Consider the following 40521-nt stretch of genomic DNA (forward strand, 5'->3'; position numbering starts at 1 on the left):
CTAGACATCTTTGTATGCATACTAGTCTGTATTATATTCCTACGATCTCCGTTTTTTTTTTTTTTTTTCAAGCAGAAGACGGCATACGAGTTACTGATCGGTCTCGTGGGCTCGGACATGTGTATAAGAGACAGGCGGTAGTCGGCCTGGAACGGCAACTGGCCGCCGAACTGCTGCTCGGTGTAACGCTTGAACACCGGGAAATACAGCTCGTTCTTGAAACTCAGCACCAAGGGCTTGTCATTGGCGATCAACTCGCCGCCGAGGGTCAGGATAAACAGGCCGATAAACAGCCACAGCGACCACCAGCCGCGACGGTTCTTCTTGAACCGCTCGAAACGTCGACGCGCCACGGGAGACAGATTAAGCATCAGGCGTTCCTCGCGGCGAAGTCGATACGCGGGTCCACCAGGGTGTAGCAGAGGTCACCGATGAGTTTTATCAAGAGGCCGAACAACGTAAAGATAAACAGCGAACCGAACACCACCGGATAATCGCGGGACACCGCGGCTTCGTAGCTCATGCGGCCCAGGCCGTCGAGGGAGAAGATCACCTCGATCAGCAGCGAGCCGGCAAAGAACACCGCGATAAACGCCTGCGGAATGCCCGAGATCACCAGCAACATCGCGTTGCGGAACACATGCCCGTACAGCACGCGCCGTTCGCTCAAACCCTTGGCGCGCGCCGTCACCACGTACTGGCGAGTAATTTCATTCAGAAACGAGTTTTTGGTCAGGATGGTCAGCGTGGCGAACCCGCCGATGACCAGCGAGGTGACCGGCAAGACCAGGTGCCAGAAATAGTCGGCGATCTTGCCCACGGTGCTCAGCTCTTCGAAGTTTTCCGACACCAGCCCGCGCACCGGGAACCAGTTAAGCGAGGTGCCGCCGGCAAAGACCACGATCAGGAACATCGCGAACAGGAACGCAGGCATGGCATAGCCGATCACAATCGCGGTGCTGCTCCATACGTCGAAGCTGCTGCCATGGCGCACCGCCTTGCGAATTCCCAGGGGTATCGACACCAGGTAAGTGATCAGCGTGGCCCACAGGCCGAGGGAAATGGTCACCGGCATTTTTTCCAGGATCAGGTCGATCACGGTCTTGCCGCGAAAGAAGCTGTTGCCGAAGTCCAACTGCGCATAGCTCTTGAGCATCAGCCACAGGCGTTCCGGCGCGGGCTTGTCGAAACCGTACTGTTTTTCGATGTCGGCGATCAGCTTCGGGTCCAGGCCACGGCTGGCGCGGGAGCCGCCGCTGATGCTTTCGCCGGATGAACCGCCGACGCCACCGCCGCCAATCCCTTGCAGGTGAGCGATGGCTTGTTCCACCGGACCGCCTGGGGCGGCCTGCACGATCACGAAATTCACCAACAGGATGATCACCAGCGTCGGGATGATCAGCAGCAGGCGCCGCACGATATAGGCAAACATCAGCGTGCACCTCCGCGTTTGTTCAGCTCAGCCTTCATTTGCTCGTTGGTCAGGGGCGTGGGGCTGATTTCCCACCAGGTTTCCAGGGCTTCGTCGTTTTTCGCCTCGATGGCCGGGCGGCCGAAGCGGTTCCACCACGCGGCGGACGTGCCGGGCGGGTAGTAATTGGGAATCCACAGGTAGTTCCATTGCAGCACGCGGTCCAGTGCGTGGGCGTAGGTGAGCATCTGCGCCTGGGTGTCGGCCTTGACCAGGCCCTTGATCAGGCTGTCGACGGCCGGGTCCTTGAGCACCATGTAGTTGTTGGCGCCGGGGTCAAAAGCGGCGGCCGAGCCGAAATAGTTGTAGAGCTCCATGCCCGGCGAGGTGGTGACCGGGAAGCCGGTGACGATCATGTCGTAGTCCCGTGCCATCACCCGGTTCACATATTGGGAGGCGTCGATACGGCGGATATTCAGGGTGATACCGATCTGCGCCAGGTTGCGTTTGTACGGCAGCAACAGGCGTTCGAGGCCAGATTGGGCATTGAGGAAGGTAAACTCCAGCGGCTCGCCCTCGGCGTTAACCAGCTTGTCGCCGTCCGGTTTCCAGCCGGCCTCTTCCAACAACGCCAAGGCTTGCAGCTGTTTGTCGCGGATCATGCCGCTGCCGTCGGTAACCGGCGCCTTGAACACCTGGGTGAACACCTCGTCGGGCACTTGGCCGCGCAACGGTTCAAGAATCGCCAGTTCTTCTTGGGTCGGCGGCTGGCTGGCCGCCAACGGGCTATTGGAAAAGAAGCTTTGTTGGCGGATATACATATTGCGCATCATCTGCCGGTTGGCCCATTCGAAGTCCCACAGCATCGCGAGGGCCTGGCGCACGCGGCGGTCCTTGAAGACTGGTTTTTGCACGTTGAACACATAACCCTGGGCCGGTTGCGGCATCTCCTTGGCCAGGTGCGCGCGTTGCAGGCGACCGTCATCCAGGGCCGGGCCGTTGTAACCGATGGAATAGCCGGTGGCGGAAAATTCGCGGTTGAAATCATAGGCGCCGCCGCGCAGTACCTGGCGGGCCACTTCGGTGTCGCCGAAATATTCCAGGCTCAAGTGATCGAAGTTGTACAGGCCACGGCTGACGGGCAAGTCCTTGCCCCACCAGTTCGGGTCGCGGGTAAAGGTGATGGTGCTGCCGGAGTCGATCTTGCTGACCTTGTACGGGCCGCTGCCCAGCGGCGCTTCATAGCCGCCGCCATTGGCGAAGTCGCGGGTCTTCCACCAGTGCTCCGGGAAGACGGGCAGGGTGGCGATATCCAGGGGCAGGGTGCGATTTTCATTGCTGGAGAAATCGAAGCGTACCTGACGCTCGCCCTCGACCTCGACGTGCTTGACGTCGGCGAACAGGGTGCGAAAGCGCAGGCTGCCTTGGGTCATCAACAGGTCGAAGCTGTAGCGCACGTCTTCGGCGGTGATCGGCTTGCCGTCGGCAAAGCGTGCCTTGGGGTTGAGGAAAAAGCGCAGCGACAGGCCATCGTCGGCGCGTTCCATCTTCTCGGCGACCAGGCCGTAGACCGTGTAGGGCTCGTCGAGGGAGCGCTGGGCCAGGGGCGCGTAGAGCCAGCCGTCGACCTGGGACACGCCGATGCCTTTGTCGATATACGGCAGCACATGGTCGAAGCGCCCAATCTCGATGGCCGAGCGGCGCAGGCTGCCGCCTTTGGGAGCGTTGGGGTTGGCGTAGTCGAAATGGGTAAAGCCGGCGGGGTACTTGGCCGGTTCGCCGTACACCGTCAGGTAGGGTTGGGGCGCCGCGATCACGGCGGAACTGGCCAGCAGCAGGGCCAGGGTCGAGCTCAGCATGTAGGAAAAAGCCAATCGCATTGTCAGCCTTGAACGCCGTGTGAAGAATAAAAGGGATTTGTACGCTAACGGCATCAGCGTCGCCAGTCATCACATGCACAACGGCCCACCAAAAGGCGGGCCGTTGTTTATAGCATCAGCACAGACAGGATCAGTCCTGGCGGCTGGTGACTTCCAGCAGGTGGTAGCCGAACTGGGTTTTCACCGGGCCTTGCACGGTGTTGACCGGGGCGCTGAAGACGACGGTGTCGAATTCCTTGACCATCTGGCCTGGACCGAACGAACCCAGGTTGCCGCCGTCGCGGCTGGAAGGGCAGCTGGAGTTGGCTTTGGCGATTTCTGCGAAATCGGCGCCGCCTTCGATTTGGGCCTTGAGTTCGTTGCACTTGTCTTCAGTGGAAACGAGGATGTGACGGGCGGTGGCTTTGGCCATGGGGAGTAACTCCTTGAGTAAAAAGGGTGAGCGTACCGGATTCAGGCGGTTATTTCCTGGCAAAGTTCCATGGGATTGGCGTACATATCCGATTCTTCGGTAACGGCTACTTAGGGTTCTGCTCTTACAGCGGGGCACTTTTGGAAGCGCGCCAAAAACGCTTCGCCCACTACTCGGTGCCTCGCCTAGGCTCGGCATGGCGTGGTGTAGATCAAAAGCAGAGCTGGTTGATCTCCCTACATCACGTCGATACGTTTGGCTGGGCCGGTATCCCGGCTCTTTTCAAAAGTGACCCGCCGTAAGGGCGGACAGCCATCCCCCATTAACGGATAGGTACTGCGTCAATCAACGCGAGCAGCAGGCACCAAAAACGCCGCCTCCAACAACTGCCGCGTATACCCATGCTGCGGCGCAGCAAAAATCCCCGCTGCATCCCCCTGTTCCACCACCTGCCCATGCTTCACCACCATCAACTGGTGACTCAACGCCTTAACCACCGCCAAATCATGGCTGATAAACAGATAGGTCAAGTTGTACTTAGCCTGCAAACTGCGCAATAACTCGACCACCTGCCGCTGCACCGTGCGATCCAGCGCCGAGGTCGGCTCGTCCAGCAGAATCAGGCGTGGCTTGAGCACCAACGCCCGGGCAATGGCAATACGCTGCCGCTGACCGCCAGAGAACTCATGCGGGTATCGGTGCCGCGATTCCGGATCCAGCCCCACTTCCTTGAGCGCCGCAATAATCGCCGCCTCCTGCTCGGCAGGCGTACCCATCTTGTGGATGCGCAGCCCCTCGCCGACGATCTCACTGACGCACATCCGCGGGCTCAAGCTGCCAAACGGGTCCTGAAACACCACCTGCATTTCCCGACGCAACGGTCGCACCTGTTGCTGGGTGAGCCGATCCAGTTGCTGGCCTTCAAAACGAATGCCGCCCTTGCTGCCGATCAACCGCAGAATCGCCAGGCCCAGGGTGGATTTGCCCGAGCCGCTTTCGCCGACGATGCCCAGGGTCTGTCCCTGGGGCAGGCTGAAGTTGATGCCGTCCACCGCCTTGACGTAATCGACGGTGGTGCGCAAAAAGCCCTTCTTGATCGGAAACCACACTTTCAGGTCATCGACTTCCAGCAACGGCGGGCCAATCACATTGGTCGCCGGGCCGCCGCTGGGTTCCGCCGCCAGAAGCTCCTGGGTGTAGGGGTGCTGGGGCGACTGGAACAGTGTCTCGCAATCGGCCTGTTCAACGATGCAGCCTTTTTGCATCACGCACACGCGATGGGCAATGCGCCGCACCAGGTTCAAGTCATGGCTGATCAGCAGCAGCGCCATGCCTAGCCGTGCCTGCAGCTCCTTGAGCAATTCGAGGATTTTCAACTGCACCGTCACGTCGAGGGCCGTGGTCGGCTCATCGGCGATCAGCAGTTCGGGTTCATTGGCCAGCGCCATGGCGATCATCACCCGCTGGCGCTGGCCGCCGGAGAGTTCATGGGGCAGGGCCTTGAGGCGCTTGTGCGGCTCGGGGATGCCCACCAGTTCCAGCAACTCCAGAGTGCGCTGGGTGGCGACCTTGCCGGTGAGCCCCTTGTGCAGGCCCAGCACTTCGTTGATCTGTTTCTCGATGTTGTGCAGCGGGTTCAGCGAGGTCATCGGCTCCTGGAAGATCATCGCAATGCGGTTGCCGCGAATGTGCCGGATGGTTTTTTCTTTCAGTGTCAGCAGGTCCTGCCCGGCATAGTTGATGGTGCCGGAAGGATGCCGCGCCAGCGGGTAGGGCAGCAGGCGCAGGATCGAGTGGGCGGTGACCGATTTGCCCGAACCGCTTTCGCCCACCAGCGCGATGGTTTCGCCGCGCTTGATGTCGAAGCTGACGTTGTTCACCACGCGTTGGTGATGGTCGCCGGTGACGAACTCGACGGAGAGGTCGCGGATTTCGATCAGATTGTCCTGATTCATCTCATTTCCTCGGGTCGAAGGCATCGCGAGCGGACTCGCCGATAAACACCAGCAAACTCAACATGATCGCCAGCACGGCAAAGGCACTCATGCCCAGCCACGGCGCTTGCAGGTTGGATTTGCCCTGGGCCACCAGCTCACCCAACGACGGCGAGCCGGCCGGCAAGCCAAAGCCGAGGAAGTCCAGGGCGGTGAGCGTGCCGATGGCGCCGGTGAGGATGAACGGCATGAAGGTCATGGTCGAGACCATCGCGTTGGGCAGGATGTGGCGGAACATGATCGCGCCGTTCTGCATGCCCAAGGCCCTGGCCGCGCGCACGTATTCGAGGTTGCGCCCGCGCAGGAACTCGGCGCGCACCACGTCCACCAGGCTCATCCAGGAAAACAGCAGCATGATCCCCAGCAGCCACCAGAAGTTGGGCTGCACGAAACTGGCGAGGATGATCAACAGGTACAGCACCGGCAACCCAGACCAGATTTCCAGGAAGCGCTGCCCGGCCAGGTCGACCCAGCCGCCATAGAAGCCCTGCAAGGCCCCGGCGATCACGCCGATGATCGAGCTGAGCACCGTGAGGGTCAGTGCAAACAGCACCGACACGCGGAACCCGTAGATCACCCGCGCCAACACATCGCGGCCCTGGTCATCGGTGCCCAGCAAGTTCACCGAAGAGGGCGGCGCCGGTGCGGGCACCTTGAGGTCGTAGTTGATGCTCTGGTAGCTGAACGGGATCGGTGCCCACAACGTCCAGGCGTCCTTGGCCTTGAGCAGTTCCTGGATATACGGGCTCTTGTAGTTGGCCTCCAGCGGGAATTCACCGCCAAAGGTGGTCTCCGGGTAGCGCTTGAGCGCCGGGAAATACCAGCCGCCGTCGTAGTGCACGGCCAGCGGCTTGTCGTTGGCGATCAGCTCGGCGCCCAGGCTCAGCACGAACAGGATCAGGAACAGCCACAGCGACCACCAGCCGCGCTTGTTCGCCTTGAACCGCTCGAACCGGCGGCGATTGAGGGGGGACAGGTTCATCTCAATGCTCCCGGCTGGCAAAGTCGATTCGCGGATCGACCAGGGTGTAGGTGAGGTCGCCGATCAGTTTCACGATCAGCCCCAGCAGGGTGAAGATGAACAGCGTGCCGAACACCACCGGGTAGTCGCGGTTGATCGCCGCTTCAAAGCTCATCAGGCCCAGGCCGTCGAGGGAGAAGATCACCTCCACCAGCAATGAACCGGTGAAGAAGATGCCGATGAACGCCGAGGGGAAACCGGCGATCACCAGCAGCATGGCGTTGCGGAACACGTGGCCGTACAGCACACGGTGGTTGGTCAGGCCCTTGGCTTTGGCGGTGATCACGTACTGCTTGTTGATCTCGTCGAGAAAGCTGTTCTTGGTCAGCAGGGTCATGGTGGCGAAGTTGCCGATCACCAGCGCGGTAATCGGCAGCGCCAGGTGCCAGAAGTAATCGAGGACCTTGCCGCCCCAGCTCAACTCGTCGAAGTTGTTCGACGTCAGCCCGCGCAAGGGGAACCAGTCGAAATAACTGCCGCCGGCAAACACCACGATCAGCAGGATCGCAAACAGGAACGCCGGGATCGCATAACCGACGATGATTGCCGAACTGGTCCATACGTCGAAATGGCTGCCATGTCGGGTGGCCTTGGCAATCCCCAGGGGGATCGACACCAGGTACATGATCAGCGTGCTCCATAACCCGAGGGAGATGGACACCGGCATCTTTTCCTTGATCAGGTCGATGACCTTGGCGTCACGGAAGAAGCTGTCGCCAAAATCCAGCTGGGCGTAGTTCTTGACCATGATCCACAGGCGTTCCGGTGCCGATTTGTCGAAACCGTACATCTTTTCGATTTCCTTGATCAGCGTCGGGTCCAGGCCCTGGGCGCCACGGTAACTGCTGGAGCCGGCCACCGACACTTCGGCCCCGCCGCCGGCAATGCGGCTGGTGGCGCCCTCAAAGCCTTCGAGCTTGGCGATCATCTGCTCCACGGGGCCACCGGGGGCGGCCTGGATGATGACGAAGTTGATCAGCAGGATCCCGAACAGCGTCGGGATGATCAGCAACAGGCGGCGAAAGATATAGGCCAGCATTTAATCGCCTCCGCTCGCCGGATCGGCGTTGGTGCTTGTGTCTAAAGGAATAGCCGGTTTGACGTTGGGTTTGGCCCACCAGGTCGCGGTGCCGACGTCGTAGCGCGGCGGGACCTTGGGGTGCCCGAGGTGATTCCAATACGCCACGCGGTAGGTCTTGATGTGCCAATTGGGGATCACGTAGTAGCCAAATTGCAGTACGCGATCCAGCGCCTTGGCGTGGGCCACCAGGCTTTTTCGCGAGTGTGCATCGATCAGTTCTTCTACCAGTTGGTCGACGGCTGGATCCTTGAGCCCCATGTAATTGCGGCTGCCCGGCTTGTCGGCGCTGGAGGATTTCCAGAATTCCCGTTGTTCATTGCCCGGTGAGGTGGACTGGGGGAAGCTGCCCACCAGCATGTCGAAATCCCGCGAGCGGATCCGGTTGACGAATTGCGAGACGTCCACTCGCCGGATCACCAGGTCGATGCCCAGGTCGGCCAGGTTGCGCTTGAACGGCAACAGGATGCGTTCGAACTCAGTCTGGGCCAGCAGGAATTCGATTTTCACCGGCTTGCCGGTGGTGTCGACCATCTTGTCATCGACGATCCGCCAGCCGGCGTCCTGCAGCAACTGGTACGCCTCGCGCTGTTGGTTGCGGATCATGCCGCTGCCATCGGTCTTGGAGGGTTCGAAGGCCTGGGTGAAGACTTCGGGCGGGATCTTGTCGCGCAGCGGTTCGAGAATCGCCAGCTCGTCCGGGCCGGGCAGGCCGGTGGCGGCCATTTCCGAGTTTTCGAAATAACTGCGGGTGCGGGTATAGGCCCCATTGAACAGCTGCTTGTTGCTCCACTCGAAATCCAGCAACAGGCTGATGGCCTTGCGCACGCGCACGTCCTGGAACATCGGCTTGCGCGTATTGAACACAAAGCCCTGCATCCCGGTGGGGTTGCCGTTGGGGATTTCTTCCTTGATCAAGCGGCCCTCAGCCACTGCCGGGATGTTGTAGGCATTGGCCCAGTTTTTCGCGCTGAATTCCAGCCAGTAATCGAACTGCCCGGCCTTCAGCGCCTCCAGCGACACGGTGCTGTCGCGGTAGTAGTCGGTGATGCGGTTATCGAAATTGTAGAAACCTTGGGTGACTGGCAGGTCCTTGGCCCAGTAATCCTTGACTCGCTCATAGCGGATCATGCGCCCGGCCTTGACCTCGGCCACCTTGTACGGCCCGCTGCCCAGCGGCACTTCCAGGTTGCCCTTGGCGAAGTCGCGGGTCGCCCACCAATGTTTGGGCAGTACCGGCAGTTGCCCGAGGATCAGCGGCAATTCGCGGTTATTGGTGCGCTTGAACTTGAACAGCACCTTCAGCGGGTCTTCGGCGATCACTTCGTCGACGTCGGCGTAATACGTGCGATAGATCGGCGAGCCTTCCTTGATCAGTTCCTGGAAGGTGAACACCACGTCTTCGGCACGGATCGGGTTGCCATCATGGAAGCGTGCTTCGGGGCGCAGGTAGAACCGCACCCAGCTGTTGTCCGGGGCTTTTTCGATCTTGCCGGCGACCAGGCCGTATTCGGTGATGGGCTCGTCCAGGCTTTGCATGGCCAGGGTGTCGTAGATCAGGCTCAGGTTATCGGCCGGCACACCTTTGCTGATGTAGGGGTTGAGGCTGTCGAAGCCGCCCATGGCCGACTCGCGGAACGTGCCGCCCTTGGGGGCGTCCGGGTTGACGTAGTCGAAGTGCTTGAAGTCGGCGGGGTATTTCGGTGGTTCGTTGTACAGCGTCAACGCATGTTGCGGAGCGGCTTGGGCCACGGTGCACAGCAGCAGGCTGCCGAGCAGGGCAGTACGCAAATACATCATTGGGCTTTCTCCGAAGCTTTCAGCCACCACGCGCTCAGGCCCAGGCTGTAGGGCGGCGTGGTGACAAAGGCGAACCGGTTGCGGTACGCCAAGCGATGATAGTTGAGGTACCAGTTGGGAATGCTGTAGTGCTGCCACAGCAGCACGCGGTCCAGGGCACGGCCGGCGGCCAGTTGCTCCTCGCGGGTCTTGGCGGCCAGCAGTTGTTCCAGCAGGTGATCGACAATCGGGTTGGCGATGCCTGCGTAGTTCTTGCTGCCCTTGATCGCGGCCTGGCTGGAGTGGAAGTACTGCCACTGCTCAAGGCCGGGGCTCAAGGTCTGGTTGAGGGTGATCAGGATCATGTCGAAGTCGAATTGATCCAGGCGCTGCTTGTACTGGGCGCGGTCGACGGTCCGCAGGCGTGCGTCGATGCCGATGCTGATCAGGTTCTCGACGTAGGGCTGCAGGATGCGCTCCAGGTTCGGGTTGACCAGCAGGATCTCGAAGCGCAGGGGTTGGCCGTCCTTGTTCAGCAGCCGTTGGCCTGACAGTTTCCAACCGGCCTCGCCGAGCAACGCCAGGGCGTGGCGCAGGGTCTCGCGGGGGATGCCGCGGCCGTCGGTCTGGGGCAGGCTGAACGGCTGGGTAAACAGGTTGGCCGGCAACTGGTCGCGGTACGGCGAGAGCATCAGCCATTCATGCCCGGTGGGCACGCCGGTCGCGGCGAACTCGCTGTTGGGGTAGTAGCTCAAGGTGCGTTTATAGGCGCTGCTGAACAGGGTGCGGTTGGTCCATTCGAAGTCGAACATCAGTCCCAGGGCTTCGCGCACCTTGGTCTGGCTGAAGGTCGGCCGCCGGGTGTTCATGAACAGGCCTTGGCTTTGGGTCGGGATCTGGTGGGCGATCTGCGCCTTGATCACATCACCCCGGTTCACTGCCGGGAAGGTGTAGCCGTTGGCCCAGTTCTTGGCCTGGTGCTCGATATAGATATCGAACTCGCCGGCCTTGAAGGCTTCGAAGGCCACGTCGCTGTCGCGGTAGAACTCCACTTCGACCTTGTCGTAGTTATAGAAACCCTGGTTGACCGGCAGGTCCTTGCCCCAGTAGTCCTTGACCCGTTCGAACACCAGTTGCCGCCCCGGGCTAACCTTGGTGATACGGTATGGCCCGCTGCCCAGCGGCGGTTCGAAGGTGGTGGCCTTGAAGTCGCGGTTCTTCCAATAGTGCTGGGGCAATACCGGCAATTCGCCCAGGCGCAGGATCAGCAACGGGTTGCCGGCGCGCTTGAACACAAAGCGGATGCGGTGACGGTTGAGGATATCCACCCGTGCCACTTCCTGCAGGTTGGTGCGGTATTGCGGGTGGCCTTCGGTCAGCAGCGTGCGATAGGAAAACGCCACATCGTAGGCGGTGATTGGCTTGCCATCGTGGAAGCGCGCCTGGGGGCGCAGGTTGAACACCACCCAACTGCGGTCCTCGCTGTACTCTACCGACTGCGCGATCAGCCCATAACTGGAGGTGGGTTCATCGCCGGACGGCGCATAAAGGCCCGTGCCGACCATCAATGGCTCATTCAGCTCATTCACGCCGTATTGCAGGAAATTGGGCGTGGAAACCGGGCTTGAGCCCTTGAAGGTATAGGGGTTGAGGGTATCGAAGGTGCCAAATGCCATGACCCGCAATGTCCCGCCTTTCGGCGCTGCAGGGTTTACCCAATCGAAGTGGGTGAATTTGGCCGGGTACTTGAGGCTGCCGAACTGCGTATAACCGTGGTTCTCGGTAATCGTCGCGTTCGCACCAAAGCTCAAGGCCAGACTTATTAGTAGAAGGAGGGGACGCTTCAAGTCAGAGATCCGATCCAGGCGGCTTGGGCTTTATGATCGGTACAGTAACAGCTTGTTCCGGTTGGAAAAAGCATCTTGAAATCGGCGATAAACCTATGTGGGAGCGGGCTTGTTGTGGTGAGCGGGCTTGCCCCGCGCTGGGCTGCGGAGCAGCCCTGGAACCAGGCGGTGAGTTTTGTCTGGAGGAATGCGTGTAGCCATTGGGGCTGCTTCGCAGCCCAGCGCGGGGCAAGCCCGCTCACCACAACAAGCCCGCTCAACACAGCAAGCCTGTTCACCATACAAGCCTGTTCACACAAACAGGCTGGTTTGTCAGTTAGCGTGGCCCGGAAACCACCAGCATCTGCCCTGGCTTAAGCGCCTGGCCTGTGCGCGGGTTCCAGCGCTTGAGATGTTGCATCTCAACGTTGAAGCGCTTGGCGACGATGTACAGCGAGTCGCCTTTCTTGACTTTGTACTGCACTGGCTTCTTGCTGTCGGCCTTGGCCACCAGCTTGCGCGTGTCCTGCATCACCAGGGTCTGGCCGACCTTGAGGGCCTGGCCGTTGAGCTTGTTCCAGCGTTGCAGGTCATGCACGTCGACTTTGTTGGCCTTGGCGATCAGCGTGAGGTTGTCGCCACTGCGCACTTTGTAGCTGCGGCTGCGGCCGGCCACCCGGGCGGTCTCGACTTCGTCGAACACCTGCTTTTTCGGACGCATCGCCAGTAATTCTTCCGGCTTCATCGTCGACAGGGTGCTGGTGAGCAGTTGCGCCTTGGAGCTGGGCACCAGCAAATGCTGGGGACCGTCCAGGGTGGTGCGTTGTTTCAGGGCAGGGTTGAGCTGGAACAGTTCGTCTTCGTCGATCTCGGCCAGCGCGGCAACCCGTGACAGGTCCATGCTCTGCTTGACTTCAACCACTTCGAAGTACGGCGTGTTGGCGATCGGGTTCAGGTTGACGCCATAGGCCTCGGGCGCCAGCACCACCTGGGACAGTGCCAGGAACTTGGGCACGTAGTCCTTGGTTTCCTGGGGCAGGGGCAGGTTCCAGTAGTCGGTCGGCAGGCCGAGCTTCTCGTTGCGCTCGATTGCCCGGCTCACCGTGCCTTCGCCGGCGTTGTAGGCGGCCAGGGCCAACAGCCAGTCGCCGTTGAACATGTCGTGCAGGCGGGTCAGGTAGTCGAGGGCGGCGGTGGTGGAGGCGGTGATGTCGCGGCGGCCGTCGTAGGCGCGGGTCTGGCGCAGGTTGAAGTAGCGCCCGGTGGAGGGGATGAACTGCCACAGGCCGACCGCATCGCTGCGCGAATAGGCCATCGGGTTGTAGGCACTTTCAATCACCGGCAGCAGCGCCAGCTCCAGGGGCATGTTGCGTTCTTCAAGGCGTTCGACGATGTAGTGAATGTAGAGGCTGCCGCGTTCTCCGGCGTTCTCCAGGAAGGAAGGGTTGCTGGCGAACCACAGGCGCTGTTGCTCGATGCGCGGGTTGACGCCTAGGCCTTCCTGCAATTGAAAGCCCCGTCGCATGCGTTCCCAGACGTCCTGGGGCACTTCGGGTGCAGGCTTCTCTGACAGCCAAATGACGGGTTTCTGTTTGATCTTGGCGCTAAGGTTCGGCTTGGGATGCACGGTGGATTGTGCGGTGAAACTGCTTGATTGGCAGCCCGCCAGCGTGGCGGACACAGCCACCGCCACAGCTTGAGCCAGGCGGGTCAATGCGTCTGAATGGTTGGATTTACGAATAGATGACGACATTGGCTGGAAGTAAGTTCCGGGCAAAAATGTCGGGCGATTCTAGAAACCCGTTCGGTTCCGGTCAACCATTCAGAAATTACGTATCAGATTGCTTCTGGTTAGAACTTATCTTTCCACGCCCTCAAGCTAGCAAACACCTCGGCCCCAGAGCGGTTGTCGCGGCCATTCCGTTCGTCCGCTTTTTGTTTAACGGATGTTTCAGAGGTACGTAGGAAAGGGTTGGTCAGCCGCTCCAGGGCCAGGTTGGAAGGCAATGTGATCTCGCCACGGGCGCGCAGTTGGCGGACGCTTTCCACTCGTTCGGCGATATCGGCGTTATCCGGTTCCACCGCTTGGGCGAACTTGAGGTTACTTTGTGTGTATTCATGGGTGCAGTACACCCGGGTGTCGGCGGGCAGGGCGGCCAACCGTTCAAGGGAGGTGTACATCTGTTCCGGCGTGCCTTCGAACAGGCGCCCGCAGCCGGCGGCGAACAGGGTGTCGCCGCACAGCAGCACACCGCTGTGATAAAAGGTGATATGGCCCAGGGTGTGGCCGGGCACTGTATAAATGTCGAAGTCCCAGCCGAGTACCGTGATGCGGTCGTTATCGTTCAAGGCCACGTCCCGTGCGGGGATCTTCTCGTTGGCCGGGCCGTAGACCTTGGCGTTGGTAGCACCTTTGAGCTGTTCGACGCCGCCGACATGATCATGGTGGTGGTGGGTGACCAGGATGTCGCTGAGGGCCCAGCCTGGGTTCTGTTCGAGCCAGTCCAGCACCGGGGCGGCATCGCCGGGGTCGACCACGGCGCAGCGTTGGGTGTGCGGGTCCTGTAACAACCAGATGTAGTTATCGGTGAAGGCGGGCAGGGCACTGATCTGTATCATTCTTCGATTCGCCAAGCTGAACACATTGGTGCATCTTAGAACGTCTAGGCGAGTTGGAGAATGCAATGACTGATAAAGCGTTCGCCCAGGCCGATCCTGAGTGGCTGGCCCTGATCAGCGCCGCCCGCGAATGGCTGTCCGGTCCCATCGGGCAATTTCTGCTGGACGAAGAACGGCGCATGCTCGAAGACGAGCTGGGCCGGTTCTTTGGTGGCTATCTGGTGCATTACGGCCCTTCGGCCGAAACGCCGCCGTGTGCGCCCCAAGTGCAGCGCAATGTGCGCTTGGGGGCGCCGTTGCCGGGGGTGGAGATCGTCTGCGAAGAACAGGCGTGGCCCTTGAGCGAGCACGCCGCCGACGTGGTGGTGTTGCAGCATGGCCTGGATTTCTGCCTGTCACCCCATGGCTTGCTGCGCGAAGCGGCGAGCAGCGTACGGCCGGGTGGCCATTTGCTGATTGTGGGGATCAACCCCTGGAGCAGCTGGGGCCTGCGCCATGCGTTCGCCCACGATGGCCTGCGCCAGGCGCGTTGCATCTCGCCGCAGCGGGTGGGCGACTGGCTTAACCTGCTGGGCTTCGCGCTGGAGAAACGCCGCTTCGGGTGCTATCGTCCGCCGCTTGCGTCGACCAAGTGGCAAGGCCGCCTGGCCGGTTGGGAGCGCCGCGCAGGTGCCTGGCAGTTGGCGGGTGGCGGCTTCTATCTGCTGGTGGCGCGCAAGATCGTGGTTGGGCTGCGGCCGGTGCAGCAGGTGCGCCGTGAGCCGATGGGCAAACTGGTGCCGATGCCGATGGCCAAGGTCAACCGCAAGCAAAGCGATGCGCAACCCTCTTCTTGAATGAATACCGAGTAACCGATGACCGATAGCGTAGAACTCTTCACCGATGGCGCCTGCAAAGGCAACCCGGGCCCTGGCGGCTGGGGCGCGTTGCTGGTGTGCAAGGGCGTGGAGAAAGAGTTGTGGGGCGGTGAAGCCAACACCACCAACAACCGCATGGAACTGATGGGCGCCATTCGTGGCCTGGAAGAACTCAAGCGCCGCTGCAACGTGCTGCTGGTGACCGACTCGCAATACGTGATGAAGGGCATCAACGAGTGGATGGTCAACTGGAAGAAGCGTGGCTGGAAGACTGCGGCCAAGGAACCGGTGAAAAATGCCGACCTGTGGCAGCTGCTGGACGAGCAATGCAATCGCCATGACATCACCTGGAAATGGGTGCGCGGTCACATCGGCCACCCTGGCAACGAGCGCGCGGACCAGCTGGCCAACCGGGGCGTGGACGAAGTGCGCGGCTACAAGCAGAGCTGATGGCGACTCACGTGTTAAGATCGCACCCGTTGACGCACACCACACTGCACACCACACCGTTGAGAGCTGAACCCTGATGGCCATCCGATCTGTTGTACTCGATACCGAAACCACCGGCATGCCGGTGACCGACGGCCACCGGATCATTGAAATCGGCTGTGTCGAATTGATGGGGCGCCGCCTCACCGGTCGTCACTTCCACGTCTACCTGCAACCGGACCGCGACAGTGACGAAGGCGCGATCGGCGTCCACGGTATCACTGACGAATTCCTCAAGGGCAAGCCGCGTTTTGCCGAAGTCGCCGATGAGTTCTTCGAGTTCATCAACGGCGCCCAGTTGATCATCCATAACGCGGCGTTCGACGTCGGCTTCATCAACAACGAATTCGCCCTGATGGGGCAGACCGATCGCGCAGACATTTCCAAGCACTGCTCGATCCTCGACACCTTGATGATGGCCCGTGAGCGTCACCCCGGCCAGCGCAACAGCCTCGATGCCTTGTGCAAACGTTATGGCGTCGACAACTCCGGCCGTGAACTGCACGGCGCCTTGCTCGACTCCGAGATCCTCGCCGACGTCTACCTGACCATGACCGGCGGGCAGACCAGCCTGTCCCTGGCGGGCAACGCGTCGGATGGCACGGGCTCGGCGGAAGGCTCGGGTAACCGTCCTTCGGAAATCCGCCGGCTGCCGGCTGATCGCAAGCCCACGCCTATTATTCGTGCCAGTGAGCAAGACTTGGCCGAGCATGCGGCAAGGTTGGAGGCGATTGCCAAGTCGGCGGGTGCGCCGGCGTTGTGGACTCAACTGACCCAGCAATAGCCTGGCTGCACGCAATCCAAAGGTGGGAGGGGGCTTGCCCCTCCCACCGTTGATCTCCATCTGCCTGCGAAATCTTCATTCGCCACATCCACTCCCAGCTTCTACCCTTGAGTGCATAACCCTCAGGACGACAAGCACTCATGTACAAAGACCTGAAGTTCCCCGTCCTTATCGTGCACCGCGATATCAAGGCCGACACCGTCGCCGGTGACCGGGTCCGAGGCATCGCTCGAGAGCTGGAACAGGAGGGCTTCAGTATTTTCTCGGCAGTGGACTACGCCGAGGGCCGGCTGGTGGCCTCCACCCATCATGGCCTGGCGTGCATGCTGATCGCCGCCGAAGGCGCGGGCGAGAATACCCATCTGTTGCAGAACATGGTCGAGCTGATCCGGCTCGCGCGGCTGCGGGCGCCGAATCTGCCGATCTTTGCCTTGGGCGAGCAAGTCACCCTGGAAAATGCGCCGGCTGACGCCATGAGCGAGCTTAACCAGCTGCGCGGCATTCTGTACCTGTTCGAAGACACCGTGCCGTTTCTCGCCCGGCAAGTTGCCCGTGCGGCGCGCACTTACTTGGATGGCCTGTTGCCGCCGTTCTTCAAGGCACTGGTGCAGCACACCGCTGATTCCAACTATTCCTGGCACACCCCCGGCCATGGCGGCGGCGTGGCCTACCGCAAAAGCCCGGTGGGGCAGGCGTTTCATCAATTTTTCGGGGAAAATACCCTGCGTTCGGACTTATCGGTGTCGGTGCCCGAGCTGGGCTCGCTGCTGGACCACACCGGGCCGCTGGCCGAAGCCGAGGCCCGCGCCGCCCGCAACTTTGGCGCTGACCACACTTTCTTCGTGATCAACGGCACGTCCACCGCCAACAAGATCGTGTGGCATTCCATGGTCGGGCGCGATGACCTGGTGCTGGTGGACCGCAACTGTCACAAGTCGGTGTTGCACTCGATCATCATGACCGGCGCCATCCCGTTGTACCTGTGCCCGGAGCGCAACGAACTGGGGATCATCGGCCCGATTCCCTTGAGCGAATTCAGCCCCGAGTCGATCCGCGCCAAGATCGACGCCAGCCCGTTGACCCGTGGCCGGGCGCCCAAGGTCAAGATGGCGGTGGTCACCAATTCCACCTATGACGGCCTGTGCTACAACGCCGAGCTGATCAAGCAGCAATTGGGCAACAGCGTCGAGGTGCTGCATTTTGATGAGGCCTGGTACGCCTACGCGGCGTTTCATGAATTCTTCGCCGGGCGCTACGGCATGGGCACTTCGCGCACGCCGGACAGCCCGCTGGTGTTCACCACCCACTCCACCCATAAACTGCTGGCCGCGTTCAGCCAGGCCTCGATGATCCACGTGCAGGACGGCGGCGCGCGTCAGTTGGACCGTGACCGTTTCAACGAAGCCTTCATGATGCATATCTCGACGTCGCCGCAGTACAGCATCATTGCTTCGCTGGATGTGGCCTCGGCGATGATGGAAGGTCCGGCCGGGCGTTCGCTGTTGCAGGAAATGTTCGACGAAGCCCTGAGCTTCCGTCGGGCGCTGGCCAACCTGCGCCAGCACATTGCCGCCGAGGATTGGTGGTTCACCATCTGGCAACCGCCGTCGGTGGCGGGCATCGACCGCGTCGTCACCGCTGATTGGCTGTTGCATCCCCAGGCTGACTGGCATGGCTTTGGCGAGGTCGCCGAGGACTACGTGCTGTTGGACCCGATCAAAGTGACGCTGGTGATGCCCGGCCTCAACGCCGGCGGCGCCCTGAGCGATTGCGGGATTCCGGCTGCCGTGGTCAGCAAGTTCCTCTGGGAGCGTGGTCTGGTGGTGGAAAAGACCGGGTTGTATTCCTTCCTCGTGCTGTTCTCCATGGGTATTACCAAAGGCAAATGGAGTACCTTGCTCACCGAATTGCTGGAGTTCAAGCGCAGCTACGACGCCAATGTGAGCCTGGCCAGTTGTTTGCCATCGGTGTTTGCCCAAGGCCCCACGCGCTATCAAGGCCTGGGCCTGCGCGACCTGTGCGACCAACTGCATAGCTGTTACCGTAGCAACGCCACTGCAAAGCACCTTAAACGGATGTATACCGTTCTGCCGGAAATCGCGATGAAACCCGCCGATGCCTACGACCAGTTGGTCAGGGGTGAAGTGGAAGCGGTTTCCATCGATGCCTTGCCAGGGCGCATCGCAGCCGTGATGCTGGTGCCTTATCCGCCCGGTATTCCACTGATCATGCCGGGCGAGCGCTTCACCGAGTCGACGCGTTCGATTATCGACTACCTGGCCTTTGCCCGGACGTTCGATAGCAGTTTCCCCGGTTTTGTCGCCGATGTTCATGGGTTACAACACGAAGATGACGGCAGTGGTCGTTGTTACACCGTCGATTGCATCAAGGGTTAAGAATGTTTATGCAAGCTGTAATGAACCCGAAGTATCCAGGGCTCAGTGTACGGGTCGCCGACGAAGGCTTTGACGCCTATGTGTGGGGCAATGATTTCAGCTTTGAAGTCAGCGCCTACGGTGAGCCGCAGATGGGCAAGCGGGTCGATCAATGGCCTGTGGAGCGCATCTTGCCGTACCGCAAGTGCTATGGCATCGATCCGGAAGAGTTCGCCAGTTTTCGCGACGCGCCCGACAGCGCGATCTTCATGGCTTACTTGGACGACCGCCCGGTAGGACACATCGTGGTCAGCACCAATTGGAACGGCTTTGCCCATGTCGACGAATTGGCCGTGGCCTTGCCCGCCCGGCGCCATGGCGTGGCCAAGGCGCTGCTGGATGTGGCGCAGTTCTGGAGCCGCAAGAAAAACCTGCCCGGCATGATGCTGGAAACCCAGAACAACAACCTCGGGGCCTGCCGTTTGTACGAGCGCTGCGGCTACGTGATGGGCGGCATCGACCACCTGCGCTATCGCGGCATTGATCCGCAAACCCGCGAAGTGGCGATTTTCTGGTATCGGCTGTTCAAGAACGAAGTCGACAAGGCTTAGCCCGCCAACAGCCCTTCGGCCTTCTGCGTCACGATCTCCAGCAGTGCATTCAGCGCTGGGGAGGTCACGCCCTCCTTGAGGGTCAGCGCATACAGGCTGACCATGATCGGCGGCGACACCGGGCACGCATCCAGCCCGGCCTCGCGTGCGCCGAACGCGGTGAAAGGGTCGACCACCGCCAGGCCTTCTCCCGCTTCCACCATGCTGCGCATCATCTGGTAAGTCTGTACGCGCGTCTGCACCACCGGCAGCGGGCGCAGGGCTTGCAGCTTGGCATCCAGCAAGCGGCTGAGCGGGTCCTGGCCTTCGAGCCCGATCATCGCTTGCCCGGCCAGGTCCTGCAGCGCGATGTACTTCTGCTTGGGTTTGAGCCAGCCATGCGGCGCGAGCAATTGCAGCTTGCCTTGGGCCAGCACGGTGCTGTGGATCTGTGGGTGTTCCGGGTCATGCAGGCTCAGGCCTACGTCGGCTTCGTGCAGCAGCAGGCTCCTGACGATCTCGCGGGTCGGCTGGCTTGACAGGTTGCACGGCGTGTCCTGGAAGCGTCGGCGCAGCAGCGCAATGCTTTGCGGCAACAGTTGATTGGCCAGGGGCGGGGTGCAGAGGGCGCGCAGGGTCGGGGCGTGATGGTGTTTCAGGCGGCTGGCGAGGCGTTGCACCGGTTCCAGCGCCTCATACACGTGGGCGATTTCCGCCTGCAGCTCCAGGGTTTCCCGTGTCGCCTGCAAGCGTCCACGGACGCTGGCGAACAGCATAAAGCCCAATTGCGCCTCGGCCTCCTTGAGCGCCGCGTCCACATCGCCCACGGAGAGTTGCAACCACTCGGCGGCCAAGCCTGGGTGTCCGGTCTGCAAGATGGCTTGAATCACTTCGATATGACGTAAACGCATCGCCGGAGTCTATGTGCAGCGCGCCGGGGATTCAATAGAATGGCTGCGCTGATCATCAACGACCAAAGCCGGCTGCCGGCATTAACAACAAAAACAGGTCTGGTCTCACATGCCTCTACCCTCGATCCTCGGGGTAACGGCCAAGCAACTGCTGGTCTTGGTGACCGTCGGGTGCGTGGCTGCTTATCTCTTCAACGCTCAAAACGAAAGCACGCCGGAAAACCTGGCACTTGAAACGTTCATCCGTTCCCAGGAACAGGTGGCCGAACAGGTGGGGGCAGTCCTGGAAGTGGCATTGGTCAGGCAGGTGGTCGCGCATCCGGGTTACCACAGCGCGGGCTACCAGCGTTCGATGTTTGCCGTGGAGGGCGAGCGGGGACGCTTGATGGTGACCTTGAAGAAGGTCGAGGGGGAGCAGGGCATTGAGGTCACGGAGATTCGCCGGCCGTGATCACCCCAGCCCAGTCGACGCCATCAATGGCCAGGACTGAGCAGGTGGATAAGGCGTGATCTTATGACGCGAGGGTGGTTTGCGACTCGCGCACGAGAATCGTGCCCGATTGAATCAACTTGAATTCGTCGCCTTCCAGCTTTTCTACACGATCGCCAATGGCCAGCTTGTAGGTGGTGGTAGGTGCCGAGCCAGCCAGGTCGCCTTGCGCCGGGTTGGATTCCTGGAACTCATGCACCGAATACACACGTCCTTCTGCGTCTCTGGCATGAAACTGTCCGACTAGTACTGCTGCCATCTGTTTAGAACCTCTGGAGATAAACACTCGATTTGCGGTTCTGTAGACCGTCAGGGAGCGGGGTAGTTTACTTACGGAATAAAAATACTATTCGCTTATCTTTTCAGATGATTCCTACATGTCACTGCGTGATGCAAATGCCCGGAGGATTATCAAAACCTTCTGGTGAACACGCCGCGAAGACTCTATAACTACAAGCTCCTTTAGTCAGACGTCGGGAACCCCCAATGAGCAAGGTCTACACCGTAGCCGTCCTGGTTGGCAGCTTGAGAAAAGACTCGATCAACCGCAAGGTCGCGCTGGCATTGGCCGAACTGGCCCCTGCCAACCTGAAGTTGAACATTGTGGAAATTGGCGACTTGCCGCTCTACAACGAAGACATTGACGGTGCGACACCGCCGGCAGCCTACAGTACTTTCCGTCAGCACGTGAGCTCATCCGACGCGGTGCTGTTCGTGACCCCGGAATACAACCGCTCCGTGCCCGCGCCCTTGAAGAATGCCATCGACGTAGGTTCTCGGCCCTACGGGCAGAGCGCCTGGAGTGGCAAGCCGGGGGCGATCATCAGTGTGTCGCCGGGGGCGATTGGTGGTTTTGGCGCCAACCATCACCTGCGCCAGTCCCTGGTGTTTCTCGATGTGCCCTGCATGCAGCAGCCGGAGGCCTACCTGGGCGGCGCGGGCAGTGTATTTGACGAGGCGGGCAAGGTGTCTGAAAAGACCAAGCCGTTCCTGCAGGCGTTTATTGATGCTTACGCCAAGTGGGTGGCCAAGCAGCACGGCTGATTACCCGCCCACTTAAAGGTGTTTACTCTCAATGTGGCGAGGGAGCTTGCTCCCGTTGGGCCGCGAAGCGGCCCCAGGCCTTTGTTTGAAAAGACTGGGACTGCTACGCAGTCCAACGGGAGCAAGCTCCCTCGCCACAGGTGCGGCGCTTCCTTGCGCCAATGAGGGTCAGCGCAACCAGTTGGTGCGCGCCAGTTCGATCACTTCATCGCCCCGGCCGCTCATCACCGCCTTGAGCATGTACAGGCTGAAGCCCTTGGCTTGTTCCAGCTTGATCGTCGGCGGCATCACCAGCTCTTGGGTGGCGGTGACCACATCCACCAGCACCGGGCCATCATGGGCCAGGGCGCGGCGCAGGGCCGGCTCCAGGTCTTCGGATTGCTCCACGCGAATGCCGAGGATACCCATGGCGTTGGACATGGCGGCGAAGTCCGGGTTTTTCAGTTCGGTACCGGCGTCCAGGTAGCCTGCGGCTTTCATCTCCATCGCGACAAAGCCCAGCGAGGCGTTATCGAACACGATGACTTTCACCGGCAGTTTCAACTGCGCCAAGGAAATGAAATCCCCCATCAACATGGCAAAGCCGCCGTCACCGGACATCGAAATCACCTGGCGATCCGGGAAGGCCGCCTGCGCGCCGATGGCCTGGGGCATGGCATTGGCCATCGAGCCGTGGTTGAACGAACCGATCAGGCGGCGCTTGCCGTTCATCTTCAAATATCGCGCAGCCCACACGGTCGGTGAGCCGACGTCGGCAGTAAAGATTGCATCGTCATCCGCCAACTCGCTGAGCAAACGCGCCACGTATTGTGGGTGGATCGGCCGATTGGCCTTCGACGGTTGAGCCAGGTCATCGAGCCCTTGGCGGGCTTTTTCATACTGCTTCAAGGAGGTCTCGAGAAAGCTGCGATCGGTCTTGCGCGTCAAGCGCGGCAGCAGGGCGTCGATGGTTTCACTGACATCGGCGGCGATGCCCAGGTCCAGCGTGGCGCGGCGGCCGAGGGCCTGCGGGTTGCGGTCAACCTGGATGATCTTGGCGTCAGTGGGGTAGAACTGGCGATAAGGAAAGTCGGTGCCGAGCATGATCAACGTGTCGCAGCCGAGCATGGCGTGGTAACCGGAGCTGAAGCCGATCAGGCCGGTCATGCCCACATCGAACGGGTTGTCCCACTCCACATGTTCCTTGCCGCGCAGGGCATGCACCACGGGTGCGCCCAGCGCGTCAGCCAGGGCCACCACTTGGTCATGCGCGCCGGCGCAGCCGCTGCCGCACAGCAGGGTGACCTTCTGGCTGTTTTCCAGGAGCTCGGTGAGGCGTTGCAGGTCTTGTTCCGCGGGCAATGTGCGCGGCGCGTGCAGGGCTGGCCAGGGCTTGAGCTTGTCCTCCACTTCCAGCAGCGATACGTCACCCGGAATCACCACCACTGCCACGCCGCGATTGAGGATCGCCGAACGCATGGCGCGGTGCAGCACGTGGGGCATCTGCTCGGGGTTGGTGACCAGCTCGATAAAGTGGCTGCACTCCTTGAAGAGCTCTTGGGGATGGGTTTCCTGGAAATAGTTCAGGCCGATCTCCGAGGACGGAATCTGTGCGGCGATCGCCAGCACCGGCACATGGTTGCGATGGCAATCGAACAAGCCATTGATCAAGTGCAGGTTACCCGGCCCGCAGCTGCCGGCGCAGACCGTCAGTTCACCCGTGGCCGCTGCTTCGGCACCGGCGGCGAAGGCCGCCACCTCCTCGTGGCGCACGTGCATCCACTCGATGCTGTCCATGGTGCGCAGGGCGTCGGTGAGGCCGTTGAGGCTGTCGCCGGTCAGGCCCCAGATACGCTTGATGCCCGCCTGTTCAAGGGTGGTCGCCAATTGCTGGGCCAGGTTGATTTTCGCCATGAAGAACTCCAATCGTCAGTGAGGTTAAAAACTGCTGATCAATAGGGGACAGTTCGATCACGGCGAATGCTCCGCCTTTAATGTGAAGATTGCGTCATGGCCGCCCGGTACTGCCGCGTGCGCCGCGCCAGAAACCATTGGTCGCGCACCAGCGCCATGCACGGCACGACGTTGGCTTTGGGCGAATGGCCGCGGCTGAGGCGGCGCATCTGGTAGCGCACCACGGCGAGTATGGCGAGGGAGGCCAGGGGCTTGCGTTGCCAGTCGATAGGCTTGAGTTGCGGGTTGGGGTCGCGGCCTTCGCGCCAGTGCTGGATCAAGTGGGGTTCCAGCGTCAGGGCGGTGGCGATCCCGGCCATGGCGACGCCACTGTCCAGTACCTGTTGCACGATGGGCAGGCGCCGGATGCCGCCGGTGACCATCACCGGCATCTTGGCGATGGTCGCCAGTTGACTGGCGAACTCAAGGAAGTACGCCTCACGCGCCAGGGTGCGGCCGTCACGCGCTTCGCCTTGCATGGCGGGTGCTTCGTAACTGCCACCGGATAACTCCAGCAGGTCGATGGGCAGCGGGTTGAGCATTTCGACCACGGCACGTGCATCGGCTTCTGCAAAACCGCCACGTTGGAAGTCGGCAGAGTTGAGTTTGACGGCGACACAAAACGACGGGCTGACGCTGGCGCGTACCGCACGGATCACTTCCAGCAACAGGCGTGCGCGGTTCTCCAGGGCGCCGCCCCAGCGGTCGGTGCGTTGGTTGCTCAGTGGCGACAGGAACTGACTGAGCAAGTAGCCATGGGCGCCGTGGATCTGCACGCCGGTGAACCCGGCTTTTTCGGCCAGGCGTGCGCTGGTGGCAAAGCGCTGGATCACGTCCTGGATGTCGTCTTCGGTCATGGCCTTGGGCGTGGCAAACATCTTCGAGAAACCACCGAGGTCGAGTGCCACGGCGGACGGTGCAATGGCTTGCTGGCGTAGGTTGGCCGGCGTCTGGCGGCCTGGGTGGCTGAGTTGTACCCAGAAGTGCACGCCGTTGCCGCGGGCGACGTCGGCCCACTCACTGAAGCTCGCCAGGTATTGCTCACCCTCAAGGGCCACGCCGCCGGGGCCGGTCATGGCGCGGCGGTCGACCATCACGTTGCCGGTGATCAACAAACCGGGATTACCGGCGGCCCAGGCTTTGTAAAGCTGCTTCAATTCACGGGACGGCGCCTGATTGCCATCGGCCATGTTTTCTTCCATCGCCGCTTTGGCGATGCGGTTGGAGAGGACTTGGCCATTGGGCAGTTGCAGGGCTTCAAAGGGTGACATGGGTTGACTCCTGAGCAGGGGAGGTCTCAGGCTAAGCTTAAAGTTAACTTTAATGTCAAGCAGGTGCGGTGATGAATATTGGTGAGCTGGCAAAGCAGAGCGGGCTGGCGGCGTCGCGGATCCGCTTTTATGAGGCCGAAGGGCTGATCAGCCAGGTGGGGCGCCAGGCAAACGGTTACCGGCGTTACGCGCCGGAGGCGCTGCAAACCCTGCAACTGATCCAGAGCGCGCAGCAGGCAGGTTTTACCTTGCAGGAACTCAAGGCGCTGATGCCTGCGCCGGGCGAGCACAAGCGCGAGGCGTTGATTGAGGCACTGGAATGCAAGGTCGTGCAGATCGAAGAGATGCAGGCGCAGTTAGCCCACAGCAAGGCGCAGTTGCTGGGGGTGATCGAGGCAGTGCGGGCGCAGCCGGAAGGCGTGCCGTGTTCGATGGGGCAGAAGCAGGTGCTGGCGTCGATCAAGACCGGTCTACAGAGCAAGTAGATGCCAATGTGGGAGGGGGCTTGCCCCCGATAGCAGAGGGCCAGTCAACAGATTCATTGACTGATCCACCGCCATCGGGGGCAAGCCCCCTCCCACATTTGAGACTCAGCGCCGACGGAACAACGGCAGCGGTTCATCCGTTGCCGCCTGGTACGTCACCGAGAAGTCCTTGAGGCTTTCCAGCGCTTCGTACGGGTCTTTGTCGGCGCGCAGGGCGAAGGCATCGAACCCGCAGCGGCGCAGGTAGAACAGTTGGTCGCGCAGCACGTCGCCAATCGCGCGCAGCTCGCCTTTGTAACCGTAACGGTCGCGCAGCAGGCGTGCGTTGGAGTAGTTACGCCCGTCGGTGAAGGCCGGGAAGTTCAGGGCGATGACTTGGAAGTGTTCCACGTCCTCACCGATTTCTTCGGCTTCTTCATCGGCGTCCAGCCACACACCCAGGCCGCCATCGCGGGCCTTGAGGGCGTGGCCGTGTTCGCGCCACAGTGCCAACGGCACGATCAGGTCGTCGCAGTTGGAGATGCCGTCGAAGCTCGCGTCCTTGGGCAGCAGGTGCCAGGTTTCGTCGAGGACTTCGTTGTTCTTAATGATTCGCTGCATAGACGCGCTCCTTGAACAGGTCAATGCCGATGCGCTGGTAGGTGTCGATGAAACGCTCATCTTCGGTGCGCTGTTCGATGTACACGTCGATCAGCTTGCCGATCACCTCGGGCATGGCTTCCTGGGCGAAGGACGGGCCGAGGATCTTGCCCAGGCTCGCATCGCGGCTGGCGCTGCCACCCAGGGACACTTGGTAGAATTCTTCGCCTTTCTTGTCCACGCCCAGGATGCCGATGTGGCCGACGTGGTGGTGACCACAGGCGTTCATGCAACCGGAGATGTTCAGGTCCAGCTCGCCGATGTCGAACAGGTAGTCCAGGTCGTCGAAACGGCGCTGGATCGATTCGGCGATCGGGATCGACTTGGCGTTGGCCAGGGAGCAGAAGTCGCCGCCCGGGCAGCAGATGATGTCGGTCAGCAGGCCGATGTTCGGCGTGGCGAAACCGCCTTCGCGCAGCTCGCCCCACAGGGTGAACAGTTGGCTCTGCTCCACGTCCGCCAGGATGATGTTCTGCTCGTGGGAGGTGCGCAGTTGGCCGAAGCTGTAGCGCTCGGCCAGGTCGGCCACGGCGTCCAGCTGCTTGTCGGTGATATCGCCCGGTGCAACACCGGTTGGTTTCAGCGACAGGGTGACCGCCACATAACCCGGCTTCTTGTGCGCCAGGGTGTTGCGGGTGCGCCAGCGGGCGAAGCCTGGATGCTCTTTATCCAGCGCTGCGAGCTCGGCGTCCTGATTGCTCAGGGCCTTGTACTCAGGGTCGACGAAGTGTTTGGCGACGCGGTGCACTTCGGCTTCGGTCAGGGTGGTCTGGCCGCCGCGCAGGTGTTCCATCTCGGCGTCGACTTTCTGGGCGAAAACCTCAGGGGTCAGCGCTTTTACCAGGATCTTGATCCGGGCCTTGTATTTGTTGTCACGACGGCCGTAGCGGTTGTAGACCCGCAGGATGGCGTCGAGGTAGCTCAACAGGTCCTGCCACGGCAGGAACTCGTTGATAAACGCGCCGACCACGGGCGTACGGCCCAGGCCACCGCCGACCAGTACACGGAAACCCAGCTCGCCGGCCGCGTTGTGCACCGGCTCCAGGCCGATATCGTGCACTTCGATGGCAGCGCGGTCCGAGGTCGAGCCATTGATGGCGATCTTGAACTTGCGCGGCAGGTAGGCGAATTCTGGGTGGAAGGTGGTCCATTGACGGACGATTTCGCACCAGGGGCGTGGGTCGATCAGTTCGTCAGCGGCCACGCCGGCGAATTGGTCGGTGGTCACGTTGCGCAGGCAGTTACCGCTGGTCTGAATGGCGTGCATTTGCACGGTCGCCAGTTCAGCCAGGATGTCCGGCACATCTTCCAGGGCCGGCCAGTTGAACTGTACGTTCTGGCGGGTACTGATGTGGGCATAGCCTTTGTCGAAGTCACGGGCAATCTTGGCCATCATGCGCGTCTGGCGCGAAGTCAGTTGGCCATAAGGCACGGCCACCCGCAGCATCGGCGCAAAGCGCTGAACATAAAGGCCATTTTGCAGGCGCAGAGGGCGGAACTCTTCTTCGCTCAGTTCACCTGCTAGGTAGCGTCGGGTCTGATCACGGAACTGCTTGACGCGGTCCTCGATGATGCGCTGATCGTATTCGTCGTATACGTACATATAGGTCCTGTTCTCGGCAAATCTGCGCGCACGGCCGCGCACTCCCAACGGAGCGGGGGCACGATACCAGTTTGCGTTTATGCGCAAAAGTGATGTTTGAGTATATGCAAAGAACCAAATCGACTAATGAGATTGATTATCTCGATATCCACATTTGTCATAGGGGCAAGTGTGGACTTTACTGTGGTCGAGTCTTAATGCAATCACCTATAAAACCGACAAGAGGCGATGCGATGAGCAATTCGACAAAAGCCCGTAAACCCGACAGCACCGTTGATGCCTGGGCCATTCTGTTCCTGATCATCCTGGTGGTGGGAACCGCCGTGTTCTGGGTCAGCCATCAGTAGGAAGAGGGCGAGATCCGCAGCAGGACCCGTAACATCCGGAATAAGGGAACGGCCTGCCCGTTCCCTTATTTCGCGTGCTCTACACCCCCGCCAAGTGCAACACCAGCTTGACGATGCCGAACAGCGTCAAGGCGAACACGGCCGTGAACAGAATGCCCAGGACGACAAAGTGGCTGGGCTTGCCGTGCGTGAAGTCACGTGCGCGATTCTTCCCGCTTTGCACGCCGAAGGCGGCAGCGACCACGCTGTGGAGCATTTGCCAGAACGTTGGCGGTTTGTTGCCTGAGTCGTCCATAACACCCTCCCGGTTCAGGGTTAGCGCCCTGTGTATCCAGCATAGTCAGTTCCGCGGCAATGACCGCAGCGAAACCAACACAACAGAACCCGCGCAACTATGCACCGCTTCGCCCGTTGATCCGCGTGATGTCCTGAGGCTCCCTAAACAGCATCAGGAACCCATGCCTCATGTCACCACTCGACAGCCCCCTCAGCGAGGGGCTTCACGTCACTTTTATCAAAGGACGCCTGCCCAAGTGGCTCGAACAGCTGACGACCGCCGACATCCAGCGATTGCATCGCGCGCGCGACCCGCTGCAGGCGTTAACAGCCGCCCAGCCTGAGCTTTTTGCCAGTGCCCGGCCTGAGTTGCGCCGAGCATTGCTGGATAGCCAGGCCGGCTACTTGTCCGCCAGTCAAACCCTGGCCAAGACCCTGGCGAGCTTCAAGACCCTTACCGACTTCGCCACACCGTTGCTCAACCAGGCGTTGCGCGACACTTTTGGCCTGGCACCGGACGTCAACAAAACCCAGCTGTTCCATCTGCGCGCGCCCAATCGTGCCGACGCCCAGAGCCTGTTGCAGGCGGCACTGCGCAACTTCGAGGCCGATGAGCCGTTCGATGAGGTGGCGCTGCAGGAAACCAGCGCCTTGGCGCCAGAAGATGCACTGGAACAACACCGCTACGATGAAACTGAGCACTACCCGTTTGGCAAGGTGCGTTACCGCATTCGTGACAAACTGGCGATCAAGCCCGAAGCATTTGCCCAACTGTGTCGCACACTGGACTTGGGCACGCAGTATCAGGACCACATTGGCGCGGTGTTTGAAACCCCGGCCACGGCCGACGAGGTACGCCGGCAGACAATCGCGGCCAACAAGGCCGGTTTGCGCTTGCAGGCGCACATTGCGCGCTTGCAATCCAATCTTGATGAAACGGCCTACGCGACCTTACTGGCGATACTCGATGGCCAGCCTGGGCCAATGCTGGATGGCTACCCGGTGGTGTACAGCCAATTGACCGTGCTGGGCGCGGCATTGAGCGATGTGCTGATTATCGGCTCAGCCCCACGCAAGCCTGGGACTACGCTGGTCTTTCCCACGCATTTGCCGGTACTCGCCAGACCTGGTGCAAGCGTTGCAGGGGATGACTCAACTGAAGAAGTTACACCTGACCGGTCAACTTCCAGCCTTGGATTACAGTGTGTTGACGAACTTGCGGGACTTGACCCTGGCGGGGCCGTCGAATCAATGGCCGACGGGGCTTCTCGCGCATGCAGGCTTGGCGTCGCTGGACCTGGCAGGCCTGGATATCCCCTCGCTGCCCGATGCGCTGTTCAGTGGGCACGAGCCATTATGGCGCAGCCTGCGCTTGAACTGGGGGGCGCTGGAGCCCCGCGCCTTCAGGCGGGCGTTTGACTACGTGCACGAAAACCCGGCTCATCTGGTGGATGAGTCGCAGATGGTCACGCAGTACTGTCTGCAGCGCCTTCGCACGTTGAATAGTCAGGACCGAGGGATGGCGGGCAACGCCTTGCAAGCGTTCAAGCAGGACGGACTGGCGGGGCGCGCGCTGCTGGATCATGTCGAGGCATTGCTTGAGCGCTATCGCGTCACGGACGAGGCGCTGGTGACGTGGCAGGAGTCGCCCGTGCGCGTCGATGGCGGGGAAATGTTCGTCGAACAACGTCGGGTGCTGGCCGACAGGATTCGCAAATGTCGGCGTGATGCGCTGGCTGCCCGGTATGGGGCGCGCGAGCCGGTGGCTGGCCCGTCTCGTATCGGTGCGCAGACACTGCGCACAGTGTTGGACCGTGAGTACTCGGGTTTGGGGCGCGAGCCGTTGAACGAGGTATTGGACCTGACGAACTATGGCGCGCCAGGTGATCTGCCGGCGCTGGGGGATGAGGTATTTCCCCAGATCCGTCACCTGATCCTGTCGGATGCAAAGCTATCTGCAACGCAGGTCGATGACTTCCTGCGCAGCTTTCCTGAGCTGCGGGTGCTCAACCTGAGTGGCAATAAACTGACGGAGCTGCCACGGGCCCTTGAGACGTTGGGGCAACTGAGCGAACTGAATCTGGCGGGAAATGAACTGACGATCACCGCGTCAATGCAGGCGCGGTTGAACCGGCTGGGGGAGGTTGAGGCGCTGGCGAGAAAGCGCATTCAGCGCTTCCCTGGCACGGACCCGGCGGAGATCCGCCTGGCGTATCGAACCGGGTTGGCGCAACGCCTGGATCTCCCCACGCAGCCCTCTACCATGCTTTACCGCGGCGTGTCAGGGGTACAGGCTGCTGACCTGGACGTGGCCTACGCCAGCGTGATGGCCGAGGAACAAACCCCGGCGTTTATCGAGCAACTGATCACGCGTGACTACTGGAAAAGTTATCTGCAGGAAAAATACCCAACCGATTTCGCTAAGGTGCAACAGACGCTGGCCGACCAATCGGAGACTCTGGAAGAGCAGTATCCTGACATCAATCCAGCGTATCTCGAGCAAGTCGATGCGTTGCAAAAAGCCAATGAGGTTGAGCTACGCGGGTTGAGAAGAGAACTCTCCACCCGCGAAATCGCCGAACTGGGCAACTAGCCCGGCAAGCGTCCGGCTGATCAGTTGTCATACCCCAGGTTCGGTGCCAGCCACCGCTCGCTCACGCTCAGGTCCTGGCCTTTGCGGGCGGTGTAGCTCGCCACCTGGTCCTTGTCGACCTTGCCCACGGCAAAGTACTGCGCCTGTGGGTGGGCGAAGTACCAGCCACTGACCGCCGCTGCCGGGAACATTGCGTAGTGCTCGGTGAGGAACACGCCGCTGCGGCCCGCCTGCATTTCGCGGGCTTCAGGGTCCAGCAGTTGAAACAGCTGGGCTTTCTCGGTGTGGTCCGGGCACGCCGGGTAGCCGGGCGCAGGGCGGATACCGCTGTACTGCTCCTTGATCAGCGCCTCGTTATCCAATTGCTCGTCCTTGGCGTAGCCCCAGTGCTCTTTACGCACTTGCTGGTGCAGCCACTCGGCGCAGGCTTCGGCCAGACGGTCGGCCAGCGCCTTGACCATGATCGAGTTGTAGTCGTCGCCGGCGTCCTGATAAGCCTTGGCCACCTCTTCGGCGCCGATGCCGGCGGTGGTGATGAAACCACCGATGTAGTCGGTCACACCGCTGTCTTTTGGTGCTACGAAGTCAGCCAGGGAGAAGTTCGGCTTGCCGTCGGTCTTGATGATCTGCTGGCGCAGGTGGTGCAGCTTGGCAATCGGCTGGCCATCGTCACCGTAGACTTCCAGGTCATCGTCCTGCACCTGGTTGGTCGGCCAGAAGCCGAACACGGCGCGGGCGCTGATGAGTTTTTCGTCAATCAGCTTGTTGAGCATTTCCTGGGCGTCGGCATACAGCGCGGTAGCGGCTTCGCCGACCACTTCGTCTTCGAGGATGCGCGGGAATTTACCGGCCAGGTCCCAGGAGATGAAGAACGGCGTCCAGTCGATGTATTCGGCCAGTACCTTGAGATCGATATTGTCCAGTACCTTGGCGCCGGTAAAGGTCGGCACCACCGGGGTGTAGGTGCTCCAGTCGAACTGCGGCTTCTTGGCGATGGCCGCCGGGTAACTCAGGCGCTCAGTACGCGCGCTGCGGTTGGACGTCCGTTCACGCACGTCGATGTATTCCAGGCGGGTCTTCTCGACGAAGCCGGCCTTGAGTTCCTTGGACAGCAGCTGCGTCGCCACACCCACGGCGCGCGAGGCGTCGGTGACGTAGATCACTGCATCGTTGCTGTACTTGGGCTCGATCTTCACCGCCGTGTGCGCCTTGGAGGTGGTGGCGCCACCGATCATCAGCGGCAGGTGGAAGTCCTGGCGCTGCATCTCGCGGGCCACATGCACCATTTCGTCCAGGGACGGCGTAATCAGGCCGGACAGGCCGATGATGTCGCACTTCTGCTCCTTGGCCACCTGCAGGATTTTCTCTGCGGGCACCATCACGCCCAGGTCGACAATGTCATAACCGTTGCAACCGAGCACCACGCCGACGATGTTCTTGCCGATGTCGTGCACGTCGCCTTTCACGGTGGCCATGAGGATCTTGCCCTTGGCTTCCGGCTTGTCGCCTTTTTCCAGCTCGATGAACGGGATCAAGTGGGCCACGGCCTGTTTCATCACGCGGGCGGATTTGACCACCTGGGGCAAGAACATTTTGCCGGCGCCGAACAGGTCGCCGACGATGTTCATGCCGGACATCAGCGGGCCTTCGATCACCTCAATCGGACGCGCGAACGACTGCCGTGACTCCTCGGTGTCTTCAACAATGTGGGTGGTGATGCCCTTGACCAGCGCATGTTCCAGGCGCTTGTTCACTGGCCAGCCACGCCATTCCTCAGTCTCGGTTTCCTTGACGCTGCCGTCGCCTTTGTACTTGTCGGCAATGGCGAGGAGGGCATCGGTGCCTTCCGGGGTACGGTTGAGCACCACGTCTTCCACCGCATCGCGCAGTTCGGCCGGGATCTGGTCGTAGATCTCCAGTTGGCCGGCGTTGACGATGCCCATGGTCAGACCGTTGCGGATTGCGTAGAGCAGGAACACCGAGTGGATCGCCTCGCGCACCGGGTTGTTGCCACGGAACGAGAACGACACGTTGGACACGCCGCCGGAGGTCAGCGCATACGGCAATTCGTCACGAATATAGGCGCAGGCATTGATGAAATCGACCGCGTAGTTGTTGTGCTCTTCGATACCGGTGGCGACCGCGAAGATGTTCGGGTCGAAGATGATGTCTTCCGGCGGGAAGCCGACTTCATTCACCAGGATGTCGTAGGAGCGTTTGCAGATCTCTTTCTTGCGCGCTTCGGTGTCGGCCTGGCCGGCTTCGTCGAACGCCATCACCACCACGGCGGCACCGTAGCGCTTGCACAGCTTGGCGTGGTGAATGAACTGCTCGACGCCTTCCTTCATGCTGATGGAGTTGACGATGCCCTTGCCCTGGATGCACTTGAGGCCGGCTTCGATCACTTCCCATTTGGAGGAGTCGATCATGATCGGGACGCGGGAGATGTCCGGCTCGCCGGCAATCAGATTGAGGAAGGTCACCATGGCCTTCTTCGAATCAAGCATGCCCTCGTCCATGTTGATGTCGATCACCTGGGCGCCGGCTTCCACCTGCTGCAGGGCCACTTCGAGGGCTTCGGTGTAGTTGTCTTCACGGATCAGGCGGGCAAAGCGCGCCGAACCGGTGATATTGGTACGCTCGCCGACGTTGACGAACAGTGAGCTGCGATCAATGGTGAACGGCTCCAGGCCCGACAGGCGGCAGGCCTTGGGAATGTCCGGGATCACACGCGGCGCATACCCGGCCACGGCCTTGGCGATGGCCTCGATGTGGCCCGGCGTGGTGCCGCAGCAGCCGCCGACGATGTTGAGGAAGCCGCTCTGGGCGAATTCTTCGATGACCTTGGCGGTTTCCGACGGCAATTCATCGTACTCGCCGAATTCGTTCGGCAGGCCGGCGTTCGGGTGTGCGGAAACGTGGGTGCTGGCCTTGTTCGACAACTCTTCCAGGTACGGACGCAGTTCGCTGGCGCCCAAGGCGCAGTTCAGGCCCACCGAAATCGGCTTGGCATGGGCCACGGAGTTCCAGAACGCTTCGGTGGTCTGGCCCGACAGGGTACGGCCGGAGGCGTCGGTGATGGTGCCGGAGATCATGATCGGCAGTTCGATATTCAATGTTTCGAACACGCCTTGCACGGCGAAGATCGCAGCCTTGGCGTTGAGGGTGTCGAAGATGGTCTCGATCAGGATCAGGTCTGCGCCGCCTTCGATCAGGCCTTGGGTGGCCTCGGTGTAGTTTTCCACCAGTTCATCGAAGGTCACGTTGCGGTAGCCGGGGTTGTTCACGTCCGGCGACAACGAGCAGGTGCGGCTGGTCGGGCCGAGCACGCCGGCGACGAAGCGCGGCTTGGCCGGGTTCTCGAGGGTCTTGGCGTCGGCGATCTTGCGCGCCAGGCGTGCGCCTTCTACGTTCAGTTCGTAGGCCAGTTCTTCCATGCCGTAGTCGGCCATGGAAATGCGGGTGGCGTTGAAGGTGTTGGTTTCGAGGATGTCGGCACCGGCATCCAGGTAGGCTTTTTCGATACCGCCGATCACGTCCGGACGGGTGATCACCAGCAGGTCGTTGTTACCCTTGACGTCGCTTGGCCAGTCGGCGAAGCGTTTGCCACGGTAATCCTGCTCCTCCAGCTTGTAGCTCTGGATCATCGTGCCCATACCGCCGTCGAGGATCAGGATACGTTCCTTGAGGGCTTGATGAAGGGCTTGCAGACGAACGCTACGATCGGACATGGGACTACTCTGGTCAGGCATTACGGAGGGCGTGGATCATAGCAAACCTGTGCCGATTTGCGGCATGTCCAGGTTTTGCATGAATATCGTTCAAGTTGGTGGCCTGTCGACATCGGTAGAATCACGGCAATTTTTCAGCGCACGCATTGAATCGGGACCGGATACATGTCACTTCGCCTCATTACCAGCGCCGTCCTGGCACTGGTCGCCTGCATTGCGCAGGCCGACGGACCCGCCCCGGCGATTTCGTACACCCGCGACATTCAACCGATTTTTACCGAGAAATGCGTGGCCTGCCATGCCTGCTACGACTCCGCCTGCCAACTCAACCTGGGCAGTGCCGAGGGGGCGGCGCGCGGAGCGAGCAAAATGCCGGTCTACGATGGCGAACGCAGCCAGGCCACCCCGACCACCCGGTTGTTCTATGACGCCTTTGGCAAGCAAGCCTGGCAGCAGAAGGGCTTCTACTCGGTGCTGGACGCCCAGGGCAGCCAGGCCGCCTTGATGGCGCGCATGCTGGAGTTGGGCCATAACGCCCCGCTGGCGCCCAATGCCAAGCTGCCGGATGACATCGTGCTGGGCCTGAACCGCGAAAACCTGTGCGCCATGCCCGGCGAGTTCAATGCCTACGCCGGTGCCCATCCCAAGGAAGGCATGCCGCTGGCGGTCACCGGCCTGACCGACCAGCAATACCAGACCCTGCAACGCTGGCTGGCTTCCGGCGCGCCGATTGATGAGCAAGGCCTGGCGCCAAGCGCCAAGGAAGCCCTGCAGGTGCAACAGTGGGAGAACCTGTTCAACCAGCCCGGCGCCCGCGAAAGCCTCGTGGCGCGCTGGTTGTTCGAGCATTTGTTCCTCGCCCATATCTACTTTGAGAACGGCGAGCCGGGGCATTTCTTCCAGTGGGTGCGTTCGCGCACGCCGAGCGGTCAACCGATCGACCTGATTGCCACCCGACGCCCTAATGATGACCCCGGCACCCGTGTGTATTACCGCCTGTGGCCGGTGCAGGGCGTGATCGTGCATAAAACCCACATCACGTACCCGTTCAGTGCCGAGAAGATGGCGCGCATCAAGGCGTTGTTCTACGCCGATAACTGGCAGGTCAACGCCTTGCCGGGCTACGGCCCGGGCCGGCGCGCCAACCCGTTCGAAACCTTCGAAGCCATCCCGGCCAAGGCGCGCTACCAGTTCATGCTGGATAACGCCGAATACTTCGTACGCACCTTTATTCGCGGGCCGGTGTGCCGTGGGCAGATCGCCACGGACGTGATCCGCGACAACTTCTGGACGCTGTTCCAGGACCCGGACCACGACTTGTACATCACTGATGCGCGCTATCGCGGCCAGGCCACGCCATTGCTGGCCATGCCTGGGCAGAACGATGACGTCGGCAGTGTACTCAGCCTATGGCTGGCCTACCGTGACAAGCGCAATGAGTACGAGGCCCTGCGCCGTGACAGCTACGCCGACCTGCCGCCGCCGAGTTGGTCGAGCCTGTGGGCGGGCAATGACAATGCCTTGCTGAGCATCTTCCGCCACTTCGACAGTGCCTCGGTGACCAAAGGCCTGATCGGCGAAGTGCCGCAGACGATGTGGCTGTTCGACTACCCGCTGCTGGAGCGTACGTATTACCAGTTGGCGGTGAATTTCGATGTGTTCGGCAATGTGTCGCACCAGGCCCAGACGCGGTTGTACTTCGACTTGATCCGCAATGGCGCTGAGCAGAACTTCCTGCGCCTGATGCCGGCTGATTCCCGTGATGGCTTTATGGATGACTGGTACCAGAACAGCGGAAAGCTCAAGTTGTGGCTGGATTACGAGGCGATTGATGACGATAAGCCCACCGGCCTGAATCTGGATGAAAAAGACCCGAAGCGCGATTTTGCCAAGCAGTTGCTTAGCCGTTATGGCGATTTGAACGCCAGTCCGGATCCGATCAACCGTTGCAGGGGTGCGTATTGTTCCCGTGACGGTGTTGATCCGGCCTTACAGGATGCGGAGCAGGCGCTTAGCCGCTTGACGTCGCGCCCGGCCGCCGGGCTCAAGGTCATCGACCAACTGCCCGAGGCCACGATGCTGCGTGTCGAGACGGCCGGCGGCAAGCGCGTGGTCTACAGCATGCTGCGCAACCGGGCCCACAGTAACGTGGCGTTTCTGCTGGGGGAGGCGTATCGCTACCAACCGGGCCTGGACACGTTGACCCTCTATCCGGGCGTGCTCAGCAGCTACCCGAACTTCATGTTCAATATCCCGGCTCAGGAAGTGCCGGAGTTTGTTGCGCAGATGGAGCAGGCTCACGATGCCAAGCGGTTTGAGAAGATTGTGGATCGGTGGGGTGTGCGGCGTAGTCATCCGTTGTTTTGGCAATATTTCCATGATTTGTCGCGGTACATCCGTGAGACCACGCCGGTGGAAGAGGGGGTGTTGGATATGAATCGGTATGAGAACTTGTGAGAGGGGGAAGGGGCATATCCGTTATTTGAAAAGTAACCAAAGGCTCTTGCCCCAACGCTCGGTGTGCCCGTAATCCGACATTGATTTGGGCGGCTAAGATCAAAAGCGCGGCGGCATTGCAGCCGAGCGGTGTTGTGTGTGCCGTACTCGGTTAAAAGTGTGGGAGGGGGCTTGCCCCCGATAGCAGTGGGACAGCTATAGATGCATCAACTGACACACCGCCATCGGGAGCAAGCCCCCTCCCACAGTTTGATCTCCATGCATCAGGTAGATATCAGCCTGCTTTTGATCTTAGGCGCCCGTTAAACACAAATAACAGGTAGGCACACCCCTCAAAAAACCCACTATCCCGACAAAAACACTAGGACTTTGTACCTGCGTAATATTTTGGCGTAAACTGCCGGCAAGCCTGTGAGGAGTTTCCATGACTGCCATAACCATTACCGACGCCGCCCACGATTACCTGGCTGACCTGCTGTCCAAGCAGAACACCCCAGGTATCGGCATCCGCGTCTTTATCACCCAGCCCGGCACCCAATACGCTGAAACGTGCATTGCCTACTGCAAGCCAGGGGAAGAGAAACCTGAAGACACCGCCCTGGGGCTCAAAAGCTTCACCGCGTACATCGACGCCTTCAGCGAAGCCTTCCTCGACGACGCCGTGGTCGACTACGCCACCGACCGTATGGGTGGCCAATTGACCATCAAGGCGCCGAACGCCAAGGTGCCGAACGTCAACGCCGACAGCCCGGTCAACGAGCGCATCAACTACTACCTGCAAACCGAGATCAACCCTGGGCTGGCCAGCCATGGGGGTCAGGTCAGCCTGATCGACGTGGTCGATGACGGTATCGCCGTGCTCAAGTTCGGTGGCGGCTGCCAGGGCTGCGGTCAGGCGGATGTGACCTTGCGTGAAGGCATCGAGCGCACCTTGCTCGAGCGTATTCCGGAGCTCAAGGGTGTCCGTGACGTGACCGACCACACGCAGAAAGAAAACGCCTACTACTGAGTAAGGTGTTCACTGCGGACAGAAAAACGGCGCCCCGTGAGCGCCGTTTTTTTTATGATTAAAATTCAATGGCTTGCGTTAATTATCTAACAAACAAGATTAACTGTTGAAGTAAGCCCGCTGCGGTATTTTTATTTTAATTTACTAATTTAAATCATCTACTTGCGACTAAAAGTGCATGTTGATTGTCATGGTCGGTACAGATGCGCATGCCCGGCCCGGTACAGCGACGACTCACTGAAACTGTCACTCGCCAACACCCGGCCCACCACGATCAGCGCCGTGCGCCGAAACCCTTTCGCCGCCACCTTCCCGGCAATGTCACTCAGCGTGCCCACCGCCCAATCCTGGTCCGGCCAAGTCGCCCGGTGCACCACGGCAATCGGGCAATCGGCGCCATAGTGTGGCAACAGTTCGGCGACGATCTTTTCCAGGTGGTTGACCCCAAGGTGAATCGCCATGGTCGTGCCATGTCGCGCCAGGCTGTCGAAGTCTTCACCGGCGGGCATCCTGGTTTTATCGGCGTAGCGGGTCAGGATCACGCTCTGTGCGATGTCGGGCAGGGTCAGTTCCGTTTCCAACAACGCCGCACACGCGGCGACTGCGGTCACGCCGGGGATGATCTGGAACGGGATACCCCACTCGCGCAGATGGCGGATCTGTTCGCCAATCGCCCCATACAGGCTCGGGTCGCCGGAGTGCACGCGGGCGACGTCCTGGCCTTTGGCATGGGCGGTCTTGATCAGGTCGATGATCTGTTCCAGATGCAGTTCGGCGCTGTTGACCACGGTTTCTGCCTGATGGCCTTCCAGCACGGCAGCGGGTACCAGCGAGCCGGCATAGATGATCACCGGGCAACTGCGGATCAGCCGCTGGCCTTTGACGGTGATCAATTCCGGGTCGCCGGGGCCTGCGCCGATGAAGTAGACGGTCATGGTGATTCCTGTCGAAAAACGGGCGAGCATGAATATTGTTCATGATCGGGAAGGACGATTATCGGGATTTCAGCCGGCGCAAGCCAATGCAAAGGTGGCCTGCGCGGTTTTTTTGCGCGTGATCAGCAGGCGGGCAGGGGCGTCAGCAAGGTGTTCGGCAAGTGCCAGGGCGGCGCTTTCGGCGATGCCGTAACAGCCGGTATGGGCAAAGGCGATCGCGGATTTGTGGCTCAGGCGGTCTGCGAAAGGCGCCAGTTGTTCTGCGCTGAAACAACGCAGCGGCAGGTTCAGGGCCGCGGCCAGTGCCAGTAGTCCCGGTTCATCCTGTTTGCGCGCGATACTGGCCAGTGCGGTGATGCGCTGGCGCTCGATACCGCCCTCGGCGAGGGCGGCATCAAACAGGCCCAGCAGGGTATGAGCATCACAGCCGCGCTGGCAGCCCAGGCCGACCACCAGGGTCATGCGGAGTATTGATCGTCGCGGTTGCGGCGGAACAGCCAGGCGCTGATCAGGCCCAAGGCCAGCCAGAACGCGACGTTGGTCAACTGCGAAGCGATCTTGAACTGTGCTTCCAGGGCTTGCGGTGCCAGCATCGAATGCACCTCAGGCTGCGGCGCGCCGATTACGTGCGGCACTGCAAGGATCGCCACGCCCAGCACTTTCAACAACCCGTTGCGACCGAACACGATCAAAGCGATACCTGCAGCGGTAGAGGCGGCGGTGCCGATCCACCAGGTCTGGCGCAGCGCCAGGTCGGCGGCGGCGGTGCCTGGCAGCTCGGGCGGCAGGCCCATTGTCGGCGCCAGTACAAAGGTTGCATAACCGGCCAGGCCCCAGAGCAGGCCTTGAGCCGTGCGGGTCGGTGCGCGCAGGGTGTACAGGCCGGCCAGCATCAGGGCGAAACCGACGGCGACCACCAGGTTGCCGCCCGTGGTGGACAGCACGCGCTGCCAGCCATCTTCCGGCTCCCAGGCTTCGGCGTCGTGGGTATGCGCGGCAGCACCGGCAGCGTGTTCATGTGTCACTTCAGTGACGGCTGGGGCCTTTTCAAAGGTTTCCGCCTGCAGAATCAGCGGGGCGACCCAGAAGCTTTGCAGCAGGGTGAGCAGCAGGGCGGCCAGGAGACCGGTGAAACCTGCGGTTTGCGCGATACGCTTGATCATGTCGGCAGGTCTCAGTGGCACGGGAACGCGGCGCTGTGGCGGGTATCGTGGGCGGCGTTGTGCACGGCCTCGATGTGCGAGAAACCGGCGAAGTACACCAGGCATGCGCCGAGGATCGACGCGCCGATGGCGGCGGTCAGGCGTTGGCTCAACGTAGAGGTGCTGCTGGCGGAGTGCGAGGTGCTGCTGATGATCGACATGGCGCGTCCCTTTCAGGTGTCAGGGTGAAACGAGCGCATGAAAACCCCGCGAGCCAGGCACGCAGAGTTCTGAACAGCGCCCGCCCACCGCGGGTTTGTTATCTGATTTTTTCGGGCCGGTCTCCGGGCTTGCGAGGGGCTCAATGCCTGAAAACGTCGCCTTCCCATGCCGGCTGGCACAGTGGATATGACGTTTCGCTCGCTTACCGTTGCGGGGGCAGCACCGGACTGTCATGCGTGTGTGCATGAGTCACCGGTTTCCCGTTTCACCCTTTGCAGGGCACCCGAAACAAGATGTGTAGGAGAGCATGGGGGTGGGA

Annotated in this window: 34 protein-coding genes, 1 pseudogene and 1 riboswitch; of the genes and pseudogenes, 12 read left to right on the plus strand and 23 right to left on the minus strand. The window is 61.0% G+C overall.

Going from position 1 to position 40521, the window contains the following annotated elements; all coding sequences use genetic code 11:
- The 11 genes and pseudogenes from K7431_RS28080 to gloB all read right to left on the minus strand — a co-directional run.
- Positions 1–371, minus strand: a pseudogene (locus K7431_RS28080) (hypothetical protein); the annotation flags it as partial.
- Positions 371–1432, minus strand: a complete 1062-nt coding sequence (locus tag K7431_RS28085; RefSeq protein ID WP_012723832.1) for a microcin C ABC transporter permease YejB — start codon at positions 1430–1432, stop codon at positions 371–373. The pseudogene K7431_RS28080 and the gene K7431_RS28085, both read right to left, overlap by 1 nt.
- The gene (locus K7431_RS28090) at positions 1432–3291 is read right to left on the minus strand and encodes an extracellular solute-binding protein (protein ID WP_012723833.1); all 1860 of its coding nucleotides are present in this window, start codon (positions 3289–3291) and stop codon (positions 1432–1434) included. The genes K7431_RS28085 and K7431_RS28090 overlap by 1 nt, the downstream gene beginning before the upstream one ends.
- A gap of 130 nt (positions 3292–3421) precedes the next feature.
- Positions 3422–3703 (minus strand): peptidylprolyl isomerase, encoded by a 282-nt coding sequence (locus K7431_RS28095; protein WP_010210937.1) that lies wholly within the window; start codon positions 3701–3703, stop codon positions 3422–3424.
- Between the two features lie 341 nt (positions 3704–4044).
- On the minus strand, positions 4045–5658 hold the full coding sequence (locus tag K7431_RS28100) for an ABC transporter ATP-binding protein (RefSeq protein WP_012723834.1): 1614 nt from the start codon (positions 5656–5658) through the stop codon (positions 4045–4047).
- Between the two features lies 1 nt (position 5659).
- Positions 5660–6679, minus strand: a complete 1020-nt coding sequence (locus K7431_RS28105) for an ABC transporter permease (RefSeq protein WP_012723835.1) — start codon at positions 6677–6679, stop codon at positions 5660–5662.
- 1 nt (position 6680) lies between these two features.
- A complete protein-coding gene (locus K7431_RS28110; RefSeq protein WP_012723836.1) occupies positions 6681–7757 on the minus strand; it encodes a microcin C ABC transporter permease YejB in 1077 nt (358 codons plus the stop codon).
- The gene (locus K7431_RS28115) at positions 7758–9596 is read right to left on the minus strand and encodes an extracellular solute-binding protein (RefSeq protein WP_043205243.1); all 1839 of its coding nucleotides are present in this window, start codon (positions 9594–9596) and stop codon (positions 7758–7760) included. It lies immediately after the preceding gene.
- Positions 9593–11422, minus strand: coding sequence for an extracellular solute-binding protein (locus tag K7431_RS28120; RefSeq protein WP_012723838.1), 1830 nt, complete (start codon positions 11420–11422; stop codon positions 9593–9595). Before K7431_RS28120 ends, K7431_RS28115 begins: the two co-directional genes overlap by 4 nt.
- 316 nt (positions 11423–11738) lie before the next feature.
- Positions 11739–13154, minus strand: a complete 1416-nt coding sequence (locus K7431_RS28125; protein ID WP_012723839.1) for a lytic transglycosylase domain-containing protein — start codon at positions 13152–13154, stop codon at positions 11739–11741.
- Positions 13155–13252: 98 nt separating this feature from the next.
- On the minus strand, positions 13253–14020 hold the full coding sequence (gene gloB, locus K7431_RS28130) for a hydroxyacylglutathione hydrolase (RefSeq protein ID WP_012723840.1): 768 nt from the start codon (positions 14018–14020) through the stop codon (positions 13253–13255).
- A gap of 65 nt (positions 14021–14085) precedes the next feature.
- Here gloB and K7431_RS28135 point away from each other — a divergent pair, with 65 nt between their 5' ends.
- The 5 genes from K7431_RS28135 to K7431_RS28155 all read left to right on the plus strand — a co-directional run bounded on the left by K7431_RS28135 (position 14086) and on the right by K7431_RS28155 (position 19136).
- Complete coding sequence (locus tag K7431_RS28135) at positions 14086–14856, plus strand: class I SAM-dependent methyltransferase (protein ID WP_043205244.1); 771 nt, start codon at positions 14086–14088, stop codon at positions 14854–14856.
- An 18-nt stretch (positions 14857–14874) separates the two neighbouring features.
- Positions 14875–15327 carry a ribonuclease HI gene (gene rnhA / locus K7431_RS28140; RefSeq protein ID WP_003173571.1) on the plus strand — a complete coding sequence of 151 codons (453 nt, stop codon included), beginning with the start codon at positions 14875–14877 and terminating at the stop codon, positions 15325–15327.
- Between the two features lie 82 nt (positions 15328–15409).
- Entirely contained in the window at positions 15410–16150 is a 741-nt protein-coding gene (dnaQ, locus tag K7431_RS28145; protein ID WP_163825756.1) for a DNA polymerase III subunit epsilon, read from the plus strand.
- Between the two features lie 140 nt (positions 16151–16290).
- Entirely contained in the window at positions 16291–18546 is a 2256-nt protein-coding gene (locus K7431_RS28150; RefSeq protein ID WP_012723843.1) for an Orn/Lys/Arg decarboxylase N-terminal domain-containing protein, read from the plus strand.
- Positions 18547–18554: 8 nt separating this feature from the next.
- Positions 18555–19136, plus strand: a complete 582-nt coding sequence (locus K7431_RS28155) for a GNAT family N-acetyltransferase (RefSeq protein ID WP_043206225.1) — start codon at positions 18555–18557, stop codon at positions 19134–19136.
- Here the strand turns inward: K7431_RS28155 and K7431_RS28160 are convergent.
- On the minus strand, positions 19133–20026 hold the full coding sequence (locus tag K7431_RS28160) for a LysR substrate-binding domain-containing protein (protein ID WP_012723845.1): 894 nt from the start codon (positions 20024–20026) through the stop codon (positions 19133–19135). The two genes, K7431_RS28155 and K7431_RS28160, sit on opposite strands and share 4 nt — an antisense overlap.
- Before the next feature lie 109 nt (positions 20027–20135).
- Between K7431_RS28160 and K7431_RS28165 the strand changes: the two genes are divergently transcribed.
- Positions 20136–20477 carry a hypothetical protein gene (locus tag K7431_RS28165; RefSeq protein WP_012723846.1) on the plus strand — a complete coding sequence of 114 codons (342 nt, stop codon included), beginning with the start codon at positions 20136–20138 and terminating at the stop codon, positions 20475–20477.
- Between the two features lie 61 nt (positions 20478–20538).
- Here K7431_RS28165 and K7431_RS28170 read toward each other — a convergent pair whose 3' ends face one another.
- A complete protein-coding gene (locus K7431_RS28170; RefSeq protein WP_016979714.1) occupies positions 20539–20775 on the minus strand; it encodes a hypothetical protein in 237 nt (78 codons plus the stop codon).
- Between the two features lie 227 nt (positions 20776–21002).
- Here K7431_RS28170 and K7431_RS28175 point away from each other — a divergent pair, with 227 nt between their 5' ends.
- Positions 21003–21560, plus strand: a complete 558-nt coding sequence (locus K7431_RS28175) for an NADPH-dependent FMN reductase (protein ID WP_012723848.1) — start codon at positions 21003–21005, stop codon at positions 21558–21560.
- 168 nt (positions 21561–21728) lie between these two features.
- Here K7431_RS28175 and poxB read toward each other — a convergent pair whose 3' ends face one another.
- Together poxB and K7431_RS28185 are read right to left on the minus strand one after the other, a co-directional pair.
- Complete coding sequence (poxB, locus tag K7431_RS28180) at positions 21729–23453, minus strand: ubiquinone-dependent pyruvate dehydrogenase (protein ID WP_012723849.1); 1725 nt, start codon at positions 23451–23453, stop codon at positions 21729–21731.
- Positions 23454–23530: 77 nt separating this feature from the next.
- Positions 23531–24763: an NADH:flavin oxidoreductase/NADH oxidase family protein gene (locus K7431_RS28185; RefSeq protein WP_012723850.1), complete on the minus strand. Its 1233-nt coding sequence runs from the start codon at positions 24761–24763 to the stop codon at positions 23531–23533.
- A gap of 71 nt (positions 24764–24834) precedes the next feature.
- Between K7431_RS28185 and K7431_RS28190 the strand changes: the two genes are divergently transcribed.
- A complete protein-coding gene (locus K7431_RS28190; protein ID WP_043205247.1) occupies positions 24835–25248 on the plus strand; it encodes a MerR family transcriptional regulator in 414 nt (137 codons plus the stop codon).
- A 105-nt stretch (positions 25249–25353) separates the two neighbouring features.
- Here K7431_RS28190 and K7431_RS28195 read toward each other — a convergent pair whose 3' ends face one another.
- From K7431_RS28195 to K7431_RS28205, 3 genes are all read right to left on the minus strand, one after another.
- Complete coding sequence (locus K7431_RS28195) at positions 25354–25848, minus strand: DUF934 domain-containing protein (protein ID WP_012723852.1); 495 nt, start codon at positions 25846–25848, stop codon at positions 25354–25356.
- Positions 25832–27490, minus strand: a complete 1659-nt coding sequence (locus tag K7431_RS28200) for a nitrite/sulfite reductase (protein WP_012723853.1) — start codon at positions 27488–27490, stop codon at positions 25832–25834. Before K7431_RS28200 ends, K7431_RS28195 begins: the two co-directional genes overlap by 17 nt.
- A 426-nt stretch (positions 27491–27916) precedes the next feature.
- Positions 27917–28132, minus strand: a complete 216-nt coding sequence (locus K7431_RS28205) for a DUF2970 domain-containing protein (RefSeq protein WP_012723854.1) — start codon at positions 28130–28132, stop codon at positions 27917–27919.
- 170 nt (positions 28133–28302) lie between these two features.
- On the opposite strand from K7431_RS28205, the gene K7431_RS28210 reads away from it, so the two are divergent.
- Together K7431_RS28210 and K7431_RS28215 are read left to right on the plus strand one after the other, a co-directional pair.
- On the plus strand, positions 28303–29532 hold the full coding sequence (locus K7431_RS28210) for a dermonecrotic toxin domain-containing protein (RefSeq protein WP_043205249.1): 1230 nt from the start codon (positions 28303–28305) through the stop codon (positions 29530–29532).
- Between the two features lie 253 nt (positions 29533–29785).
- Complete coding sequence (locus tag K7431_RS28215; protein ID WP_224265962.1) at positions 29786–30706, plus strand: NEL-type E3 ubiquitin ligase domain-containing protein; 921 nt, start codon at positions 29786–29788, stop codon at positions 30704–30706.
- Between the two features lie 20 nt (positions 30707–30726).
- On the opposite strand, the gene metH is transcribed toward K7431_RS28215, so the two are convergent.
- Complete coding sequence (gene metH, locus K7431_RS28220; protein ID WP_012723855.1) at positions 30727–34437, minus strand: methionine synthase; 3711 nt, start codon at positions 34435–34437, stop codon at positions 30727–30729.
- Between the two features lie 165 nt (positions 34438–34602).
- Here metH and K7431_RS28225 point away from each other — a divergent pair, with 165 nt between their 5' ends.
- Positions 34603–36894, plus strand: a complete 2292-nt coding sequence (locus K7431_RS28225) for a fatty acid cis/trans isomerase (RefSeq protein WP_012723856.1) — start codon at positions 34603–34605, stop codon at positions 36892–36894.
- Between the two features lie 424 nt (positions 36895–37318).
- Positions 37319–37903, plus strand: a complete 585-nt coding sequence (gene nfuA / locus K7431_RS28230; protein WP_003190728.1) for a Fe-S biogenesis protein NfuA — start codon at positions 37319–37321, stop codon at positions 37901–37903.
- A gap of 188 nt (positions 37904–38091) precedes the next feature.
- Here the strand turns inward: nfuA and cobM are convergent, their stop codons facing one another.
- The 4 genes from cobM to K7431_RS28250 form a co-directional block, all read right to left on the minus strand.
- A complete protein-coding gene (gene cobM, locus K7431_RS28235; protein WP_012723857.1) occupies positions 38092–38838 on the minus strand; it encodes a precorrin-4 C(11)-methyltransferase in 747 nt (248 codons plus the stop codon).
- A gap of 69 nt (positions 38839–38907) precedes the next feature.
- Positions 38908–39300, minus strand: a complete 393-nt coding sequence (locus K7431_RS28240) for a cobalamin biosynthesis protein (protein ID WP_012723858.1) — start codon at positions 39298–39300, stop codon at positions 38908–38910.
- A complete protein-coding gene (locus tag K7431_RS28245; protein ID WP_043205253.1) occupies positions 39297–40001 on the minus strand; it encodes a CbtA family protein in 705 nt (234 codons plus the stop codon). Before K7431_RS28245 ends, K7431_RS28240 begins: the two co-directional genes overlap by 4 nt.
- A gap of 11 nt (positions 40002–40012) precedes the next feature.
- Positions 40013–40201 carry a CbtB domain-containing protein gene (locus tag K7431_RS28250; protein ID WP_012723860.1) on the minus strand — a complete coding sequence of 63 codons (189 nt, stop codon included), beginning with the start codon at positions 40199–40201 and terminating at the stop codon, positions 40013–40015.
- 97 nt (positions 40202–40298) lie between these two features.
- Positions 40299–40504: riboswitch (cobalamin riboswitch) on the minus strand.
- Between the last annotated feature and the right edge of the window lie 17 nt (positions 40505–40521).

The organism is Pseudomonas fluorescens group sp. (genome assembly GCF_020093335.1).
Lineage (GTDB): Bacteria > Pseudomonadota > Gammaproteobacteria > Pseudomonadales > Pseudomonadaceae > Aquipseudomonas > Aquipseudomonas petroselini.

Coding starts and splice junctions, on each gene's coding strand:
- K7431_RS28085 (WP_012723832.1), bottom strand. CDS start 1,432: ATGTTTGCCTATATCGTGCGGCGCCTGCTGCTGATCATCCCGACGCTG.
- K7431_RS28090 (WP_012723833.1), bottom strand. CDS start 3,291: ATGCGATTGGCTTTTTCCTACATGCTGAGCTCGACCCTGGCCCTGCTG.
- K7431_RS28095 (WP_010210937.1), bottom strand. CDS start 3,703: ATGGCCAAAGCCACCGCCCGTCACATCCTCGTTTCCACTGAAGACAAG.
- K7431_RS28100 (WP_012723834.1), bottom strand. CDS start 5,658: ATGAATCAGGACAATCTGATCGAAATCCGCGACCTCTCCGTCGAGTTC.
- K7431_RS28105 (WP_012723835.1), bottom strand. CDS start 6,679: ATGAACCTGTCCCCCCTCAATCGCCGCCGGTTCGAGCGGTTCAAGGCG.
- K7431_RS28110 (WP_012723836.1), bottom strand. CDS start 7,757: ATGCTGGCCTATATCTTTCGCCGCCTGTTGCTGATCATCCCGACGCTG.
- K7431_RS28115 (WP_043205243.1), bottom strand. CDS start 9,596: ATGATGTATTTGCGTACTGCCCTGCTCGGCAGCCTGCTGCTGTGCACC.
- K7431_RS28125 (WP_012723839.1), bottom strand. CDS start 13,154: ATGTCGTCATCTATTCGTAAATCCAACCATTCAGACGCATTGACCCGC.
- gloB (WP_012723840.1), bottom strand. CDS start 14,020: ATGATACAGATCAGTGCCCTGCCCGCCTTCACCGATAACTACATCTGG.
- K7431_RS28135 (WP_043205244.1), top strand. CDS start 14,086: ATGACTGATAAAGCGTTCGCCCAGGCCGATCCTGAGTGGCTGGCCCTG.
- rnhA (WP_003173571.1), top strand. CDS start 14,875: ATGACCGATAGCGTAGAACTCTTCACCGATGGCGCCTGCAAAGGCAAC.
- K7431_RS28150 (WP_012723843.1), top strand. CDS start 16,291: ATGTACAAAGACCTGAAGTTCCCCGTCCTTATCGTGCACCGCGATATC.
- K7431_RS28155 (WP_043206225.1), top strand. CDS start 18,555: ATGCAAGCTGTAATGAACCCGAAGTATCCAGGGCTCAGTGTACGGGTC.
- K7431_RS28160 (WP_012723845.1), bottom strand. CDS start 20,026: ATGCGTTTACGTCATATCGAAGTGATTCAAGCCATCTTGCAGACCGGA.
- K7431_RS28165 (WP_012723846.1), top strand. CDS start 20,136: ATGCCTCTACCCTCGATCCTCGGGGTAACGGCCAAGCAACTGCTGGTC.
- K7431_RS28170 (WP_016979714.1), bottom strand. CDS start 20,775: ATGGCAGCAGTACTAGTCGGACAGTTTCATGCCAGAGACGCAGAAGGA.
- K7431_RS28175 (WP_012723848.1), top strand. CDS start 21,003: ATGAGCAAGGTCTACACCGTAGCCGTCCTGGTTGGCAGCTTGAGAAAA.
- poxB (WP_012723849.1), bottom strand. CDS start 23,453: ATGGCGAAAATCAACCTGGCCCAGCAATTGGCGACCACCCTTGAACAG.
- K7431_RS28185 (WP_012723850.1), bottom strand. CDS start 24,763: ATGTCACCCTTTGAAGCCCTGCAACTGCCCAATGGCCAAGTCCTCTCC.
- K7431_RS28190 (WP_043205247.1), top strand. CDS start 24,835: ATGAATATTGGTGAGCTGGCAAAGCAGAGCGGGCTGGCGGCGTCGCGG.
- K7431_RS28195 (WP_012723852.1), bottom strand. CDS start 25,848: ATGCAGCGAATCATTAAGAACAACGAAGTCCTCGACGAAACCTGGCAC.
- K7431_RS28200 (WP_012723853.1), bottom strand. CDS start 27,490: ATGTACGTATACGACGAATACGATCAGCGCATCATCGAGGACCGCGTC.
- K7431_RS28205 (WP_012723854.1), bottom strand. CDS start 28,132: ATGGACGACTCAGGCAACAAACCGCCAACGTTCTGGCAAATGCTCCAC.
- K7431_RS28210 (WP_043205249.1), top strand. CDS start 28,303: ATGTCACCACTCGACAGCCCCCTCAGCGAGGGGCTTCACGTCACTTTT.
- K7431_RS28215 (WP_224265962.1), top strand. CDS start 29,786: ATGTTCGTCGAACAACGTCGGGTGCTGGCCGACAGGATTCGCAAATGT.
- metH (WP_012723855.1), bottom strand. CDS start 34,437: ATGTCCGATCGTAGCGTTCGTCTGCAAGCCCTTCATCAAGCCCTCAAG.
- K7431_RS28225 (WP_012723856.1), top strand. CDS start 34,603: ATGTCACTTCGCCTCATTACCAGCGCCGTCCTGGCACTGGTCGCCTGC.
- nfuA (WP_003190728.1), top strand. CDS start 37,319: ATGACTGCCATAACCATTACCGACGCCGCCCACGATTACCTGGCTGAC.
- cobM (WP_012723857.1), bottom strand. CDS start 38,838: ATGACCGTCTACTTCATCGGCGCAGGCCCCGGCGACCCGGAATTGATC.
- K7431_RS28240 (WP_012723858.1), bottom strand. CDS start 39,300: ATGACCCTGGTGGTCGGCCTGGGCTGCCAGCGCGGCTGTGATGCTCAT.
- K7431_RS28245 (WP_043205253.1), bottom strand. CDS start 40,001: ATGATCAAGCGTATCGCGCAAACCGCAGGTTTCACCGGTCTCCTGGCC.
- K7431_RS28250 (WP_012723860.1), bottom strand. CDS start 40,201: ATGTCGATCATCAGCAGCACCTCGCACTCCGCCAGCAGCACCTCTACG.